General features: G+C 42.9%; 52 protein-coding genes, 1 tRNA gene and 1 pseudogene (1 of these 54 cut by a window edge). 29 read left to right on the top strand and 25 right to left on the bottom strand.

Translation table 11 applies throughout. The features are described 5' to 3' along the window. The 4 genes from GKR48_RS09095 to GKR48_RS09080 all read left to right on the top strand — a co-directional run. On the top strand, positions 1-300 hold the 3' portion of the coding sequence (locus GKR48_RS09095; RefSeq protein ID WP_154627847.1) for a DMT family transporter. 114 nt of this gene lie to the left of the window's left edge; only the last 300 of its 414 coding nucleotides appear in the window; the start codon falls outside the window, past its left edge; its stop codon occupies positions 298-300. 18 nt (positions 301-318) lie between these two features. Beyond that, positions 319-645 (top strand): DMT family transporter, encoded by a 327-nt coding sequence (locus GKR48_RS09090; RefSeq protein WP_036949254.1) that lies wholly within the window; start codon positions 319-321, stop codon positions 643-645. 162 nt (positions 646-807) lie between these two features. Beyond that, positions 808-1,143, top strand: coding sequence for a tRNA-binding protein (locus GKR48_RS09085; protein ID WP_154627846.1), 336 nt, complete (start codon positions 808-810; stop codon positions 1,141-1,143). A 70-nt stretch (positions 1,144-1,213) separates the two neighbouring features. Continuing rightward, positions 1,214-1,915 (top strand): helix-turn-helix transcriptional regulator, encoded by a 702-nt coding sequence (locus GKR48_RS09080; RefSeq protein ID WP_154627845.1) that lies wholly within the window; start codon positions 1,214-1,216, stop codon positions 1,913-1,915. Positions 1,916-1,922: 7 nt separating this feature from the next. On the opposite strand, the gene GKR48_RS09075 is transcribed toward GKR48_RS09080, so the two are convergent. Further along, positions 1,923-2,291, bottom strand: a complete 369-nt coding sequence (locus GKR48_RS09075) for a DUF1992 domain-containing protein (protein WP_154627844.1) — start codon at positions 2,289-2,291, stop codon at positions 1,923-1,925. Between the two features lie 457 nt (positions 2,292-2,748). On the opposite strand from GKR48_RS09075, the gene GKR48_RS09070 reads away from it, so the two are divergent. The 6 genes from GKR48_RS09070 (at position 2,749) to ugpQ (ending at position 9,875) form a co-directional block, all read left to right on the top strand. Continuing rightward, positions 2,749-4,320 carry an AbgT family transporter gene (locus tag GKR48_RS09070; RefSeq protein WP_154627843.1) on the top strand — a complete coding sequence of 524 codons (1,572 nt, stop codon included), beginning with the start codon at positions 2,749-2,751 and terminating at the stop codon, positions 4,318-4,320. Between the two features lie 629 nt (positions 4,321-4,949). Continuing rightward, positions 4,950-6,263, top strand: coding sequence for a sn-glycerol-3-phosphate ABC transporter substrate-binding protein UgpB (gene ugpB, locus GKR48_RS09065; protein ID WP_154627841.1), 1,314 nt, complete (start codon positions 4,950-4,952; stop codon positions 6,261-6,263). 69 nt (positions 6,264-6,332) lie between these two features. Further along, complete coding sequence (ugpA, locus tag GKR48_RS09060; RefSeq protein WP_154627839.1) at positions 6,333-7,220, top strand: sn-glycerol-3-phosphate ABC transporter permease UgpA; 888 nt, start codon at positions 6,333-6,335, stop codon at positions 7,218-7,220. Continuing rightward, the gene (ugpE, locus tag GKR48_RS09055) at positions 7,217-8,062 is read left to right on the top strand and encodes a sn-glycerol-3-phosphate ABC transporter permease UgpE (RefSeq protein WP_154627837.1); all 846 of its coding nucleotides are present in this window, start codon (positions 7,217-7,219) and stop codon (positions 8,060-8,062) included. The genes ugpA and ugpE overlap by 4 nt, the downstream gene beginning before the upstream one ends. A gap of 2 nt (positions 8,063-8,064) precedes the next feature. Continuing rightward, positions 8,065-9,135 (top strand): sn-glycerol-3-phosphate import ATP-binding protein UgpC, encoded by a 1,071-nt coding sequence (locus GKR48_RS09050; RefSeq protein WP_154627835.1) that lies wholly within the window; start codon positions 8,065-8,067, stop codon positions 9,133-9,135. Then, complete coding sequence (gene ugpQ / locus GKR48_RS09045; protein WP_154627833.1) at positions 9,132-9,875, top strand: glycerophosphodiester phosphodiesterase; 744 nt, start codon at positions 9,132-9,134, stop codon at positions 9,873-9,875. The genes GKR48_RS09050 and ugpQ overlap by 4 nt, the downstream gene beginning before the upstream one ends. A gap of 347 nt (positions 9,876-10,222) precedes the next feature. Here the strand turns inward: ugpQ and pta are convergent, their stop codons facing one another. The 6 genes from pta to GKR48_RS09015 all read right to left on the bottom strand — a co-directional run bounded on the left by pta (position 10,223) and on the right by GKR48_RS09015 (position 20,912). Next, positions 10,223-13,456, bottom strand: a complete 3,234-nt coding sequence (gene pta / locus GKR48_RS09040) for an autotransporter Pta (protein ID WP_154627831.1) — start codon at positions 13,454-13,456, stop codon at positions 10,223-10,225. A 475-nt stretch (positions 13,457-13,931) separates the two neighbouring features. Further along, a complete protein-coding gene (locus GKR48_RS09035; protein ID WP_154627830.1) occupies positions 13,932-15,302 on the bottom strand; it encodes a class-II fumarase/aspartase family protein in 1,371 nt (456 codons plus the stop codon). An 11-nt stretch (positions 15,303-15,313) separates the two neighbouring features. Continuing rightward, on the bottom strand, positions 15,314-16,870 hold the full coding sequence (locus GKR48_RS09030; RefSeq protein WP_154627828.1) for a PTS transporter subunit EIIC: 1,557 nt from the start codon (positions 16,868-16,870) through the stop codon (positions 15,314-15,316). A gap of 281 nt (positions 16,871-17,151) precedes the next feature. Then, on the bottom strand, positions 17,152-17,892 hold the full coding sequence (locus tag GKR48_RS09025) for a MurR/RpiR family transcriptional regulator (RefSeq protein WP_006658526.1): 741 nt from the start codon (positions 17,890-17,892) through the stop codon (positions 17,152-17,154). A 312-nt stretch (positions 17,893-18,204) separates the two neighbouring features. Further along, positions 18,205-19,650, bottom strand: a complete 1,446-nt coding sequence (locus GKR48_RS09020) for a glycoside hydrolase family 32 protein (protein WP_154627826.1) — start codon at positions 19,648-19,650, stop codon at positions 18,205-18,207. Then, the gene (locus tag GKR48_RS09015; RefSeq protein WP_154627825.1) at positions 19,647-20,912 is read right to left on the bottom strand and encodes an MFS transporter; all 1,266 of its coding nucleotides are present in this window, start codon (positions 20,910-20,912) and stop codon (positions 19,647-19,649) included. Before GKR48_RS09015 ends, GKR48_RS09020 begins: the two co-directional genes overlap by 4 nt. A 253-nt stretch (positions 20,913-21,165) precedes the next feature. Here GKR48_RS09015 and GKR48_RS09010 point away from each other — a divergent pair, with 253 nt between their 5' ends. After that, positions 21,166-22,161 carry a LacI family DNA-binding transcriptional regulator gene (locus GKR48_RS09010; RefSeq protein WP_154627824.1) on the top strand — a complete coding sequence of 332 codons (996 nt, stop codon included), beginning with the start codon at positions 21,166-21,168 and terminating at the stop codon, positions 22,159-22,161. A 28-nt stretch (positions 22,162-22,189) separates the two neighbouring features. Then, a complete protein-coding gene (locus tag GKR48_RS09005; protein ID WP_154627821.1) occupies positions 22,190-23,113 on the top strand; it encodes an aminoimidazole riboside kinase in 924 nt (307 codons plus the stop codon). 111 nt (positions 23,114-23,224) lie between these two features. Here GKR48_RS09005 and GKR48_RS09000 read toward each other — a convergent pair. From GKR48_RS09000 to GKR48_RS08990, 3 genes are all read right to left on the bottom strand, one after another. After that, positions 23,225-23,300, bottom strand: a tRNA-Phe gene (locus GKR48_RS09000). 126 nt (positions 23,301-23,426) lie between these two features. After that, positions 23,427-23,999, bottom strand: a complete 573-nt coding sequence (gene dicD / locus GKR48_RS08995) for a division control transcriptional repressor DicD (protein ID WP_442959365.1) — start codon at positions 23,997-23,999, stop codon at positions 23,427-23,429. A 191-nt stretch (positions 24,000-24,190) separates the two neighbouring features. Further along, positions 24,191-24,484, bottom strand: a complete 294-nt coding sequence (locus GKR48_RS08990; RefSeq protein WP_154603522.1) for a helix-turn-helix domain-containing protein — start codon at positions 24,482-24,484, stop codon at positions 24,191-24,193. Positions 24,485-25,018: 534 nt separating this feature from the next. Here GKR48_RS08990 and GKR48_RS08985 point away from each other — a divergent pair. From GKR48_RS08985 to GKR48_RS08950, 8 genes are all read left to right on the top strand, one after another. Then, positions 25,019-26,158, top strand: a complete 1,140-nt coding sequence (locus tag GKR48_RS08985; protein ID WP_154627817.1) for a glycerate kinase family protein — start codon at positions 25,019-25,021, stop codon at positions 26,156-26,158. A 146-nt stretch (positions 26,159-26,304) separates the two neighbouring features. Then, positions 26,305-27,303 carry a 3-oxoacyl-[acyl-carrier-protein] synthase III C-terminal domain-containing protein gene (locus GKR48_RS08980; protein ID WP_154627815.1) on the top strand — a complete coding sequence of 333 codons (999 nt, stop codon included), beginning with the start codon at positions 26,305-26,307 and terminating at the stop codon, positions 27,301-27,303. Beyond that, the gene (locus GKR48_RS08975; protein WP_154627814.1) at positions 27,300-28,307 is read left to right on the top strand and encodes an NAD-dependent epimerase/dehydratase family protein; all 1,008 of its coding nucleotides are present in this window, start codon (positions 27,300-27,302) and stop codon (positions 28,305-28,307) included. Before GKR48_RS08980 ends, GKR48_RS08975 begins: the two co-directional genes overlap by 4 nt. Further along, positions 28,304-29,104: an MBL fold metallo-hydrolase gene (locus tag GKR48_RS08970; protein ID WP_154627812.1), complete on the top strand. Its 801-nt coding sequence runs from the start codon at positions 28,304-28,306 to the stop codon at positions 29,102-29,104. The genes GKR48_RS08975 and GKR48_RS08970 overlap by 4 nt, the downstream gene beginning before the upstream one ends. Continuing rightward, positions 29,101-30,378: a F390 synthetase-related protein gene (locus GKR48_RS08965; RefSeq protein WP_336431138.1), complete on the top strand. Its 1,278-nt coding sequence runs from the start codon at positions 29,101-29,103 to the stop codon at positions 30,376-30,378. Before GKR48_RS08970 ends, GKR48_RS08965 begins: the two co-directional genes overlap by 4 nt. Beyond that, positions 30,375-31,004, top strand: a complete 630-nt coding sequence (locus GKR48_RS08960; RefSeq protein WP_154627905.1) for a phosphatase PAP2 family protein — start codon at positions 30,375-30,377, stop codon at positions 31,002-31,004. The genes GKR48_RS08965 and GKR48_RS08960 overlap by 4 nt, the downstream gene beginning before the upstream one ends. Next, positions 31,001-32,125, top strand: a complete 1,125-nt coding sequence (locus GKR48_RS08955) for a sterol desaturase family protein (RefSeq protein WP_154627811.1) — start codon at positions 31,001-31,003, stop codon at positions 32,123-32,125. Before GKR48_RS08960 ends, GKR48_RS08955 begins: the two co-directional genes overlap by 4 nt. Then, entirely contained in the window at positions 32,112-33,218 is a 1,107-nt protein-coding gene (locus GKR48_RS08950; protein ID WP_154627904.1) for a fatty acid desaturase family protein, read from the top strand. The genes GKR48_RS08955 and GKR48_RS08950 overlap by 14 nt, the downstream gene beginning before the upstream one ends. A 30-nt stretch (positions 33,219-33,248) precedes the next feature. On the opposite strand, the gene GKR48_RS08945 is transcribed toward GKR48_RS08950, so the two are convergent. The 5 genes and pseudogenes from GKR48_RS08945 to aspA all read right to left on the bottom strand — a co-directional run bounded on the left by GKR48_RS08945 (position 33,249) and on the right by aspA (position 39,472). Continuing rightward, positions 33,249-34,289 (bottom strand): fimbria/pilus periplasmic chaperone, encoded by a 1,041-nt coding sequence (locus tag GKR48_RS08945; protein ID WP_154627810.1) that lies wholly within the window; start codon positions 34,287-34,289, stop codon positions 33,249-33,251. 107 nt (positions 34,290-34,396) lie between these two features. Further along, complete coding sequence (locus GKR48_RS08940; protein WP_230088632.1) at positions 34,397-34,927, bottom strand: fimbrial protein; 531 nt, start codon at positions 34,925-34,927, stop codon at positions 34,397-34,399. A gap of 573 nt (positions 34,928-35,500) precedes the next feature. Continuing rightward, complete coding sequence (locus GKR48_RS08935) at positions 35,501-35,839, bottom strand: helix-turn-helix domain-containing protein (protein WP_154627808.1); 339 nt, start codon at positions 35,837-35,839, stop codon at positions 35,501-35,503. A gap of 747 nt (positions 35,840-36,586) precedes the next feature. Continuing rightward, positions 36,587-37,907: pseudogene (locus tag GKR48_RS08930) on the bottom strand (anaerobic C4-dicarboxylate transporter). A gap of 140 nt (positions 37,908-38,047) precedes the next feature. After that, complete coding sequence (aspA, locus tag GKR48_RS08925) at positions 38,048-39,472, bottom strand: aspartate ammonia-lyase (RefSeq protein ID WP_154627807.1); 1,425 nt, start codon at positions 39,470-39,472, stop codon at positions 38,048-38,050. Between the two features lie 402 nt (positions 39,473-39,874). On the opposite strand from aspA, the gene GKR48_RS08920 reads away from it, so the two are divergent. The 4 genes from GKR48_RS08920 to GKR48_RS08905 all read left to right on the top strand — a co-directional run bounded on the left by GKR48_RS08920 (position 39,875) and on the right by GKR48_RS08905 (position 43,287). Beyond that, a complete protein-coding gene (locus GKR48_RS08920) occupies positions 39,875-40,399 on the top strand; it encodes an FxsA family protein (protein ID WP_336431137.1) in 525 nt (174 codons plus the stop codon). A 159-nt stretch (positions 40,400-40,558) separates the two neighbouring features. Beyond that, a complete protein-coding gene (locus tag GKR48_RS08915) occupies positions 40,559-40,849 on the top strand; it encodes a co-chaperone GroES (RefSeq protein ID WP_154627805.1) in 291 nt (96 codons plus the stop codon). Between the two features lie 53 nt (positions 40,850-40,902). Then, positions 40,903-42,546 (top strand): chaperonin GroEL, encoded by a 1,644-nt coding sequence (groL, locus tag GKR48_RS08910; RefSeq protein ID WP_154627804.1) that lies wholly within the window; start codon positions 40,903-40,905, stop codon positions 42,544-42,546. A 396-nt stretch (positions 42,547-42,942) separates the two neighbouring features. Continuing rightward, on the top strand, positions 42,943-43,287 hold the full coding sequence (locus tag GKR48_RS08905) for a DUF4156 domain-containing protein (protein ID WP_036955950.1): 345 nt from the start codon (positions 42,943-42,945) through the stop codon (positions 43,285-43,287). A 58-nt stretch (positions 43,288-43,345) separates the two neighbouring features. Here the strand turns inward: GKR48_RS08905 and epmB are convergent, their stop codons facing one another. Further along, positions 43,346-44,374: an EF-P beta-lysylation protein EpmB gene (epmB, locus tag GKR48_RS08900; protein ID WP_154627803.1), complete on the bottom strand. Its 1,029-nt coding sequence runs from the start codon at positions 44,372-44,374 to the stop codon at positions 43,346-43,348. Positions 44,375-44,416: 42 nt separating this feature from the next. Between epmB and efp the strand changes: the two genes are divergently transcribed. Continuing rightward, the gene (gene efp, locus GKR48_RS08895; RefSeq protein ID WP_006658996.1) at positions 44,417-44,983 is read left to right on the top strand and encodes an elongation factor P; all 567 of its coding nucleotides are present in this window, start codon (positions 44,417-44,419) and stop codon (positions 44,981-44,983) included. 117 nt (positions 44,984-45,100) lie between these two features. On the opposite strand, the gene GKR48_RS08890 is transcribed toward efp, so the two are convergent. The 3 genes from GKR48_RS08890 to GKR48_RS08880 all read right to left on the bottom strand — a co-directional run bounded on the left by GKR48_RS08890 (position 45,101) and on the right by GKR48_RS08880 (position 48,924). Continuing rightward, positions 45,101-45,304 (bottom strand): YbdD/YjiX family protein, encoded by a 204-nt coding sequence (locus GKR48_RS08890; RefSeq protein ID WP_006658997.1) that lies wholly within the window; start codon positions 45,302-45,304, stop codon positions 45,101-45,103. A gap of 272 nt (positions 45,305-45,576) precedes the next feature. Then, positions 45,577-47,670, bottom strand: a complete 2,094-nt coding sequence (gene cstA / locus GKR48_RS08885) for a pyruvate/proton symporter CstA (protein WP_154627802.1) — start codon at positions 47,668-47,670, stop codon at positions 45,577-45,579. Positions 47,671-48,018: 348 nt separating this feature from the next. Then, complete coding sequence (locus GKR48_RS08880) at positions 48,019-48,924, bottom strand: EamA family transporter (RefSeq protein WP_154627801.1); 906 nt, start codon at positions 48,922-48,924, stop codon at positions 48,019-48,021. A 268-nt stretch (positions 48,925-49,192) separates the two neighbouring features. Between GKR48_RS08880 and sugE the strand changes: the two genes are divergently transcribed. Next, on the top strand, positions 49,193-49,507 hold the full coding sequence (gene sugE / locus GKR48_RS08875; protein ID WP_154627800.1) for a quaternary ammonium compound efflux SMR transporter SugE: 315 nt from the start codon (positions 49,193-49,195) through the stop codon (positions 49,505-49,507). Positions 49,508-49,607: 100 nt separating this feature from the next. On the opposite strand, the gene GKR48_RS08870 is transcribed toward sugE, so the two are convergent. After that, entirely contained in the window at positions 49,608-49,850 is a 243-nt protein-coding gene (locus GKR48_RS08870) for a helix-turn-helix domain-containing protein (RefSeq protein ID WP_154627799.1), read from the bottom strand. Between the two features lie 218 nt (positions 49,851-50,068). Between GKR48_RS08870 and GKR48_RS08865 the strand changes: the two genes are divergently transcribed. After that, positions 50,069-50,845: a hypothetical protein gene (locus GKR48_RS08865; protein WP_154627797.1), complete on the top strand. Its 777-nt coding sequence runs from the start codon at positions 50,069-50,071 to the stop codon at positions 50,843-50,845. Between the two features lie 47 nt (positions 50,846-50,892). Continuing rightward, on the top strand, positions 50,893-52,086 hold the full coding sequence (locus GKR48_RS08860) for an MFS transporter (protein WP_154627796.1): 1,194 nt from the start codon (positions 50,893-50,895) through the stop codon (positions 52,084-52,086). A 37-nt stretch (positions 52,087-52,123) separates the two neighbouring features. Here GKR48_RS08860 and GKR48_RS08855 read toward each other — a convergent pair whose 3' ends face one another. The 5 genes from GKR48_RS08855 to frdA all read right to left on the bottom strand — a co-directional run bounded on the left by GKR48_RS08855 (position 52,124) and on the right by frdA (position 55,844). After that, the gene (locus GKR48_RS08855; RefSeq protein ID WP_195848234.1) at positions 52,124-52,372 is read right to left on the bottom strand and encodes a hypothetical protein; all 249 of its coding nucleotides are present in this window, start codon (positions 52,370-52,372) and stop codon (positions 52,124-52,126) included. Between the two features lie 169 nt (positions 52,373-52,541). Beyond that, positions 52,542-52,895 (bottom strand): fumarate reductase subunit FrdD, encoded by a 354-nt coding sequence (gene frdD / locus GKR48_RS08850; protein ID WP_006659009.1) that lies wholly within the window; start codon positions 52,893-52,895, stop codon positions 52,542-52,544. A 15-nt stretch (positions 52,896-52,910) separates the two neighbouring features. Further along, a complete protein-coding gene (frdC, locus tag GKR48_RS08845) occupies positions 52,911-53,306 on the bottom strand; it encodes a fumarate reductase subunit FrdC (protein WP_006659010.1) in 396 nt (131 codons plus the stop codon). Positions 53,307-53,320: 14 nt separating this feature from the next. Next, a complete protein-coding gene (locus GKR48_RS08840; protein WP_154627795.1) occupies positions 53,321-54,055 on the bottom strand; it encodes a succinate dehydrogenase/fumarate reductase iron-sulfur subunit in 735 nt (244 codons plus the stop codon). Continuing rightward, positions 54,048-55,844 carry a fumarate reductase (quinol) flavoprotein subunit gene (gene frdA, locus GKR48_RS08835; protein WP_036955970.1) on the bottom strand — a complete coding sequence of 599 codons (1,797 nt, stop codon included), beginning with the start codon at positions 55,842-55,844 and terminating at the stop codon, positions 54,048-54,050. Before frdA ends, GKR48_RS08840 begins: the two co-directional genes overlap by 8 nt. 787 nt (positions 55,845-56,631) lie before the next feature. On the opposite strand from frdA, the gene epmA reads away from it, so the two are divergent. Then, positions 56,632-57,609 (top strand): elongation factor P--(R)-beta-lysine ligase, encoded by a 978-nt coding sequence (gene epmA, locus GKR48_RS08830; RefSeq protein WP_036955971.1) that lies wholly within the window; start codon positions 56,632-56,634, stop codon positions 57,607-57,609. Positions 57,610-57,671: the final 62 nt, after the last annotated feature.

The following is a 57,671-nucleotide window of genomic DNA, read 5'->3' as shown; positions in this document are numbered from 1 at the left end:
TTATTAGGTTTAATCGTCGTTCTTTATGTCATTTGTTATTACTCTCTTTCTCGAGCAGTAAAATATATTCCAGTTGGGTTAGCGTATGCGACTTGGTCGGGTACCGGTATTTTGATGGTTTCAACTTTAGGTATGCTGTTTTATGGGCAGCACCCAGATATGGCGGCAATGATTGGGATGGGGGTTATTGCGTCTGGTATCGTGATTATGAACCTGTTTTCTAAAATGGGCTCGGATGAGGCGGAACCGGCTGAAAATTCGGATGCGTCACTGTCTTCAACCAACAAAGTTGCTCACTAATAAGAAGAGAGGAATAGTATGTTTACTGGATTTTTATGGTTGGCATTATCGATTGGTTCAGAAATTACAGGCACATCGATGATCAAAAAAACCAACAGCTTTAGTAAATTGGGTCCATCCATTTTAGTGATTGTGGCTTATTGTTTATGCTATTTTGCGTTAACTCGTGCAATGGGCTATATCCCCGTGGGTGTTGCGTACTCTTTATGGTGTGGGTTTGGTATTGTCGGTGTGACGTTAGTTTCAATGATTTTATATAAACAAAAACCGGATGTGCCCGCAGTCTTCGCGATGGGATTAATTATCTCTGGCGGCATTATTATGAATACTTTTTCAAATATGTAACCTCGCGTTTTATCTCTCTTGTACCCATTGATTATTACCTGTGATTATCAGGTGATAATCAATGACGGTTTCACAACATAAAATGCATGTTTGACGCTAAGAGCCTCTATCTATCCTATGCTAATTTAAGCTATTACCACCGTTTAATTTAGGAATAAAGATATGCAAATTATTGAGTGGGACGATTTTACGAAAGTGGAAATGCGTGTTGGTACGATTATTCGTGCAGAAGTGAACAGTAAAGCAAAAAAGCCCGCTTATGTGATGGATGTGGATTTAGGGGAATTGGGAGTAAAGCGTTCAAGTGCACAAATTACCGTGCATTACACCCCTGAAAGTTTAATTGGCAAACAGGTTTTATGTGTGTGTAATTTTGAAGTTAAACGTATTGCGGGTATCAAATCTGAAGTGTTAATTACAGGTGCCCCCGATGAAACGGGTGCCATTGTATTAGCTGAATTTAATCTACCTGTACCGAATGGTTCTCGCCTCGCTTAAGCCGTAAGGCTGCATTTTCTCGATTAAAACCGTTATACTCCTACTGTATGCCACCCAGTAGGAGCTTGCCTTGTTATTACCTGAATTGCACTATCGCCAATATTCCCAAGAGGTTATTTCTCATCAACATGATGGGCAATGGCAGGTGGTCTTTGCGTTATCAGGAGCGATGGAAATCAATATGCATCGTCAACATTGGCTGCTAAATGCAGGTCAGGGAGTGGTGATCCCGCCGAGTGTTAGTCACGCTTTCAGTGGGCAAGAAGGCAATCAAAATTATGTGCTGGAGATGCCTGCAACGGCACAATGGTCATTAAATGAAAAAACGACGCATTTCACGCTGACGCCAGCGGCGGTGGGGTTATTAAATTGGTTACAACGTTTTCCTCAAGCACCGGAACAAAACTTTGCCGTTGCTCGCCTGTTATTGGCTCAATTAAAACCTGAAAACCGCTGGGTGGATGAGCTGGTTCATTGGGTGGAGTTACGTCTGCATTTACCTATAAGCTGCGAAGATATCGCCAGCGCGTTTTATATGTCAGTCAGTACCTTACAACGTAAAGTGAAGGCCGAAATGGGGATCACCGTCATGCAATTTTTATTGCAAAAACGGATGGAGGCCGCGGGAAGTCTATTATTAACTCACCAAACCATTGAACATATTGCCACTTTGGTGGGGTATGACTCGCACTCTGCTTTTAGCCAAGCATTTCGTAAGTTTTACGGTAAAACCCCTCAGGAATATCGTCTGCAATCCCTACCTAAACGTTAATTCTTCGCTATTTAGACTCTAAATGTTCTGAAATTGTCACTGTGTATTCGCCATATAAAAAGTCGGTATTGATATTGGCTTGTTTTAGTTTTAATTCAAGTAAGGCTAATTGCTTACTGATGGCGACATAATTGGGGTCATCGGCAGAGAGTTGCTGCAGCATATGGCATAAATTCAGCGCTTCTTTTTTCTGTTGCAGTTCAGGCGGCAGATACCCAGAATTTTTAAGAATACGATAGCTCGCCCTTAATTCTTCAGGAACTTGGCTGTCATCATCAAGCTGCAAAGGCTTCCCTTCACCATTGAGATTGGATAACTCTCCTTTATTTAAAGCGTCTTGAATATGGCGCTCTGCCCAAAGATCAATGACAGACATTATGGCTCGCTTTGTAGTGAACAGGCGTCGATTATAGCGCTGATTAACCTAGATTAAAAACATACATTAATCAGGCTAATTGGTATTTTACTTTGTTCTATCTAACTCAAATTTATTGTAATTGTAAAAATGAGTATTAAGCGAATTAAATGAAATAAAACTGACGAAATTTGATATCTATATAGTTAAAAACAATAAGAAATGGCGATTTAATATGGTTAAAGTGTTAGCTTGAGCACATTTTCGTACTTTTATGATATTTAATTTTTATGGTTTTAGGTCTTAACATAAATAAAATTTAACAAAGTAAATGTTATTTTTTTGCCACTGTCATGTTGATTGTTGGTTAATGTATTCAATTTGTATCAAATTTGTTGGTTTGAAATTATATGCTTGTGATTAGGTGAAGAGAAAAACATTGTGTAATGTTCATTTCTCTTGTTTATAAGGAGATTATATGGAACAAAAAAAACAAGAGGGTAGCCGTTTTTTACGAACGGTTGAATGGCTGGGGAATGCTCTGCCACATCCTGTTATTCTATTCATTATCTTAATTGGGATTTTATTAGTCTCTTCCGCCGTTGGTCAGTACTTTGGCGTTAGTGTGCCGGACCCTCGCCCTGAAGGTGCGAAAGGTCGTGCTGAAGACGGGATTATTCATATTGTTAGCCTGTTAGATGCGGAAGGCATCCGTAAAATTCTGTCTAACGTGGTCACCAACTTTACGGGATTCGCGCCTCTAGGCACGGTATTAGTGGCTCTTTTAGGGGTTGGGATCGCAGAACGTGCCGGTTTATTATCTGCAGCAATGCGTCTGATTGTTATCAAAGCACCTCGTAAATTAACCACCGTTGCGATTGTTTTTGCTGGAATTATGTCTAATACCGCGGCAGAACTCGGTTATGTGGTACTGATTCCGCTGGCTGCGATTATTTTCCATTCATTAGGTCGCCATCCATTAGCTGGGCTTGCAGCTGCATTTGCAGGGGTATCCGGTGGATACTCAGCGAACTTGTTATTAGGAACCGTGGATCCGTTATTGTCAGGGATCACTCAACAAGCCGCTCGAATTATTGACCCTACCTATATCGTTGGGGCAGAAGCAAACTGGTACTTTATGTTTGCCAGTACCTTCTTGATCACTATCTTGGGTTATTTCATCACAGAGAAAATTGTTGAGCCACAGTTAGGCCCTTACCAAGGCGGTGGTGTTGATGAAGATGAAGATAAGCTCCGCGCCTCAGCTGAAGTGACGCCGCTTGAGAAAAAAGCGCTGTTCTGGGCATCAGTGACTTTCTGGGGATTAGCGGCAGTATTAGCCTTAATGGTGGTACCGGAAAGTGGAATTTTACGTAATCAAGAAACAGGGTTAGTGAGTAATTCACCTTTCTTAAAAGCGATTGTGGTGTTTATCTTTATTTTCTTTGCGGTTCCAGGGATTGTTTACGGCTATATTGCAAAAACCATGCGCAGTGATAAAGATGTGGTTGATGCGATGGCAAGCGCAATGAGCACTTTGGGTCTCTATTTAGTCATCATTTTCTTTGCAGCACAGTTCGTTGCATTCTTTGGATGGACAAATATCGGGCAAGTTATTGCGGTCAAAGGCGCTAATTTCTTAAATAGTATTGACCTACACGGTGGAATATTATTTGTTGGCTTTATTCTGATATGCGCCTTTATTAACTTGATGATCGGATCAGCTTCTGCTCAATGGGCTGTGACAGCACCGATATTTGTACCAATGTTAATGTTGGCAGGCTATTCCCCAGAAACTATCCAAGCGGCTTATCGTATTGGTGATTCAGTGACCAATATTATTACACCAATGATGAGCTATTTTGGCTTGATTATGGCAATCGTCGTCAAATATAAGAAAGATGCAGGGATTGGTACCTTGGTTTCCATGATGTTGCCATACTCCATTATTTTCTTTATTGGGTGGTCACTGTTCTTTATTGTCTGGGTATTTATTTTGGGGCTGCCAGTAGGGCCAGGCTCACCAATTTACTTTACGCCTGGAAGTTAATCTAATAATTAATCTATAAGGGTAAATAGATTTCTATTTGCCCTTTTTTATTTATTGATACGTGCATTCATAATTGGCTATAAAACGATAGTCATAAAATGGCTTATTTGGTAGGTTATTATTAGTTTGTATATTTTATCGGATTAAATATTTGTTGTTATCTCTTTATTACCCTAAAATTAAATGAGAAATTAAATTTATTTTCATGATTATGTCAAGAATGGACTTGTTCTCAAGTTTGTTTTTATTTATGTGTTATTTTAAATAAAAATAAGGTGAATAATATGTATAGAATGACAATGACCGCAAAATTATTTCTGGTATCTTTTTTTGCTTTTTTATTTATTTTTCCTATTTTTTGTTATTTAATCATTTTTCAATAATCAAGAATTTATTATTTAAATTAAATGGAGTGTTTATTTTCGATATAGCGTGAAAATAAAAAACGCTGATTGTCATGTAAACGTCATTTGCTAGAGATATGGTCGTCATCAATCTGTCATGTGTTGGCGATATTTCTGTCATTTCTCGGTGATAAATTCTCTCTCGAACATAAACTGCGTGAATTCGCACATTTTAGTGTAAATCTCTGCGGATAAACTTCAGTCATTATAAAAGAGAGAATTGGCATGGCATCTATCAAACAGTCCGCTTTAGCAATGATGTTAGGCTTGGCTTTTAGTAGTCAAGGAATGGCAGTCACCACAATCCCATTCTGGCATTCAATGGAAGGTCAGCTTGGCGAAGAAGTGAATGACCTTGTCACTCGCTTTAATGAAACTCACCCAGATTACAAGATGGTTCCTACTTATAAAGGGAACTACGAGCAAAGCCTAGCTGCGGGGATTGCGGCATTTCGTTCTGGCAATGCGCCTGCGATATTACAGGTTTATGAAGTCGGTACTGCGACGATGATGTCATCCAACGCTATCAAACCTGTCTACGAAGTTTTCCAAGAAGCCGGAATTGATTTTGATGAATCTCAGTTTGTGCCTACTGTTTCGGGCTATTATAGTGATGCAAAAACAGGACACCTGTTATCTCAGCCTTTCAATAGCTCTACTCCCGTTCTTTATTACAATAAAGAAGCCTTCAAAAAAGCGGGTTTAAACCCAGATACCCCACCTAAAACATGGCAAGATCTTGCTCAATATACTGAAAAATTACGTGAATCAGGAATGAAATGCGGCTATGCCAGCGGTTGGCAGGGCTGGATCCAAATTGAAAACTTCAGTGCATGGAATGGCTTGCCTGTCGCATCGAAGAATAATGGTTTTGACGGCGCAGACGCGGTATTGGAATTCAATACTCCAGACCATGTAAGGCATATCGAGCAGCTGCAAGATATGAATAAAAAAGGCACATTCAGTTATTTAGGGCGTAAAGACGAGCCAACTGAGAAATTCTATAACGGAGATTGTGCCATTATTACTGGCTCCTCCGGTTCTCTCGCGAATATTCGCAAGCATGCTAAGTTTGATTTTGGTGTTGGCATGATGCCTTACGATGCACAAATCCCAACGGCACCACAAAACGCTATCATTGGCGGTGCGAGCCTGTGGGTGATGGGCGGTAAAGATCCTGCCACGTATAAAGGCGTTGCAGAGTTTATGAAATTCTTAGCTGAACCTGAAAATGCGGCGAAATGGCATCAAAATACCGGATATTTACCCATTACAACGGCAGCGTATGAGTTAACGAAAAAATCCGGTTTTTATGACAAAAACCCGGGAGCAGATATTGCGACTCGCCAAATGTTAAACAAAGCTCCATTGCCTTACACCAAAGGATTACGCTTAGGCAATATGCCGCAAATTCGCACCATCGTGGATGAAGAGCTAGAGTCCGTGTGGTCAGGTAAAAAGACCCCACAACAAGCCCTTGATGCCTCTGTTGAGCGTGGTAACCAATTACTGCGCCGTTTCGAAAAATCCACTCAGTAATGAGTTCTTTCGCCCCTCTTGATGGAATTAAGAGGGGCGCTGCATCACATCTGATTTATTGGGTTGCTTATGTCATCATCTCGTCCCGTCTTTCGCTCCCGCTGGTTACCTTACGCGCTAGTATTACCACAGCTAATCATTACGGTGATTTTCTTTATTTTACCTGCTGGGCAAGCGCTGTGGTATTCATTACAAAGTATTGATCCTTTTGGGTTATCCAGTGAATTTGTGGGGTTAGAAAACTTCACTCAACTCTTTAGCGATAGCTACTATGTAGACTCCTTCTATACCACAATGATTTTTAGTGCTTGGGTGGCGGGAAGTGGGCTTGTGGTCTCGCTATTTTTCGCGGCTTTGGTTGATTATGTGGTAAGAGGAAGCCGTTTTTACCAAACATTAATGCTGCTGCCTTATGCTGTTGCCCCTGCTGTTGCGGCAGTTTTATGGATGTTTTTGTTTAGTCCCGGCAGAGGATTGATAACCTATGGTTTGGAATCCATTGGCTATGACTGGAACCATGCCCAAAATAGCGGTCAGGCAATGTTTTTAGTGGTTTTAGCCTCAGTTTGGAAACAAATCAGTTATAACTTTTTGTTTTTCTTCGCTGCCTTACAGTCTATTCCTCGCTCTTTGATGGAAGCAGCCGCTATTGATGGCGCTGGGCCTATCCGTCGTTTCTTTAAAATATCCTTACCATTAATTACTCCAGTGAGTTTCTTTTTGCTGGTGGTGAATTTGGTGTATGCCTTCTTTGATACTTTCCCTGTGATTGATGCGGCAACGGGCGGGGGGCCAGTACAAGCGACGACGACACTGATTTATAAGATTTACCGTGAAGGTTTTTCAGGGCTCGATCTCTCTTCATCCGCAGCACAATCCGTGATTTTAATGGGTTTGGTGATCATCCTAACGGTGATTCAATTCCGTTTTATCGAGCGTAAGGTACGTTACCAATGATTGAGAAAAATCGTGGGCTGAGCGTATTCAGTCATTCAATGCTGGTAATTGGGATTTTAGTGATTTTATTTCCGCTGTATGTGGCTTTTGTTGCCGCGACACTCGACGATAAAGCGGTCTTCGATACCCCCATTACCCTAATACCTGGCTCTCATTTATGGGAAAACATCCTGCATATTTGGAATAACGGCGTGGCAGTGAATAGCGCCCCATTTTGGTTGATGTTGGTGAACAGCACCATTATGGCGCTGGTGATAGCGATTGGAAAAATGACGATTTCGATGTTATCGGCTTTTGCCATCGTTTGGTTCCGTTTTCCGTGTCGTAGTTTATTTTTTTGGATGATTTTCATCACGTTAATGTTACCTGTCGAAGTGCGAATTTTTCCCACGGTCGAGGTAATTTCTAACTTAAACATGGTGGATAGTTACGCAGGGCTAACCTTGCCATTGATGGCATCCGCCACGGCGACCTTTTTATTTCGCCAATTTTTTATGACGTTACCGGATGAATTGATTGAGGCTGCACGTATTGATGGAGCTTCGCCTATGCGGTTTTTCGTCGACATTGTGCTGCCGTTGTCCAAAACAAACTTAGCGGCGCTGTTTGTGATCACCTTTATTTATGGTTGGAACCAATACTTGTGGCCGATCTTGATCGTTGCAGATCCCAGCTTAGGAACCGCAGTTGCGGGGATCAAAGGCATGATCGCATCGGGTGAGGGTACGACGCAATGGAATCAAGTTATGGCGGCAATGTTGCTCACGCTTATTCCTCCGGTTCTTGTGGTATTAGCTATGCAGAGGGCGTTTGTGCGTGGCTTGGTCGATAGTGAGAAATAACCATGGCAGAATTAAAACTTCAAGCCGTCACCAAAAGCTGGGACGGAAAAAACCAAGTCATTAAGCCGCTGACAGTGGATGTGGTGGATGGCGAATTTATCGTGATGGTGGGGCCTTCTGGGTGTGGTAAATCTACGTTACTACGGATGGTGGCAGGACTCGAGCAAGTCACGAGTGGTGACATTTGGATTGACCGAAAGCGGGTCACACATCTCGAGCCCAAAGAGCGTGGCATTGCGATGGTATTCCAAAATTACGCTCTGTATCCCCATATGAGTGTTGAAGAAAATATGGCATGGGGACTAAAAATTCGTGGGCTAGGAAAAGAGATTATTCGACAAAAAGTGGCGGATGCTGCACGGATTTTAGAGCTTGATGGCTTATTAAATCGCCAACCGAGAGAGCTTTCTGGCGGCCAGCGCCAACGTGTGGCAATGGGGCGTGCCATCGTGCGTGACCCAGCCGTATTCTTATTTGATGAACCGCTTTCTAACCTTGATGCAAAGTTGCGGGTACAGATGCGCCTTGAATTGCAACAGCTCCATCGTCGCTTAAAAACCACCAGCTTGTATGTGACACACGACCAGGTGGAAGCGATGACTTTGGCGCAGCGAGTGATGGTGATGAATAAAGGTGTAGCAGAGCAAATCGGTTCCCCAGTTGAAGTGTACGAGCGTCCTGCTAGCCGTTTTGTGGCGAGTTTTATTGGCTCCCCCGCCATGAATTTGCTGGAAGGAAAACTGAGTACGGATGGCTCTCATTTTGAGCTTGAGGGGGGAATGCAACTACCGCTAGGTCAAACGTATTTACAGTGGGTAGGGCATGCGCTAACGTTAGGTATCCGACCGGAACATTTACAGTTAGGCTCTGAATCGTCAGGGGGGATCCCGCTGGTAGTAGAGACCCTTGAAATGTTAGGTGCTGATAATCTCGTGCATGGTCAGTGGGCTGGGCAGAAAGTCATTGTACGCTTAGGGCATGAGCATCGCCCTGCGATTGGCTCTACGCTATGGCTTCATCTCCCTGTTGCTCATCAGCATTTTTTTGATACTCAATACGGACATCGTTTATGAATTTTTGGCCCTATCCTAAAATTGTCGCCCATCGTGGCGGCGGTAAATTAGCCCCCGAAAACACCCTTGCGGCGATTGATGTCGGGGCGAAATATGGTCACACCATGATTGAGTTTGATGCCAAGTTATCTCGCGATGGTCAAATTTTCCTTCTGCATGATGATACCCTTGAGCGCACGAGTAATGGGTATGGAATTGCAGGGGATTTTGACTGGAGCCAACTGGTTAAAATTGATGCGGGAAGTTGGTATAGCCAAGAGTTTGCCAACGAGCATTTGCCGCTACTATCGCAAGTGGCTGAGCGTTGTCGACAACATCGCATGATGGCGAATATTGAAATTAAGCCAACCACTGGCTTGGAGATTGAGACAGGAACCGTGGTGGCATTAGCGGCTCGACAATTATGGGAAGGACAAACTGCACCGTTACTCTCTTCATTTTCCATTGAGTCCCTTGAAGCAGCTCAAGCCGCAGCACCTGAATTGCCACGTGGTTTATTATTGGAAGAGTGGCGAGAGGATTGGCGTGAGCTGACAACGCGTTTAGGCTGTGTCTCTATCCATTTAGACCATCTCTTATTGGATAAAGCTCGGGTCGAGCTATTGAAGCAAGCGGGCTTATATATTCTGGTGTATACGGTGAATGACCCTGAACGCGCCAAATTATTATTAGCGTGGGGCGTTAATGCAATTTGTACTGATCGTATTGATTTAATCGGCCCAAATTTTCCCGCAGAGTAAATTAAAAAATGCGTTTATTTTGAATGACACCTTAATTAGCAATACGCTGATTGAGGTGTTTTTTATGGCTAAAATAAGGAAATAATTTTATTAAAAGCAACGAGTTAGTTAGTCAAGTCATTATCGGAAATTAGGACTAACCAACGCACTTATACCCAAGTTTTGACCAGTTTAAAACTAGGCTTAGATATTGATATCATTAGTCAAATTACAGGTTTATCCCATTCTGAAGTTCAAGCTATGCGTTAATTAACATACGCTGTATTTATCGAAAAACTGTATTGATAAAAAACGGTGAAGGGCGGAATCAACATAAAATTGACTCCGCCCTTTTTTAATTAACTGAATTAGAAGTTAATTTTTAATGTCGCGTTCACACCGCTGGAGCTCACGTCACTGTTATATTGACCTTGGTAAGAAACACCGAAAGTCGTGGATTTATTCAGCTGAGCATCAACCCCTAAGCCCACGCCAAATAAGTTATCTAACTTGCCACCACGAATTTTGGCTTCGCCAGTGTCAGACAGGAACAACATCGCTTCAGGGCGAGTATCACCAAATAAATGGCTCGCAGACACGTCACCTTTCAGTGTGAGATTTACATTACCCGCGCTGAATGGATAGCCGCCACGTAAACCAACAGTACCGACTTGGATATCTTGGTTGTCAGTTTTGGTGGTGAATTGCATATTACCCACTTGCTCATGCAAATTGTCGCTAGTCACATGCAGCCAGTTAAATCCAGCATAAGGCTCAACAGAATAACGATCATTATTCAGTTGGGTATAGGCACCTTCTACGAAGAACTGAGTAATTTTCGCATCATAGCTGGTGGAGTTATAACCGGACTCTTGGCCTACCCACAGCGTGCGTTTTGCATCTCTGTCTTGGTTTGTATGAGTGACACCGTAGTTAATGGCAGCAACATCCTTGATATTCGACACCCCGTAGGCACCAACATGTAGGTCATTGCTGTCAATTTTACCGTACTCATGGGCTTTATATTTAGATGAACCAGCCCCGAAGAACAGACCCGCTTTGGTGTGAGTGGCCACATCAATTTCTGCACCGACTAACGCTGCGTAGAAATCGGTGTCCATATTGCTGTAACCATAGTCAAGGTTGCCCCATTGACCAACACCCGTCATCCAAATACGCGCATTGCTGTTTTCAATATTGGCATAACGACCATGACCCACGCCGATAGCCTGATCTTTCACGGTACGAGTTAGACCTAATACGTTCACCACGCTGGCATTGTTCGCATTAAGGTACATATCACTACCGAGTGATTGATAAGTATTACGAAGGTCACGTTCGCTCATCGGTAGTGTTGCATCAAACAGCTGACCTTTAGCATTACTTTCTAATGCATTGGCAATTGAACGACTATTCTCATTATTGGCAAATGAAGCAAATGAGGTATCCGCTTTTTTGCTCAGAGAGCCTGTAATGGTGTTGTCTTTTACGGAAACGTCTTTTTGGAATAGCGCATAATCATCTGCGGCAGCATTATTGGTATTTGCTGCGAGCATTTTGGTTTTAGCGCGGTTGTCGGCTAAATTATCTGCGTTAACCGTACCTTGGATTGAATTATCATTAAGATAAACGTCTTTCAGTTGCCCAATATTATCAGCAGCAACGTCCAGTTTAGCGCCTTGATTTAAGGTCATATTGCCGACATTCACATCATGACCTGCGGTGACTAAATAGGTTCCTTTGTCGTTGATGTTGATATTGGCTTTATGGCTTTCATTGGAGACTAACTGACCTTTCTGCGTAAATTGGTCATTATAGCGATTAAGAACACTCAACGAGCCGCCGTTAACGTTCACGTCTGCAGTACCGAAGGATTCAGTAAAACCGTACAGAGAGCCTTGTTCGACGGTTGTACCACCACGGTAGGTGTTATCCCCTGTCATCACCAATGTGCCTTCACCCGCTTTGACTAAAGAGCCATCATACAGACCTGCATCGATTTTGGCTTGGATGGCCTCAGCACGTTTTTGGTAATATTCCTGACGCCATTTTTTAGCATCTTCTTTATCGACAATGTGAGACGTCGGGTCTGGGTTGCCATCGTTTACCACGAAATCGGTACCAAGATTATAATCGCCACCGGCATCGATACCGTGGGCTTTATAATCGGCTAACCATGCTAAATCTTCGGTTTCACGCTGATCTAACGCGGCTTGGTTGATGTCGTTTGTCCAGACATCGAGAGGTACTGCATCCAGTTGATATTCGAATTTACCTAAGAATTGACCGGGACCATACATACCTTTTTCGAGATCCGGTGTACCCCAACCATAGCGCTCATCAGGTACACCATCAGCGGATGTCCAACCTTTATAGAGGCTGCCATCTGGGTTGTAACGGTTGGCAGTTGTGAACATCACATCACGAACTTGCAGGGCATTCATGGATTGATAGCGGGACATTAATACGCCCATCGCACCAGTGACGTGCGGCGCTGCCATTGAAGTACCGCTAAAGGTATCCCAACCCGGATTACCGTTTTCATCCACAACGCTGGAATAGATATAGCGGCTAGGCGCAACGACGGTCCACCATTTGGCATTACCCGCTTCGTTGAACATACCTTCAATTTCATAGCCTGTTTTGTCTGCCGTTTGTTTTAATCCAGCAACCGCAATCCAATGTTTCTCAGCTTGTGGATTGAAATAAGGGTAAAGAGGGCGGTAGTACGGGTTTTTGAAATCACGGTTGCCTGTGGTGAAGACTTGAACAACATTGGTGCCTTTCACGGCATCATAGGCGGCATCCACAAAGGATGGATTATCCCCGTAGATTTTTTTGAAGTAGAAATATTCGTACTCAGTTTGTTGAGTGGTATCGACCGGTAAATGTACGGTGGTGTTACCGCCATCAGGGCCGACTGTTTTCCCTGCATCAATAATTCTTGGGTTGGTTCCCCAGCTGTTATTGATCACTTGGGCACCTGCATCCACCATGGCTTTCCAGCCTGTATAGAAATATTGGTAATCTTGATAAGGGCCGTAGTTATTGCTGTCGGTAGCTCCAGTGTTGCCAACGTAGACATCAGAGCCCCATGCGACCCCATGCATTCCTTCGCCATCACGGTTAGCGCCGACGGTGCCTGTCACGTGGGTGCCGTGAGTATCATTCACGCCTTTGATCCAATCTCCAGTCACATCGAAAGCTTGGCCTTTTTCATAGTGACCGCCTAATTCTTGAGGATAACGCATCCCCGTAGAGCCGTACTCACCTTTGGCTTTAACGGCGTGGAAGCGGGAACCACTCAGTTCTTGGTGAGATAATAAAGCACCGGAGTCCATGACTCCGATTTTAGCGCCTTGTCCATGATATCCCAGCGCGTATGCACTAGAAGCATTCATGGCGGCTAAGCCCCAATCATTTTTATATTCTTGGCTTTCCCAACTATTTTTATCACCGAGTTGCCCAGTTTCAGAGTAAGCCAGTGTATAACTAGAAAATAATAGAGCAGAGGTAATAATCGAGAGTTGGAAAATTTTTTTATTGATTACAGCTTTATTTTTATTGCGTGAAGATACAGCGAATTTGTGTGCTTTGTTCATTCTGATACCTTTGTTATCAATCAAAAAACATCATTAAGAATCAAAAACAGAATCGCAGAGATAATCTGTGTTTTATAAAAATAAATACTTGAACGACATCTCAAAATATTTTTATTTATCGAAAAAGTAGATTTATTGACTAGTCAATCACATGAAGTGCAGATTAATAGAACGTGAAAAGAACAAATTAAATGATAGTTCTATGTGGGGAATTAAATTAATTTTTGCTTTTGAATACAAGAATTAAAATTTAGATAAATTTATTGAGAATAAATCAGATGTGGTAACAAATTCATATTATTTATTAACAGTCATTCTTGCTAATTATTTTTTAATTATTAATGACTAATTTAAAGTAATGAACTATCTTTCTATTATTTAGCAATATTCATATTTTTATAACCAAAAAAAGCCGCCATTGTTTTCAAATGACGGCTTCAAAGAACGACTTTACGTTAAATTATTAAGCGAATAATTACTGATAAAGCTGTTTAATTTCTTGGGCTGCCGCTAAACCACGTTTCGCTTCTTTTTCTGCGATTTCCACGGATAGACCAATATACGAACGTGGGTCTAGCATGGCTTTGATTTCATCATTGCTAAATGCCGCCGTAATGGTTTCGTTCTTGGTGAGGTTAGTGTAGAAATCCTCGCCATCCGCTGCGGTTTTGATAGCTTCTTCATACAGTAATGAGTGCGCTTTATCTTTACCTAGCTTCTCAGCCATTTTCATCATTACGTATTCGGTATTATCTAACCCTTTATTTCTCAGAACGTTATGCAGCATTCTCTCTTCGTGAGGTACCAGAGTTCTCGAAAGCTCTTCGGTTCTTAATAAAATTTCAGTGGTCAGTTCCAGCGCTTCTTCGATAAGCCCATCGAATAACATATAAGAGCTGCTATCACCTTCATACGGTCTGACGGCAGAATACATCCCAACACTCGGTAACGAATACAGTTTTTGGGAGTTAGCAATAATCCCTTTCGCCAGTTTCGGGTTGATTTTGTGTGGCATGGTGCTGCTGCCCACAGTGCCTTTGGTGAATCCTTCAGACACTTCCGCTATTTCTTCCAGCGTCGTGCTGTATACTTCTTCCCCGATTTTATGGCAGATATTCGCCATCAGCGCTAAGTTTGCCATGTACTCTAATTTATGGGTGCTTAGGTTACGTGATGGCACTTCCATCGCATGCATACCCGTCAGTTCAGCAACGCGTTTTTGCACTTCTAAACCAATCCCCGGCATAGAGTTAAACGCGCCCACAGCACCACCCATCATGATGGTAAATACGCGCTTTTCACACTCTTTCATACGCTGGTAGCAGTCGATGAAATCGCTGATCCACACGGACACTTTGTACCCGTAAGTAATTGGGATAGCGTGGCGCCCATGGGTTCTGCCCGGCATCACCATGTGTTTCGTTTTTTCAGCAAGACCTGATAAGTTCTCGATGATCTCACTTAACAGCAGCATAAATTTATTATGGACTGTTTTCATCATGTACAGCTGCGAGCTTTGCTGAATATTTTGAGTGGTAATTCCGTAATGGATGTATTTACCACTCTCTTCAGAACAGGCATTCACCAACACTTTTAAGAAGGGAACGAAGCCGTGCCCAATTTTTTGGTAAATGCGGCTCATCTCTTCAAAATCAATGTTTTCAATAACCGCTTTTTCTTTAATTTCATCGGCCGCTGATTGGGGAATGAACCCCGCTTCAGCCTGCGCTTGAGCTAACATGGATTCAAACATCAGCCAAGTATTGTATTTGGCTTCATCCGATAACAGGGCTTTTATACCGCGGTCATCGATGGTTTTACTCTTAGAATCATATAAGGCTCTCATCATATATCCTTTTATTTCTTCATGAACTCATCAACAGCGTTGCGAACAAATTCAACTTTTGGTCCATACACTACGTGGACGTGGTTTGCCGATGGAAAGAAGAATGCGGTACATCCTGATTCCAACATTAAATCTTTATCAATTTTATTCACTTCTGCGACATCAATACGCATACGGGTAATACAGTTATCTACGTTACGAATATTCTCTTTACCGCCTAAGGCTTCAACAAGGATCTCAGCGATTTCGCCATAACGTTTTTCTTTAATTAAGGTATTTTTCAGGTTGCTCGACTCTTCACGACCCGGGGTTTTGATATCAAATTTGATAATCGCCCAGTAGAAGATGAAGTAAGTTACAACCGCTAGACCACCACCAATCAGGACTAAGAATATCCAGTTAGTGTGCTCGTACAGCAATCCAAAGATAGTGAAGTCAAACACGGTTCCACGGATATACCCGATAGCAACCCCAGCGAATGACAGTAACACTGCACCAATACCGACGATAATGGCATAGATTAAGTACAGCAGCGGTGCGATAAATACGAAGGTAAATTCGAGTGGTTCGGTCACGTTACCGAGCATCGCGGTCAATACCATGGTCACCAACATCGATTTAACTTCAGCACGGTTCTCTTTCTTCGATGTTTTATAGATAGCTAATGCAATCGCAGGGAACAGGAACAGCGTCACCAGCATTTGTTGCTGCGCCATAAAGCGCGTCAGGCTTGGCATCATTGCCCAGTATTCACTACTTGGACCTTGCTTAAATAACACTTCCGTTAAGGCTGGAACGACACCGACAAAGGTTTGTCCATCAATAACATAGGTACCACCCGCTTCGGTAAATCTAAACAGAACGTTCCAAACGTGGTGTAACCCGAATGGAATAAACAGACGCTCACCACCAGCGGTAAAGAATGGACCGACAGGGCTTAAGAATATGGCGGAAAGCTTCATCAAGCCTTGCACTAACACTTCCCAGATAAACGGTAATGTTCCGCCGACCATGATCATTAAGCCGACCATGATAATCGCGACTGACTTTTTACCCGAGAAGAAGGCGAAGGCGGTCGGCAGCTCGAGGTTATAGAATTTATCGGTGGCCCATGCACCAATTAACCCTGTAATAATCCCCCCAGCGGCACTGATGTTTAAGGTTTGAATACCTAAAACTTTAATCTGTCCCACTTGACCCATAATCGCTGGATCCGCCAATTTACCCGTGAGTACCAACCAAATATTCATGGTGATGATCAACGAAAGGTAACCCACAACGGAGGCGAAGACCGCGATCCCCTTATCGCGCTGGCTCATGCCGTAGGCAACCCCCATGGCGAACAGTAATGGGATGTTGTCGAAGATAACGCCCGCAATAGAACGGATGCTGACAAGTAATGCGTTAACGGTTTCATTGCCGAGGAAAGGGAATCGAGCAATCATATAGGTTTGAACTAATGCACCACTGATCCCCAGTATCATACCAATTGGAGCCAGAACCCCGATTGGCAGGAGCAGTGTCCTACCAAAGCGTTGGATTGACTCACCAAACTTTCTTTTAGCCATATTTTTTCCTAATGACGAAGAATTATTGAAATTAACTGGAATACTAGCACTGGGTTTTTTAAATGAAATGATGTTACGGTTTTAAATATTATCTCAGGTCACGCTTTAAGACATAGGTCATTTAAATAAGGTAAATCTTTAAAAATCATATTGATAATGATTTTCTTATCAATGTATTAGGGATTTTTTAAATAAATAATTATTTTAAAAATATCAAAAATAATTGAGTGAGGCGTAATTAACTAACTTTAAGCTAAATAAAAGAGAATAGAGGAACGTATTTACAGTAGATTTTCTAATTCATTAATAAGTAAATCTACCAGAATAAAAAATCCGGTTCTCGATTTTGAATCATCGCGTTTGGTGTCATAACTGTCGGCAAAGCAGAAAAGCGTGTTATTCGCATATGCGGTGAGTTCATTGGTATGAAAGGCGGTCATACTGATGATGTTGGCTTCTTTCAGTTGAACGATTTTGGCGGTTTCGATGATCTTTTTCGTACCGCCTGAAAGAGAAATAAAAATGACGGTATCATTTTGGTTAACCAGACGAGTAAAGGAGTCAGAAAGGTTGTAATCATTGATAAAAAAGCAATGTAATCCGAGGGAGAAGAGTAAATGCTCGAGATAATAGCCGACGGCTTTACTGGTTCCTCGTGCCACTAGGAAAATATTTCGTGAACCGTGCAATATTTTCGCACAGTCCCGAATTTGGTCTTCATTAATCAGCGTGAACGTTTTATGAATATTATTTTCGAGCTGCTTTTTATATGACGCTGGATTTTTTTTCTCAGCTTTATTCTGCGAAAGTATATGGTTATTAATTTGGAATTTGAGTTCTTTAAACCCACTAAAACCTAATTTCTGGGACAAATTAATAATGACAGTCTTAGATACAAACGTTTTGGCGACTAATTCATTAATATTTAAGTAGGGAATATCGGCAATATTATCGGTAAGATATTTTAATACTTTTTTTTCACTGACGGTTAAGTTGTCATAATTCTTTAGAAAATCTAGCATATCTCACCTGATCAATAGAGTCTCAAAAGCCCATTTTAGTCTGGGTTCGCGTGTTATTTATGATGATATCGACACTGTGTGAAGTGAGCCAAAGCTCAATAGAGTTGATTATACGTTAAAGCCGTATTTTATGCAGGTTTTCCGAGAGTTTTTTTGATGTGAATGACTTATAAGGTCGATGATAATACTTATCTATTTAAGCTAAGAATATAAAAATGAGACGGACCTCAACCAGAGTCTAAAAGATTAAAAACGCCTTGTGATAAAGCACATCACGAGGCGTTTTTGTTTATCCCAATTCCTGCTCAATCATTATTTGAGTTGCCAAAGCGTTCCTTCAGAAATAACCGCGCTGCCATGAGAAGCAAATAACATTAGCTTGCGCGCATTAGGCTGGGGATATATACGGCTAGACATTGTGGCGTCACCATCATTGACAAAGACTTCAACGGAGGAGCGGTCAATAAAAATACGCAATGAAAGTTTATCGCTCGTAGGTAATGGAATGCTGCGATAACCGTCCAACTCATATTCTGGGTAGTGCCGCCAGAGCACTAAGCGTTGAGATTGGCTATCAATATACAGCTCTAATCCATCGCCAACTTTATTACCTAGCGCTATGCCATATCGTTCTGCATGGCTTTGGCGTATATCCCAAACGAGTTCTAACTCGATGGCGCTGGAATGGTCGAGTAACACTTCCGTATTACTGATCGAGTGCGGCTTAATGGGTTGGCTCTGTTGGCGCAGTGAGTTGGCTTCAATCACTGGGCGTTGGCATAAATGCCCATCTCGTTCAAATAACTCGCGTGGTAAGGTTAAGCAGCCCGCCCAGCCTTCTTGTTTTGATGGCATCACTGATTCCCACATATCCATCCAAGCCATAATGACACGGCGCCCATCCGCTGTAGTGAAGGATTGTGGTGCGTAGAAATCGTGTCCATTATCCAGTTCAGTCAATTTTTGGCTTTGTATAAAGGCGCTTCCTTGTTGCCAGTGACCTTGAATTACGCCGGATTGGAAGCGATTACGATACTGATAACCTGTATTTTGTTGGATGCCTTGTGGTGAAAACATCAAATAGTGGTGGTCGCCACACGAGAAGAAATCTGGGCATTCCCACATATAGCCACCATCAATGTCAGCATGGGCGAGGATTCGATCAAGTTGCCATTCGCGGAGCGAGTTACCTTTATAGAGCAGTGTTTGCCCACAATTTGCTGCGTCTCGTGCACCTAGTACCATCCACCAAGTGCCATTTTCTTGCCAAATTTTAGGGTCACGAAAATGCATAATGCCATCAGGAGGCGTTAGTACAATACCTTGTTTTTCAAAGTGAATACCGTCAGTACTGGTTGCTAAGCATTGAACTTCACGGATAGCGCTATCGTCACCGGCTTCTTTTAGCCACACATGCCCTGTATAAATGAGTGAAAGGATTCCATTATCATTTACAGCACAACCCGAAAAACAACCATCACGATCATATTCATCACCCGGCGCTAGCGCGATAGGCTGATGTTGCCAATGGATCATGTCATGGCTGGTGGCGTGACCCCAATGCATCGGCCCCCAATCAGCACTCATTGGGTGATGTTGATAAAATGCGTGATATAACCCATCAAAGTAGATCAAGCCATTGGGATCGTTCATCCAGCCAGCGGGGGGCGCAAGATGGAAGTCAGGGTAATAGGTGTTTCCACGTTGAGCTTTAAGTTGCTTAAGGGCAAATTGTGCTTGCTGAAGTTTCTGTTTCATAGTTCCACCGTTTTTTTCGACGTTGTCATGGGGTTGCTGACGGTTGATGTGTTTTCTGATTGCAGAAGCACGCTAGAGATTATCGTCATGGAAATGACGATGGCGGCGAGGATCATATAAGTATCGGCGAAGCCTAATGTGTCATAGCCGTACCCTGCTAACGGGGATAAGAATGAAGCACACAGTGACGCCGTAAACTGGAAGCCGACTAAATAGATGGTTGCGGATAAGCGTTTATCAAATACAGACGTAATGTATTTAAATAATGAAATTAAGAGAATAGGAAGTTCAACGGCATGCAGTAGCTTCATTAATGAGATAGTGATGGCGTCATCGGCAAGTCCTGAACCCAAAATACGTAGCGCCATGATCAAACCACTTAACAATAGACCCCGTTTAGCACCGATACGATTTACAAGGAAAGGCGCTAAAAACATCCCGCCTGCCTCTAAAAAGACCTGAAGCGAGTTTAAGTAGCCAAACATCTCATTACCTTCGTTTTGGTTAGCAAACAACGAGGCAAAATAGACCGGAAATTGTTGGTCGTAGACGTTATAAACACTCACACCACAGACAAATATTACTAAAGACCAAAATGAGCGCATACGTAAAAGTCCCAGCGCATCAGAGACAGTTAGCGATTGAGTTTTACCGAACTCAAGCTCATTCATGGTATGAGGGCGAACATTGCGTAAATGCCATAACAGGATGATGAACAGCAGTGCGCTGGCAGAACCCATAGCAAAGTTTAAATTGGGGTCGATATTAAATAATAACCCAGCAAAAAAGGTGGCGCCTGCCCAGCCCAGTGAACCCCACATACGGGCACGACCATATTCAAAACTCGCAATGCGGCTAACACGTTCAGTGTAGGATTCAAGGGCGCCAATGCCGGCAAAGAAAGTTGCGCCAACATAAATGCCCAATGCGGAAGCTCCCGCAAAAATGTTCCATTTTAATAACGGGGTACAGACAAAAATAAACCAAGGTCCGCTGATTAATAGCAATCCACCCAGAAACCATAATAGATTTTTGCGTAAGCCAAGTCTGTCTTGGATAAACCCGTAAAGAGGCTGAGCACAAAATGCGGTTAGGCTGATAACAGAAAAAATAATACCCGTATCGGTGCCTTTTAGGCCAATTTTTTGACTGAGCCACAGAGATACCAAGGAAAACACGGATGACCATGTCCAAAAGAAAGTAAATAACAAACCACTTAATGTGAGATAGGCATGCATGTTAGCGCGTGTTTTTTTGCCCATAGCTATTCTCCTACTGTCAGAATACCTATATTGTTAATGTTAACATCAGCATTAGAAAAGAAGGCATTGTGAATAAATATGATGTTAATCACCAATGTTAACATTAACATTGGTGGTATGTGAGGGGTGTCACAGGTTTTTTATTATCACAATCATGTGGCTATTTTTTGGTTGATATACTCCGATGAAAAGACGTTGGATAAGTCATTTCATCGCTTAAGACACATGTCGAATTTAGAGCGCAGAGGGCAAAATGGTACTCTTAAAAGATGTCGCAAAGCTGGCGGGTGTTTCAATGATGACGGTTTCAAGAGCGATTAATAATCCTGAGAAACTGAAAAAAGAGACACTGGCGCGTATTCAAAAAGCAATTAGCGAAACGGGTTATACCCCTGACCTCTCTGCACGCATGATCCGCGGTACACGTTCAGGACAAAAGCCTCGAACGATTGGGGTATTGGCGCTAGATACGGCAACGTCTCCTTTTTCTGTCGATATCACGCTGTCTATTGAAGAAACGGCGCGTTCACACGGTTGGAATAGCTATGTGGTGAACATGCTAGAAGGTGATGATCCTGAAGCCATTGCAAGTCTACTTTTTTCTCATCGCCCAGATGGCATTATTTACACGGCAATGGGACTTCGACAGGTTGAAATTACCAAGCACATGATGAAAGTGCCATTGGTACTTGCTAACTGTGAAAGCTTAAATGTACAAACTGCGAGCTATGTACCTGATGATGAAGATGGGCAATATAACGCGGTTAATGCACTATTAAATGCAGGTTATCGTCGACCATTGTGTCTATATTTACCTGCCAATCATCCAGCGACTATCCGTCGATCTCTTGGGGTCAAACGTGCTTGTGAGGAGCATGGGATTCATGCCGACACGCTCATTCATCATTTTTTGACGACGGACAATTATTCGGATATTCCTGAAATCGTGCGTCAGCAGATCCACCATCGTAAAGCGAACTTTGATTCAGTCATCTGTGGAAACGATCGGATCGCCTTTATTGTTTATCAGATCTTGCTAGAAAGTGGATTAAAGATCCCAAAAGACGTGGCGGTGGTTGGCTATGACAATATGGTTGGGATCGGTGAATTATTTATCCCTCCGCTTTCAACGGTACAGCTTCCCCATTATGAGATAGGCAAGCGCAGTGCGTTGCATATCATTAATGGGGAGACACACCGAGATACTGTTTATATTTCATCGCCTTGGCTACCAAGGGATTCAATTTAATTTTTAACTATTATCTGTGGAGTAATTTATGACCGATAAAGTGTGGGTCCTTGGTGATGCTGTCATTGATCTGATCCCTGAAAGAGATGGTTGCTTATTACAGCTTCCGGGAGGAGCGCCTGCCAATGTCGCTGTTGGTATCGCTCGCCTTGATGGTCAAAGTGGGTTTATTGGTCGAGTGGGGAACGATCCATTCGGTCGCTTTATGCGCCGTACACTCGCGCAAGAGAATGTGGATATCGCTTATATGAAGTTAGATCCACAACATCGCACATCGACCGTGGTGGTTGAACTTGATGACGAGGGGGAGCGGACTTTTACGTTTATGGTACGTCCTGCGGCAGATCTTTTCTTAGAAATTGACGATTTACCCGTATTCCAGAAAAATGAGTGGTTACATGCTTGCTCTATTGCTCTTAGTGCTGAGCCGAGTCGTAGCACAACATTTCATGCCATGGAAATGATTCGCCGTGTAGGGGGGCGAGTGAGTTTTGATCCGAATATTCGAACTGACCTATGGCAGGATGAAACCCTGTTACGTGAGTGCTTAGATAAAGCGCTGACATTTGCATCTGTGGTGAAGTTATCCGAAGAGGAACTGTTTTTTCTAAGTGGTAAAACCGATATTCAGCAAGGTATTACACATCTTTCAGCGCAATACTCTTTTGATTTACTGTTGGTCACTTTAGGTAAAAATGGGGTGATGGTGTGTTGGCAGGGAGATATCCTGCATTATTCTGCTAGACCCGTAGTGGTGGTTGATACGACAGGTGCGGGAGATGCTTTTGTCGCAGGTTTACTGGCAGGGCTGGCGGTGTATGGTCTGCCGCGTGATGAAGACACGCTGGGTGTGATTATTGGGCAAGCACAAATTTGTGGTGCGTTAGCCACGACTGCGAAAGGGGCAATGACGGCATTACCTTATCGTCAAGCGCTACAAAAGAGCCTTTAGTATGATTTTGTTTTTATGGATATTGTGAAAATGCAGCAAGGACGGAACGATTTATCAACGTGATTTGCCAGAAAAGCAAAAACCCGCCACTAGGGCGGGTTCTTTAAATAGTGGTGCCCGGACTCGGAATCGAACCAAGGACACGGGGATTTTCAATCCCCTGCTCTACCGACTGAGCTATCCGGGCAACGGGGCGCATTAAACCGTATTAGGCTGTTCTCGTCAATGCATTTTTAATAAAAAAAACCATTTTCGTACTGAGTGTTTTCTTTTTCGACAAAAAACGCCTGTTTAACGCGCGAGTGTACGAATTTTAACTTAATGCGCCTTTTTTACGGCACAGAGCGATAGTCAAAATATCTTCAGAAAGCTGTTGAGCAATTTCCACATCACGGATATCACGATTAACCAACAAGCGATTTAAACAGCCTTCTAAGACCAACTCCATCTGATTGGCGACGAGTTCTGCATCTTCAATATCTAGCTCATCGAGCAGCTGCTTAGTAAAGCTGAATGAGTTGGATTTTTGCAGTCGGCTTAATTGGTGGATAGGGTGTTCTGGGTTTGGGTAATAGTTGCAGGCAGAAATAAACAGGCAGCCAGGGAAACGTCCTTCACGAACTTTCTCTGCCAGTTGTTGATAACGAGCCATGAGTTTTAGTTGTGGGCTGAGTCGCTCATCTAATAAGGTTTGGCGCTGCCACACTTCAATTTGCTGCCCGTGATAGCGTAGAGAATCATAAACGAGTGCTTCATCATCAGGCCAAAATTGGCGTAAGGTCGTAAAATCGGACTCAATTTCAGTGAGCAAGCTTTCTGTCGAGGCGGATAACCCCTGTTTCTCTAACTGGTTTAACGCATGGCTCAAAATAATGTCGCGCTGGATACTCATCGTTATCTCCATCACAAGATTTGCTAATTTTTCCATCATAGCAATGTTCAAAGTTGATTTATAGGCGTTGATTTTGTCACAAGTATGAGGAAGGTTGAGGGGAATTACGGGGAAGTCAGAGAGTGAAGAGGCAGAGAGGCGTTACCCTCTCTATACCTAACGAGTTGTTTAGTAGAAACAAATTCCTAGTTAAACAACTTATTCTCCATATCAATATCGATATGATAAAAATTGAAAATATTTTGTAGGAACTCATCAATATCGTGCTTTTTTAATTCTAAAGCATGCAAAATTCCCAAAAGATTTTGAATAGTAATCGCATTGACACCTCGCTCATATCGAGAAATCTGTTGTTGGCTGATGCTTAAACGAGAAGCGAGTTCAGCGCCCGTGAGCCCAACAACTTTACGTCGTCGTTTAAGAAATGAACCAATGTAAGTGGATACTTCATGGTTATCGAATTGTTGATTAGCTAGCATGATCCCTCCATGCGAGTTTTATTGAGATAATAGTATTCAAAGATAATTAAATATTATTATCTTTAATTGGCGAGAGTAGTCGAAAATTGACTATATCAATTTAGGCGTATTTAACCGCTAAGTTAAACTAATTACCAATATTTATGACGGATTGATAGGCTATTTTCGATAGTTAATAGCTATTTCGATCACTCAGTTAGTGAGTAAGATCCTGAAGGATTATGGGTCTTATGTTTGATTATTTTAATTTAATTAGCTCAATAATCTGGATTATGGGGTTTTGATTGGTTTATTATGGCGATAATTACTGACTTATTTTCTATAAAAATAATGCAAAAAATAATAATGAAGTATGAATTAGGTAATGGGCTGTTACACTTATATATATATTATTCATAAATATGTTTCGAGAGAAAGATTTATATTTACTTCGTCATAAATATACAGATTTGTTTATTGATTATCGGCATTATTTTAAATAGTTTATAGAAATAAGAATAAATATGACATCGTGCAAATAAGGAATGCTGATTAATGAAAATTATCATTGCACCTGATTCTTTTAAAGAGAGCATGAGCGCCGAGCTTGCAACTCAATCAGTGATAAAAGGCTTTCAACGCGTGTTTCCTGACGCGGAATATATTTCGCTGCCAGTGGCTGATGGCGGAGAAGGAACGGTGGATGCGCTGATTGCGGCACAGCACGGCGAAAAAATACCAGTTACCGTGGCAGGTCCTTTGGGACTCCCTGTCATGGCTTATTATGGACTATTAGCTGAAAGTAAGACAGCGGTGATTGAAATGGCGCAAGCCAGTGGGTTGATGTTAGTGCCTATAGCCAAGCGAAACCCGATGTTGACGAACAGTTATGGTACGGGAGAGCTGATAGCCAATGCGCTTGCTCTAGGGGTTGAGCGGATTATTCTAGGGATTGGCGGCAGCGCCACAGTGGATGGTGGTGTCGGCATGTTACAGGCGCTGGGTGTTCGATTTTATGATGAAAATCATCAATTACTGAAGAGCAAGGGGAATATCCTTTCGCAGATAGCGCATATCGACATTCAGCAGCTTGATCCGCGTTTATCTCAGTGCAAAATCGACATTGCTTGCGATGTGAGTAATCCCTTGGTTGGGGAACACGGCTCTGCGGCAGTTTTTGGCCCACAAAAAGGAGCAACGCCAGAAATGGTGGCAGAGTTAGACAACGGGTTAAATCAGTTTGCGGCGCTTCTTCAGCAGTTAACGGGGACTGACTATCGTTATCTTGCTGGTGGCGGCGCGGCGGGGGGGATTGCTGTTGCAGCAGCTGCGCTACTCGGCGGTGAGCTTAAATCCGGTATTGAGATTGTGATGGACGCTTTAGCGTTTGAGCAACACTTACAAGATGCCGATTTGGTGATCATCGGTGAAGGTAGCATGGATGGGCAGACTGCTGGCGGAAAAGCGCCTTTTGGTATTGCGAGACTCGCGGCAAAACATCAGGTTCCGGTTATTGCATTAAGTGGTGTGTTAGGGGATGGGGTGGAAGGGCTGCACCAAGAAGGTGTAACAGCGGTATTTAGTATTCTTCCAAGATTGTCTTCGCTTAGTGAGGCACTTAAGCAGGGTGCAGAAAACTTAGAAAATACAGCATTCAATGTGGCTCGAGTATTGAATATGGGGCGCCATCTTTGAAATAAAAGCGAAGCGCATTTATTTGATGGAAAATAAGCTAACTTATCCAATATTTATTTTATATGCACTTTTTCCGATACCATGACGACGAGTTATTTGATAAATGAAAGGGTAATAAAGCAATAAACTACAAGAATAGGTAAAAAATGCTTAACCCCAACACGTTTGTGCCACTGAAAATTATTGCTTCTGGCATCGCACTACCCACACATAAAATATTGTCGATGGATTTGGATAAGCAGCTAAATAAGCCGAACGGTTACGTTGAAAAGCGCTCAGGGATCCGCTGGCGCTACCATGCATCCAATACGGATAGCCAAGCTGAATTAGCTGCAGCAGCAATTCACGATGCATTAACTCGCCACCATATTGATCCTGCTTCAGTGGATGCCTTGATTTGTGCCTCGGCTATTCCCGTTCAAGCCCTACCTTGTAGCGCAGCTCATATTCTTGCAAGTTCAGCACTTCATTCGGGTATTGCCTGCTTTGATGTGAATGCGAGCTGTGTGAGTTATTTATCGGCATTGCAAATCGCGGGTGGGCTACTCGCAACCCATCAGTATCGTCGAATTGCGATTGTCTCTGCGGATATTGCTTCTCGTGGGATCGATTGGGAGCATGAAGAATCTTCGCTGATCTTTGGTGATGGCGCAGCTTGTACACTTGTTGAGCACGGTGATGGGCATAGTGGCATTTTGGCATTTCGCTTGGAAACCTATCCTGAAGGATTAGATCTCTGTGAAATTCGTGCGGGGGGGACTCGCCGTAATCCACGCTCAGGTATGGAGCCGAGCGATTTCTTATTCCACATGAAAGGCAAACCGCTATTCAAGATGGCATCCGCCATGGTTGAGGATTTTATGGAGAGAATACTGTCTCAAGCGGGAGTGACCTTAGCGCAGATAGACACGGTGGTTCCCCATCAAGCGAGTCACTTATCCTTGGAACATATGCGTAGGCGTCTTGGTGTCACCACCGAGCAGTTAGTCGATATCTATGCCACACATGGCAACCAAGTGGCGGCATCAATTCCTTCCGCGCTACATGAAGCCATTATCACCGACCGTTTTTATGGTAAATCCCACGTAATGTTGGTAGGAACCGCAGCCGGTTTGGCGTTATCTGCCTTGGTTTTGATCCCATGAAAATTTTAGTGACAGGCGCGACCAGTGGGCTTGGGCGCAATGCCACAGAAATCTTGCTACGTGATGGGCATCAGGTGGTAGCTTGCGGGCGTGATTTGGTTATTGGTCAGGAATTAACGGATGCAGGGGCGGTATTTATTCCCGTTGAATTAGCACAGCTGACCCCTGAAACCGCGCACGAATTGATGGCAGGGTGTCAGGCAGTTTGGCACTGCGCCGCACTGTCGGCGCCATGGGGTGCGCGTGAAACATTTGAAGCCATTAATTGGCAAGCAACCAAAACCTTGGCGCAGACCGCGGCAGAGCAGGGCATCGAGCGGTTTGTGCATATCTCCACACCAGCTATCTATTTTAATTTTACTCACCAGCACAATATTTTCGAATCAACGAATAACACGCAATTTGCCAATGATTATGCGCGAACGAAGTTCCTTGCCGAGCAAGAAATTGCCAAGATAGTGCCGAATTATCCTTCAACCACCTTTGTGATTTTGCGCCCTAGAGGATTATTTGGGCCTCATGATCGGGTTTTATTGCCGCGTTTGATGGCACAAGTCCGCACCCGCCATGGCAAATTGGTACTGCCGGCAGGGGGCAAAAATGCCTTCGATTTGACCTACGTTGAAAATGTGGTGGATGCCATGATGTTGGCAACCGAAAAACCGTTAAAAAGTGGCTCGATATTTAATATCACCAACCAAGATCCTCAACCGTTAGCCACGACATTAAGAATGCTGTTTGAACAAACTGGAACGGCGTGTCAGATTAAATCAGCCCCTTATTCGCTATTATACGGTGTGGCATTCTGCTTAGAAAAATTGGCGATTATGCAGCGAAAAGAGCCGTTATTAACCCGTTATAGCCTCGGTGCTGCTTATTTCACGATGATTTTAAATAATGAATGCGCTCAGCAGGAACTCGGTTACCACCCTCGCTATTCCATGGCGCAGGGCATTGCACGCACAGCCAAATGGCTTAATGAAAATCAAGAGGGCAAATCATGATGAACATTCGGGTATTTGAAGTGGGATATTGCACCCATCCCGGTTGTGTTGCCCTCAAAGGTGCCAGTATAAAGGCGTGTAAATTCCCTGCTCGGGCGTGGCTGATTGAAGGGCATGACCAGCGCTGGTTGTTTGATACGGGGTATGCCGACCACTTTTATGACCATACCCGCGAGGGGATTATGCGGCTGTATCGTGCGGTTACGCCTGTTTATTTTGATACCAAAGATGCTCTTGTTTCTCAGCTAAAGGCGGATGGCATCACGCCCGCTGATATTACTGGGGTGATTATTTCCCATTTCCATGGTGACCATATTGCGGGGTTGCGGGATTTCCCCTCTGTACCGTTGATCTGTTCGGGGGAAGGGTGGCAAAAAAACCGTGACTTAACCGGATTTTCCGCATTACGTAAAGCCTTTGTGCGCGGATTGATACCCGAAGATTTCGAAGAAAGAGCGCGGTTTTATGAAGGTTTTGAGCATATTGAGCTGCCCGAAGCTTTAGCCGAATTAGGATTTGGTTATGCAATAAACCCTGAAAAAACCTTAATTGCAGTACCGCTGCCGGGTCATGCCGCGGGGCATACAGGGCTGTGTGTCGCGACGGATGACGGCTGGATCTTGCTGGCGGGGGATGCGGCATGGTCACCAACGAATTACCGAGAATTACGCGGACCAATGGCGGTAGCGAATTTAATTATGGATGACCGCCATGCCTATTACGATACGCTCAATAAATTGCATCAGATTGATAAACGCCAGATACCGATCCAACTGTGTCATGAGGGCGAGCTGTGAAACTGCTGAAAATTCTGTGGCATTACTGGCAGGCTCGCCGACTGCGTTTTACGGATCGTGCAGCGCTAGAAGGATATCAACAGCGAAAATTGTCGGCATTTACTCAGCGTTTTTTACGGTGCAGTCCCTATTTTTCGGCATATTGTGAGCAAGCACTTACTCAGTGGCCTGTGATGAATAAAGCTTTGATGATGCAGCATTTTGATCGCATGAACACCCAAGGGCTGAAAGTGGATGAGCTGCTTGCCTGCGCAAAACAGAGTGAATCTTCCCGAGATTTCTCCCCAACAGTGGGAAAATTCAGTGTGGGATTATCGTCTGGAACTTCAGGAAAGCGGGGCGTATTTGTGGTCAGCCCAGGTGAGCAAGCTCGCTGGTCGGGAACTATGCTGGCTAAGATGCTGCCGGATGGATTATTTGCAGGGGAACGCGTTGCACTGTTTCTACGTGCAAACAATAACTTATACGAAAGTGTGAATAATCGCTGGCTCTCATTTCGCTTTTACGACTTGCTGGGGGATTTCGATGAACACCTCGCTGTACTTAATCAATGGCAGCCTACCATTATTGTTGCTCCTGCTCAGGTGCTGGTGGAAATCGCAAAACGCCAGCAGCGAAATGCGTGCTCACTAACCCCAAAAAGGGTGATATCAGTGGCGGAAGTGCTAAATGCAGATGATAAAGCCCAGCTAAAAGCTGTTTTTGCAGATGTTGGCGAAGTGTACCAAGCGACGGAAGGTTTTCTTGGTTGCACCTGCCCTCATGGCACATTGCATCTGAATGAAGCTTTTTTGCATATTGAAAAACAGTGGATTGATGAGCGCCGTTTTTTACCGATTATCACCGATTTTACGCGGCAAACTCAGCCCATTGTGCGCTATCAACTGGATGATATCTTGGTCGTTAGAGAGACCCCATGCCCCTGCGGCGATGCGCAAATAGCTATTGAACGCATCGAAGGGCGTAGCGATGATCAATTGGTGTTAGCCAACCAACAAGGTGAGCCAATAACCCTGTTTGCGGACGCCTGTAACCGAGTGATATGTAATACTTTACCAACGGAAACAGATTACCGACTTCATCAACAAGGGCAGTTATTCACCTTATCCGCGGATTGTGAAGACGCGGCTTTGTTAGCATGTAAGCAAGCACTAACTGACTACTTTGAACTGCAAGGCGCAGTGACTGAGCATCTTCATTGGCAACTCAACACAGCCTTGCCCGTGACCGTAATGGCAATCAAACGTCGGCGGATCACGCGGGAGGCGTCATGATAACGTCGATGTCAGTATGGCAGCGTGTGGGGTATTTACTATTAGGTTGGGGATGTGTTGGGTTTATTTACTCTTTGACGGGGCATATTTACTCTTCCGCGCATGTCATTTCCCCCACACTGATTGATGATGCCATCGGTTATTCGCCAAATGCGGTATGGCTTTATCTCTCTTTTTTCCTTTTTATTCCTTGCGGTTATCTGCTGAGTCACGCAGAAAAAGTGAAGCCGCTAATGTGGCAGATGATCCTCTGTGCGATGCTATCTGGCACGGTATATCTGATTTATCCAACCACAGCCGAATTTCCTCAAAATATAGGCAGCGGGTTGACTCAGCAGGTGCTTGCCGGGTTATTGCAGGTGGATACGTCGCAAAATATGCTGCCTTCGCTCCACGTGTCGTTGACGTTAATTGCATGGAGGGCTTTGTGTCGAAAAGACCAATTTTTGAGAAACCTCTTGTGGCTATTGTGGGCGTTGATGATTATTTTTTCTGTCTTAATGCTGAAGCGGCACCTGTTTATTGATGTGGTTGGGGGCGCGGCTTGTGCGTGGATAGCGATAACGGTTGTTCGTTTACTGACGTTTCGCTTATTGGCGGCTAATCCGTCACGGAGAGTGCGATGAATGAACTGACATTTCCCATTATCTTTATGGTGTTGATTGTGATGGTGGAGGCGCTGATTATTGCTCGCCAAAAGCGCGTTTCATTCAGTTGGCAAGATGTGGTTTTTAACCTTAATTCTGGGCATATCATGCTGTGGTTATTCCGTGGGTTAGAGTTATTTTGCTACGGTTTTGTGGTCACGCATTTTTCTTTGGGTCTTACCGATAGCTGGCCAATGTGGCTGGTGTGGTTGTTTACGTTAATCGCTTGGGATTTAGGTTTTTATTGGCTGCATCGTTTGCACCATCGTTACCGTCTTTTGTGGGCCGTGCATGTGGTGCACCATCAAGGGGAGCATTTTAATCTCTCGTTAGGGGTACGTAATTCGTGGTATTCCTCACTCACTTCGATTCCGTTCTTTCTGTTATTGGCGTTGATGGGCGTGCCGCTCACCGTCTTTATGACGGTATCTGTGCTTCATTACACCATTCAATTTTTTAACCACAGTGGGTTAATTCCCCGTTTTAAATGGTTGGAAGCGTGGATGGTGACACCGCATCATCATCGGGTTCACCATATTAAAACGGGCGGGTACGCCAATCGTAACTTTGGCGGCAGTTTCATTATTTGGGACAAGCTATTTGGGACGTTTTCTGAATCCCCTGAAACGCCGCATCAATACGGTATCGGCGGAGAAGCTGCTACCGAAAACCCACTGATTGACAGTAATCGCCCATTTTTGCGTATCTTGGGTGTGAAAAAAGTGAATAAACCGATCCATTCTCCTCGGTATCACACCGGAAAAATAGGGCTAGTGGGTGGGACATTGCTGCTGTTCACGTTGGTGATTGGCTATGTGTATCGCTATGGGTACGGTTTTAATGGAACGACCCTTGAGCAAGTTGGGTTATTTCTGCTGCTGGCGGCGGGGACTGTTGCGTTGTCTGGCTTATCGAGTGGTTATGGTTGGGGAAAATGGAGCTGGTTTGCGGTTGCCAGTATGACGCTGTTATTGACCATCATTGCAGGTTGGTTGACGCCATTCTGGCTGGTGGCTAGCACACTGTTATGGCTACACAGTGTGTGTGTGCTCATCGGCATTGGATCAACTGTTGTGGATAGCGATGATGTTCAAGCCTAGCCCATTACCTCCGCTGGCGTTTCGTCAGAAAGATGACCTTGCTTTCCATCGTGAATTACAGCGGGCCGCAAACGGATACTTGCAAGAATGTGGGGAGCACCGCTTTGCGAATGGAAAAGCCTTCCTGAAAAGTGCGTTATTGGTTATTGCTTGTTTTAGCGCTTATTTTGTTATGCTGAGCTCTCAAGGGAGTGTGGCTTTTTTTATTGGTTACCCACTGTTTATTTTCTTTGCCTTATTGCTGGCGATTAATATGGTGCACGATGCTTCCCACAACGCTGTTTTTCAGCGAGGGGCGCTTAACCGGATTGTGAACTTTTGGGTGACTATTCCTTTAGGGTTAGATCCCGATTGTTGGCGTGTGCGGCACATTGTTTTTCACCATTCCCATACTAATGTCCGTGATTATGATCTGGATATTGAAGAGAATTTTTTATTGCGCCAAACCCCATACCAGCGCTGGTATCCGTTTATGCGTTGGCAGCATTTGTATTGGCCGTTGATAGCGGCAATGACGTTTCCCGCGCTGATTTGGGGCTACGATTGGTTTGACCGTTTTCATTTCACGCGTGTCGCGCCAAAAATGCGCCACCAAGGTGTAAAAGGTATTGGTATATTTTTGCTAAGTAAAATGCTGCATCTTGCATTGGCATTATTATTACCCTATTGGGTGTTATCCCCTTATGGCATCGGTATTGGCACGTTGCTGGGTGTTTATCTGCTTAGCCAAATGTTCGCGTCATTTATTTTTGTGGTGCTGATTTTGGGTACTCATTGGGCAAAAGCCACCTTTTATACGCCGCCAGAATCGGGACGAATGGCACAAGGATTTTATACTCATACATTTTCAACCACCTACGATTGGCAAACCACACCGACATGGTTGACTTATTGGCTCGGTGGGTTGAATTTACACCTAACGCACCATGTTTTTCCCAATTGGCACCATCGGCATTATCCCGCCCTTGCTAAGATTATTCAGCAAACCGCGCTGCAATTTGGTTTGGATTATCATTGTGTTGACGCCAAAACACTGTGGCGTTATCAACAACAGTTTTTGCGGCGGATGGGTGAGGGGGAAGGGGTTAGGTAAGCAAGATTCACTTACCTAAACATCGATATATTAGTTCAGTTCAGATTGAACATGTTGAATGCTGCACACCCACGGTTTATCCCGTTGAAACGCAGAAGGTAAATTTTGTATGGCGTGTTTGGCTGAGCGGATTGACGGGTATTCGCCATACACGAGCACATACCATTGGCGGTTATTTCTGACGGTTTCATACACCAAATAATTACTCAATTTATGTCGGCGAGCTTGTTCATAAAGCCCTTCAGCGCTGGCAGCACTCCCTAGTTGTAGCGTGTAATGGCGAGAGGATGCAGAACGAATATCGCCGCCTAAATTGGTGCTCACCGAGGTTTTTTTTGTCGTGGGGATCGTGACTTCTATCGGCTTGCTAGGCATGTCGATTGGTATCGATTCTATCTGCTCAGTTTCACTTCTTTGTTCTGACGGGGGCAGCACGAGGGTAATGATCACTTCCGTGGGTTCATCAGAAACGGCTTCGTTTCCTGCTGGCGCTGTTTGTTGCTGGAGGTGGGCGTTATGTGCCGAGGCGAGCATCAGGCGTTCACGATGCTGGGCAATAGGTTGCCATATTGTCGTTAGCGCATTTTGTAATGCCCGAATAGAGGTATAAATCCGGTGCGGTTTATGGTTTTGCGATGCCTCTAGCAAGGCATGATTTCCCTTGGCGGCTAACTCAAGCGTGTCAACGCGTGATTCAGATTGAACGGGCTCCGTCATCGGAGAACGGACTAAGGAGTACGAATACTGTTGGCAACGTTGTGCATCAAACTCATCTGCTGTGACACGCATTTCGTCCTGATTGGTCGAGCTTGGCTCCAACCGGAATAACGACGGCGTCACCACAAACGGGGTTTCACCGTTATCCCCATAGGGGGTTTGCAAGATTTGCGCTTTGATTAAATACGGGGTCGCTGATTGACTTGAACTCGTTACGCCAACACTCTTTCCTGTTGAGTTATCGCTGGCAGAAAAAATAATGCGAGTCGTGTCAATCGCCACCCCAGCTAACGATGAAGCAGATAGCAATAGCAAGCCACTGCAGATCCCTTGCATAAATCGGTTATGTCGCATTTGTCTATCCTTATCTCACTCGTTAGGAAAAGGGAGGTAAGACGGTGATGCTGTCTTACCTAAGTTGATACAGTTAACTCAATCGAATTAGTTAACGATATAAGAAACTAAGATTGGCGCGCTGCGCTGTAAGAGCCAGCAGCAGGTGCATCTGTCGCTGTTGCCATACCGACTTTGAAGGTGTATTGCGCAGCGGTTTCATCTGCGCCAATGTCAACTTTTGTGCCACTACCGTTGGTGATGCGCTTGTTGTCTTTATCTTCAATCATAAAGCCCACAGTTTGTGAATCTGTCGCAACAAAGAGGTCTTGTTGGTTGTTACCCACAGACGTAATGCCTTGAATGATTAAGTTACCTTCTTCACCCTTAGCACAGCCGACTAAAGTCACGGGCATATCAACGGTTGTAGAGGTCATTGCGTTGACTGCAGAGAAGTCAGAGTCCGCTTCGCCAACCGATGTTTTTAAAACACCGACGTTTAATACCGATTTACCGCCATTAATGGTGACGTCACAGGTTGTGTTAGTCAGAATGCCTTGCAGAGTCACTTCCGCTGAAGGTGCAGCCAGTGCATTTAGACTTACCGCAGACAGACCCATAAATAATGCAGTAGAAAGTACCGTTGTTTTAAATGACATAATTAAGATTCCTATTTGTCCAAAGTTAAATAATCAAATTGATGATATAAAGGTCATATTCCATGTCGCAGTTTTACTATAGATATATACGTATAGAGTACGATATTATCTATTTACCTAGACTAAATTCAGGTTACATCAGTTATAAGCATTCAATTTAAAGTTAGTTAATTTCCTTTACTCTATTCCTTAGATATAAAGGGGATACTCTCTCCGTTATAAAGAGAGTATTACCTTTACCCTAAGTTAATAATTTAGGGTGTTATTGATTTTATTTTTTGAAAATGTAACCCACCCTATTATTAAATTTGAAATTTATTAATTTGAATGGATTACATTAATATTTTTTATGTGGCTGAGTTGTTAATATTCACGTTTGGTTTAATAAGTATAAATAACTATATTTATAGATCATCTAGGTAAGATAAAGTATCACCATTATTTTAGATGAATTTAAATATTTGATTTATGTGTAATCAATGTGGAGAAAAACCTTAATTTTAAGTGTTTTTCTTTTAAATCAATTGTTTAATTGTGATTTAAAGTATTTATAATAAACGCAAAGTGGCTTGATTATTTTGCAAAGTTATTTTTTAACAAGGAGATATTTTTGCTGCCAATACTGCTTAGTTTAAATTTCATTATAGAAACTCGAATGATTGCACGGTCTAAAAAATCTTGAATAGGTATTTTTAGTACATTTAAAACCTGTATTAACATATCTATCGTGATATTACAGATACCGCGTTCATAACGAGAAACTTGTTGTTGAGAAATATTCAGTAAATTAGCTAATTCTTTTCCACTGAGTAAATGGCGCTTGCGTAATAAGTAAATTTCATAACCAACAGCTTTTGTATAAATAGTTATTCCCTTCTTAGTAGAAGGTTTTTTATCATTTATTTCTATCATTGTATGTATTCCTTCCAAACAGCATCACTTAATAAAAATCGTATTTAGGTGAATACGAAGGATTGAAGAAAACATTGTATGAGAAAATAATTCCCTCTGTTTTCTTCCAACTAATTTACGTGACGTTGTTTATAAAATCAATTAACGCAAATATAGAGTGATAGACAAAAATATTAATTTAAACTCTCTATGAGAGTAATACAAAATAATAAAGCTAGCGGTGAGCGGGTTTAAGGTGAGTAAGCTCTTTGAGATCATCGTTATTGGTTGGTGATTTATTCTTTTAAAATTAATTATTGATTAACAAAAAAGAATGTAATTCTGGATTTTACATTTATTAACAACTGGTAATCAAGCAGATCACGATTCAGCCTATTGGCGTCATAAAATCATCTTTTTTAATTCATTATGCCTTATTTTTCATTTTGTTATGAATTGATTTTTAGTGATTTTATTTGATTTTGGGTGTGTCAAAATGTTTCATTTTATTTAAATGAAAATGGACGCTCTATTTTTGATAAGTTTAACTACTTAGTTAAAACTGCTTATTCTTTCTTTATATTACAAATTCATTTCAAATATTATCTATTTTTGACTCTCCAAATAAGTGAGAGTTTTGTTAGATATTTATTTAAAAGGTAATTCATCAGGTTCAGGTTGCCTATAGGGAGTATCAAGATGCAGATATAAAAAAACCGTGACTCGAAAGCCACGGTTTTTTTGCATTTACTGATTGTAAATTGACGACTACAAGATCATACCGCCGAACAGGAAGCCGAAGGTAACAGCTAATGCCACAGCGATAGTCCCCGGGATAAAGAATGGGTGGTTAAAGACGAATTTACCGATGCGAGTTGTACCGGTGTCATCCATTTGTACCGCCGCAACCAGAGTTGGGTAAGTAGGCAGAATGAACAGACCAGATACTGCTGAGAATGAAGCGATAGCGGTTAATGGGCTAACGTTCAGAGCCAGGGCCATAGGCATCAGTGCTTTCGCTGTTGCTGCGAGAGTACAGAAGCGCAGAACAGAAGAAGAAGATAACCGCTAACATCCATGAGTGTTCGTGGATTAAGTCACCCGCAGTTTCTTTGATCCAATCAATGTTGTGCTGTACGAAAGTATCACCTAACCACGCAACACCTAAGATACAGATACATGCGCTCATACCTGCTTTGAAGGTACTTGAGTTCAGGATTGCATCAGTGTTTACACGGCACAGTACAGTGATTAACGTAGCCACAGTCAGCATGATGATCAGGATAGCGTTAGTGGTGTTCATCAGTGGGGTTGCCACAATACCTAAACTTGGGCTGTTGATAATTGCGTAGCAAACTACACCAACAACGCCGAGTAAGAACAGCAGAACAGACGCTTTAGCACCCGGTTTGATCTCTTTAACTTGGCTACCGCGCAGTTCAACTAAGCCTTCAGCTAAACGTTTTTGGTAGATTGGGTCATCAGACAATTTAGAGTTAAATGTCCAAGAGATAATGAAAGACATCAGGATGATAGCTAAGAACGTTGCAGGTAATAAAATACCTAACAGCGTGATATAGCTAACGGTGTTACCTGCGCCAACCATAGCTGGGTTTTCCATGACTGATGCCATGTAAACAACCGCCGCAGAAATTGGTGATGCTGTGATACCAATTTGAGCTGCAACAACCGCCGTAGACAGTGGACGACATGGTTTCACACCTTGTTCTTTCGCCACTTCTGCGATAACTGGCAGAGTTGCTAATGAGATATTACCTGTACCTGCGAACAGAGTTAGGAAATAGGTCACGATAGGGGCAAGGATAGTGATGTATTTTGGGTTGCGACGCAGTAATTTTTCGGTTTGAGCAACCAAGTAATCCAAACCACCCGCAATTTGCATTGCAGAGATGGCGGCAATAACTGCCATGATAATAGAGATTACGTCAAAAGGAATGGTTCCCGGTTTCACGCCAACTGCAGCGAGTACCAGAACACCTAGGCCACCGGCAAAACCGATACCTATCCCTCCAAGACGGGCCCCTAAAAAAATGGCCAGCAGAACAATGACAAATTCTACGGCTAACATAGTGTTTACTCCTCGACAAAAATGAAAATTATGAAACTTTTATGTTAATTATTTGTGTGTGCATTCATGAAAAAAGGCACGCTATCCGGTGGAAAGTCGTGCCCTTATTCTTAAGAATTATTTATGCTAAACATAAACAATTAGTCGTCAAATCTTTTTGCTTTATATTCTGGATGTTTTAGGTTCTCAACAGAGAAGATATCATCCAGCTGCGCTTCGGTCAGAAGTCCACGTTCTAGGACAACTTCACGTACGCTCTTACCAGTTTCCGCACAGATTTTACCCACGATATCACCGTTATGGTGACCGATGAATGGGTTCAAGTAAGTCACGATACCGATAGAGTTGAATACAAACGCTTCACAGATTTCTTTGTTCACTGTGATGCCGTTTACGCATTTCTCTACTAAGTTACGACATGCATTGCTCATCAGAGAAATGGATTCGAACATTGCTTGACCAATTGCGGGTTCCATTACGTTTAATTGTAATTGACCTGCTTCAGCAGCCATTGTTACACAGATATCATTACCAATAACTTTGAAGCATGCTTGGTTAACAACTTCAGGGATAACTGGGTTAACTTTTGCTGGCATGATAGAAGAACCTGCTTGTAATTCAGGCAGATTAATTTCTTTCAGACCGGCACGAGGACCAGAGGAAAGTAAACGTAAGTCATTACAGATTTTAGACAGTTTCATCGCCAGGCGTTTTAGACCTGCGTGAACAGTGATGTAGGCACCACAGTCAGAGGTTGCTTCGATTAAGTCTTCAGCAGGAACACATGGTAAGCCAGTCACTTCAGCCAATTTTTTAACTGCCAGTTCTGAATAACCTGGCGCTGTATTCAAACCAGTACCGATAGCAGTTGCACCTAAGTTAACTTCGAGCAGTAAATCGATGCTACGTTTTAAGTTTTTCTCTTCTTCTTTAAGAAGAGTTGCGAAAGCGTGGAATTCCTGACCAACAGTCATTGGTACTGCGTCTTGTAATTGAGTACGACCCATTTTCAGGATGTCTTTGTACTCTTCTGCTTTGCTTTCAAAACCTTTTTTCAGGTAAGTAACAGAATCGATTAATTTCAGAACAGAGTTATAAACCGCGATACGGAAACCGGTAGGGTATGCATCGTTGGTAGATTGGCTTTTGTTCAGATGGTCATTTGGGTTTAAGAATTCATATTCACCTTTTTTATGACCCATCAGTTCAAGACCGATGTTTGCCAGAACTTCGTTGGTATTCATGTTCAGTGATGTGCCCGCACCACCTTGGAATACGTCAACTGGGAACTGATCCATGCATTTACCTTCGTTCAAAACAACGTCACATGCTTTGATGATGGTGTCTGCAATATTACGAGGAATAGTGTGCAGTTCTTTGTTAGCTAGAGCGGCTGCTTTTTTAACCATTACCATGCCGCGAATAAATTCTGGGACATCGTTAATGGTGCGGTCGCTGATATAAAAGTTTTCAATCGCACGCAGAGTATGAACACCATAATAGGCATCAGCTGGAACTTCTTTTTTACCTAACAGGTCTTCTTCGATACGAGTATTGTTTGACATGAGAACCTTCTTAATTAGATTACAGTTACTGTCCGTTTATGCGCTTTAAAAAATATATCCTAAAACTAAACTTCTAGGTGGTTACCACCTATTACTCCTTTATCAGTATTATGTTCTACTGAATTATGGGGTGATCATATGCCTTTTATCACCCTATACCTTGAACCTAGATCATTTTATGGATTGATTAGTGCAATAGAATTTATATTGTGTGATTTGAATCACAGATAAGTATCGTTAATGATCTTAATCCATGAGTTGAAAATCACGATAAGAGACCCAATTATTATGGCTATACTAATGAAAAAAGCGAATATGAATAGTAGTCTCTTAGAGATAGTTCACAAAGGTTTTCATTTCCCCCCGAAAAATGCAGTAGCTTATTGATATAAAGGAGTACTTGTGCGCTGGTTACCACTAATTCTGATATGTATTTTGGTGTATATAGAGTCGGTCATTTTTGTCCGAGTCGCGGCTGAAATTGGTGTATTAATGACATTAATTTTAGTGGTGCTCACATCCTGTTTAGGGGTTTCTCTTGTGAAGAACCAAGGGATGAAAAATGTCATGCAAATACAACAAAAATTAATGAGTGGTGAAAGTCCTGCCGCTGAAATGATTAAAAGTGTGGCGTTAGTGTTAGCAGGATTTTTACTTATTGTTCCTGGATTCTTTACGGACTTTATTGGGCTACTTTTATTACTACCACCAGTACAAAAATTATTTGTGATGCGTTTAATCCCACACATTAAATTTTACCAACCAGGAAGTGGTTTTCAGGGGGGAGGTTATCAAAACGGTAATACTTTTGAGGGGGAGTATCAGCGTAAACAAGATGACCCTTCTTATACTATTGATGGTGAAAGCCATCGAGTCCCTGAAGATAAACCTTCAGATTCTGACAAAGATAATCCGCACAAGTCTTAATTCCTTTTAGTTTGTAGGGAGATAAATAATAAAAAAATTTATCTCCCACCCCTTGAAGTCTGACTAACCCACCCCAATCTCCTGAAACATGGTACTGGTGAAGATCACCTTGGTATCGACCTTTTACCCGTATGGACTTTATTTGTAGGAGAACTATTAATGAAAATTCGTCCATTGCATGACCGTGTTATCGTTAAACGTAAAGAAATCGAATCTAAATCTGCTGGTGGTATCGTGTTGACTGGCAGTGCTGCGGGGAAATCAACTCGTGGTGAAGTTATCGCTGTAGGCCAAGGCCGCATCCTAGAAAATGGCGAAGTGAAAGCGCTGGATGTGAAAGTTGGCGATATCGTAATTTTTAACGACGGTTATGGCGTAAAAGCTGAAAAAATCGACAACGAAGAAGTGCTAATCATGTCCGAAAGCGACATTTTAGCAATCGTTGAATAAGAATTTTCACTTAAAACTTTCATCAAACGAAAAGAATTTAAAGGAAAGAGATAATGGCAGCTAAAGACGTTAGATTTGGTAATGACGCTCGTACAAAAATGCTTCGTGGTGTCAATGTTCTTGCGGATGCAGTTAAAGTAACTTTAGGTCCTAAAGGCCGTAACGTTGTTTTAGACAAATCTTTTGGATCACCTGTTATCACCAAAGACGGTGTTTCTGTTGCGCGTGAAATCGAATTAGAAGATAAATTCGAAAACATGGGTGCACAAATGGTGAAAGAAGTTGCTTCTAAAGCTAACGATGCAGCGGGTGATGGTACAACAACCGCAACCGTTTTAGCTCAAGCAATTATCACTGAAGGTCTGAAAGCCGTTGCTGCTGGCATGAACCCAATGGATCTGAAACGTGGTATCGATAAAGCAGTAGTTGCTGCTGTTGAAGAACTGAAAACTCTGTCAGTTCCATGTTCAGACACTAAATCAATCGCACAGGTTGGTACTATTTCTGCAAACTCCGACGAAACTGTTGGTAAATTAATTGCAGAAGCAATGGAGAAAGTCGGTAAAGAAGGCGTTATCACCGTTGAAGAAGGTACTGGTCTGGAAGACGAATTAGACGTGGTTGAAGGTATGCAGTTTGACCGCGGTTATTTATCTCCTTACTTCATCAATAAACCAGAAACGGGTGTTGTTGAACTGGAAAACCCATTCATCCTGTTAGTCGACAAAAAAGTGTCTAACATTCGTGAATTACTGCCAGTATTAGAAGGCGTTGCTAAAGCGAACAAACCACTGCTGATCATCGCTGAAGATGTTGAAGGTGAAGCTCTGGCTACATTAGTCGTGAACACCATGCGTGGTATCGTGAAAGTGGCTGCGGTTAAAGCACCTGGTTTCGGTGACCGTCGTAAAGCAATGCTGCAAGATATCGCTATCCTGACTAACGGTACTGTTATCTCTGAAGAGATCGGTATGGAGCTGGAAAAAGCAACGTTAGAAGATTTAGGTCAAGCTAAACGTATCGTTATCAACAAAGACACCACTATCATTATCGATGGTATCGGTGACGAAACTGCAATCGCAGGTCGTGTGACTCAAATCCGTCAACAAATCGAAGAGTCTTCTTCTGATTACGACCGTGAAAAACTGCAAGAGCGCGTAGCGAAATTAGCTGGCGGTGTTGCGGTAATTAAAGTGGGCGCAGCAACTGAAGTTGAAATGAAAGAAAAACGCGCTCGCGTTGACGATGCTCTGCACGCAACTCGCGCAGCGGTAGAAGAAGGTGTTGTTGCTGGTGGTGGTACTGCGTTAGTTCGCGTTGCGGCTAAACTGGAAGCACTGAAAGGCGATAACGAAGAACAAAACGTAGGTATCCGTGTTGCTCTGCGTGCGATGGAAGCGCCAATGCGTCAAATCGTGACTAACGCAGGTGAAGAAGCTTCTGTTGTTGTTAACAACGTGAAATCAGCAACTGGCAACGACGGTTACAACGCAGCTACAGATACTTATGGCGATATGATCGAAATGGGTATTCTGGATCCAACTAAAGTAACGCGTTCTGCTCTGCAATTCGCAGCATCAATCGCGGGTCTGATGATCACGACTGAAGCGATGATCACTGATATGCCAGCATCTGACGCTCCTGATTTAGGCGCAGCGGGTATGGGTGGCATGGGCGGAATGGGCGGTATGATGTAAGCCAATAGGCAAACATCTTGCTCAAGTAGCTGCTAACTAGTGGCTACCAGCCAAAATAAGACCGGCACCATGAGTTATCAAGTGGTGCCGGTTTTTTTATAGGCAATCAAATTAATGCTTTTGTGCTTTGCATTTATGAGGTTTATTACTTATTTTTGCGTTAAGGTGACTCATCGGGTTATATTTAATCCAAGGTAAAAAATAGTTTAAATAAGTAAAGAACATCACAAGCGTATTGATTGTTTTGTGATAAACTCTGAGCGATTGGCAATAATTGAAAAGTTTATAAGTACATCGAGTAAGCTAATTTACTGCCATAAAACAGAATTTTGAGTGATTGGAGCGACAAAGGTTCGATGACCAGCTGCAAAAACACAATGAAAAATGAGGGAAAACATGCGAATTAAAGTCTTGCTTGGTGCTGCTGCATTACTAACTTTAGCAGGTTGTACATCAACCAATGATCTGACTGCGGCAGGCTCACAAGTTCGTTTTGTTGAAAATCAACCGGGAAGCGAATGCCAACTTCTTGGTCAAGTCACTGGAACTCAAAGCAACTGGTTGAGCGGCGTTAATAACGAATCTAGCTCTATGCGCGGCGCGGCAAATGATTTACGCAACAAAGCTGCAGCAATGGGGGGTAACGTGATTTTTGGTGCTTCAAGCCCAAGCGAAACTGTCCTGTCTAGCTTTGTTCCTGTTGATAGTAAAATGGTTGGTCAAGTTTATAAGTGCCAATAATCATATATCGAGAAGACCCGCTTAATTAAGCGGGTTTTTTTATACTGGTTCACTTTAGCTAGCTTTGGCGTAAGTTTAAATCAAGCAAGGTTTTGCTTGGTTCTCCACCTATCTCTCTTGCCAGTTTTGGCACTAAATATCCTGAAACTTGGCTTAGTAACTCGCGAATTAATTGCCGAGCTTCAAGATCACTCACTAAGAAGTGCGCTGCACCTTGAACTTTATCAAGCACATGTAAATAATACGGCAAAATTCCTACATCAAATAACGCATTGCTCAGGTTGGCTAATGCTAAGACATTATCATTAACTTGGCGGAGTAGTACGCTTTGGTTCAGTAGTGTGACTCCCGAACGTTTTAATTTCAGCATTGCTTGTGCAAACTCATCATCAATCTCATTCGCGTGATTAACATGGGTGACCATAATCACTTGTAAACGGGATTGAGCTAAGCGCTGGCAAAGGGTATCTGTAATTCTTTTTGGGATTACCACCGGTAAGCGAGAATGAATTCGCAAGCGCGTAATGTGTGGAATTTCCTCAAGTTGGCTAATTAACCAGTCAAGCTCGTGGTCTTTTGCCATTAATGGATCACCGCCAGAGAAGATGATTTCATTGAGTTCACTGTGGTTTTTTATATAATCCACAGCCATCAACCAGTTATTTTTATTTCCTTTGTTATCTTCATAAGGAAAATGCCGGCGAAAGCAGTATCGACAGTTCACTGCACAACCCCCCTTAACCAGCATTAATGCGCGGTTACGGTACTTGTGGAGTAAACTCGGGATCGCGTTATCCTGCTCTTCTAGTGGATCAGTAGAAAAACCTGGATGTATATCGAACTCTGCTTTTGCGGTTAATACTTGCAATAACAGAGGGTCTAGTGGATCACCTTTTTTCATTCGCGAAATAAAAGGACGCGGAACGCGTAAGGGGAATAACTTACGTGCTTCATGACCTTCTCGCGATGGTTGATGGTCTTCTAAGTTTAGTAATTGCAGCAATTCATCCGGATTAGTGACTGCTTCAGCAAGTTGTTGTATCCAGACTTCTCTGGATGAGGTATTTTGAGTTATAATATCGACCATTTTTTGGCTATGCCATTTTTAGTTTATAAATAGAGGATCTCCATGGCTACTTATAGTACCAATGAATTCCGCTCAGGTCTTAAAATCATGTTAGATGGTGAGCCGTGTGCAATTCTTGAAAGTGAATTCGTTAAACCGGGTAAAGGTCAAGCGTTCGCACGCGTTCGTCTGCGTAAACTGATTTCTAACAAACTGTTGGAAAAAACGTTTAAATCTACTGATTCTGTTGAAGGCGCAGATGTCATGGATATGAACTTAACTTACCTGTATAACGACGGTGAGTTCTGGCACTTCATGAACAACGAAACTTTCGAACAACTGGCAGCAGATGCGAAAGCTATCGGTGACAACGAAAAATGGCTGATCGACCAAGCAGATTGTATTTTAACGCTGTGGAACGGTCGTCCAATCGCGGTTACTCCGCCGAACTTTGTTGAGTTAGAAGTTGTTGAAACAGATCCAGGTCTGAAAGGCGATACAGCAGGTACTGGTGGTAAACCAGCAACTTTAAGCACTGGTGCAGTGGTTAAAGTTCCTCTGTTCGTTCAGATTGGCGAAGTGATCAAAGTTGACACTCGTTCAGGCGAATACGTTTCACGCGTGAAATAATCGCCGACAGATCAAGCCAGCCATTATAGTGAGTGGCGAAGTGAGATCAAGAAGAGCCGAATGCAGTTTCGTACTGTATTCGGCTTTTTTATTTGTGGAGTTCAGACAGAGCAATGATCAACAACATTTAAACCCGCCTTTACCCTTACCACCGTAGCGAGCATCCTGCCGCTCTTTGAAAAACTCCTCATAAGTCATCGGCGTTTGGTCAGGATGAGTACGTTGCATGTGGGCGACGTAGTTATCGTAGTCGGGGACGCCGACCATCATTTTGGCAGCTTGTCCTAAGTAACGGGCCGCTTTCCCTAAGTTTCCAAACATAAATCCTCGTCATATTTTGCGCTGTAGCTGTGTTGTCTTCGTTAGTTAAACCCAAGTCACATACTTATGTATGCTCCTCGGGTTTATCAAACTCGTCGCCTTGCTACAACACAAACTATTTAGAGGATTGCATCGTAGCGAGCGATTTTGGAGAAAGAGAGTGAGTTTTGAAAAACATCTAAATCAAAAATCTAAAATACAAAACTGAAGTAAAAAGGTTAATAGATTCTCAATTCTCAATTCTCAATTCTCAGCTCTCAATCTCCGGTGTATTAATGATGGCGGGTATTTGCCACAATCTCTTCGTAGTTGGCTGGCATTGGTTCGTAAGGAACTTCGTTGGCAGTTGGCTCCTTAGATTTCAATGCTTTTAACGCGGTACGGATAGAGAATAGGGCGAGAACCACAACCACAATCATAAAGAAAATCGTTAAGCCAGCATCTAAACGGTTATTGAAAACCAACTGAGTTAACTGCGATTCCGTATATTGCGGTGGCAAGTTGCCGCTATCTAACATCGCTTGGAACTTATTCGCGACGGCTAAGAAACCAACGCGGGCATCTTCACTGAAGGTCTTTTCCCAGCCAGCGGTCATCGTACACACCAATAACCACGAAGTTGGTAATAGCGCGACCCATGCGTAAGCTTGGCGCTTCATCTTGAACAGAACGACCGCACACAGCATCAACGCCATACCTGCTAGCATTTGGTTGGCGATACCAAACAGTGGCCATAAGGTGTTAATACCACCGAGTGGGTCAACGACGCCTTGATGTAAGAAATAACCCCAAGCCAGCACACACAATGCAGTGGCTATCAGGTTAGCGGGCAGAGAATCCGTTCTTTTCAATGATGGTGAAACCACACCCAGCAAATCTTGTAGCATAAAGCGTGCCGCACGGGTTCCGGCATCCACCGCAGTCAGGATAAACAGCGCTTCAAACAGGATGGCAAAGTGGTACCAAAAGGCAACATTCATCAACCCGCCTAGCGCGCCATGAAGAATATATGCCATACCGACTGCCAGTGTTGGAGCACCCCCGGCACGGGAAATAATGCTGGTTTCCCCAACCTCGTTGGCAATTTGCGTCAATTGTTCAGGGGTAATCTGGAAGCCCCAGCCGCTGACAACTTGTGCTGCAGAAGCCACAACATCCGTCGTGCCAGCTGGTGCTAACATCGCCATTGGGCTGTTCATCGCGAAATAAACGCCTGGGTCAATTACACAAGCTGCGACTAACGCCATGATAGCTACGAATGACTCCATCAACATCCCGCCATAACCAATAAAACAAGCTTGGTTTTCGTTGGCGAGCATTTTCGGCGTGGTACCAGAAGAGATTAAGGCGTGGAAACCGGAAACAGCGCCACAAGCGATAGTAATAAATAAGAATGGGAATAAGTCCCCCGCCCAGACAGGGCCTGTTCCATCAATATACTTAGTTAACGATGGCATTTGCAGGTTTGGATTTAAAATCAAAATACCGATCGCCAGACCGATGATTGTTCCAATTTTCAGGAAAGTAGAAAGGTAATCACGGGGGGCTAATAGCAGCCAAACTGGTAAAACGGCAGCCACAAAACCATACCCAACCAACATCCATGTTAGCTGGACGCCGGTGTAGTCAAAGTAAGGAGCCCAAGTTTCACTCTCTGCGACCCAACCACCAGAAATGATCGCAAAAACTAAGAAAATTAAACCAATAACTGAAACTTCACCAATGCGACCCGGGCGAATATAGCGAGTATAAATTCCCATAAAAATAGCCAGCGGGATGGTGAAGGCAACGGTATAGGTTCCCCACGGGCTGTGTGTTAACGCTTTCACGACAATCATCGCGAGCACAGCAAGGATGATCACCATGATCATAAAGCAAGCAATCAGCGCAATGACCCCAGCAGTATTGCCCATTTCCTCTTTAACCAGTTCACCCAAAGAGCGACCATCGCGGCGAGTGGAAACGAACAGCACCATAAAATCTTGTACCGCCCCTGCCAGTACTACCCCTGCGAGCAGCCAGAGCATTCCGGGCAAATAGCCCATTTGTGCCGCAAGTACAGGACCGACTAAAGGACCAGCACCTGCAATAGCGGCAAAGTGGTGACCAAATAACACTTTTTTGTCGGTTGGAACATAATCCAGACCATCGTTGTGACGAATGGCTGGCGTCATACGTGTAGAGTCCACTTGCAGGACTTTTTTTGCAATAAACAGTCCATAGTAACGATATGCGATCAAATAAATACAGACCGCAGCGACCACGATCCACAGGGCGTTGATCTGTTCACCTCGGTTTAATGCAATATAACCGAGTGAAAACGCGCCGAGCAGAGCGAGAACAATCCAAATCAATTGTTTACCCATAGCCTTTCCCCATCCATTTCGTTAACGAGCTTTATTAGTTATTTATGTAAGTAAAAACTTAAACAGATATAGCGAGAGTTGTGGGAAAGGAAAAGTAGCTAAATCGAGACACTTAATTGAAATTGTAGATAAATTCCAATATTGGAATTAGCATCACTAAAATCGAAGTTAATATTGGATTTTATCTTGTTTTGGTCTAGCGTTAATTTATTGGTTGGGTTTATATTCTAATGAATTTTTTAATTTAAGATTATAGTTCTGAATGGGTGCGCTGAAATTCTTGCTTAGGATATTAAGATAGACAAAAAATACCGGAAGAAAATTTCCGGTATTTGAAGATGTTGACGATTACTTTCGGATCATCTGAATGATTTTTTTACCAAACAATGTCGTGATAAGCCCGAACATAATCAAAATTAATCCAGCGATTTGTATGCCATTAATATGCTCCCCAAGGAATAACACGCTGCTGCTTAACCCAAAAACGGGCACCAATAAAGAGAACGGTGCGACGCGCCAAGCCTCATAGCGTCCGAGTAATACTCCCCATAAGCCATACCCAACGAAAGTAGAAAGATAGGCAAGATATAAAATCACGCCGAGTACCGACCAATCAAACCCCGCTAAGCCTTGAACAATTGCCTCTTCACCTTCGAAGATCCACGAACTTAATAAGAAAGGAATAATCGGTATGAGGGCGCTCCAACTGACCAAGGAAAGAGCGCTGCATTTTTCTTCGCCTTGATGCTGCATAATAATGCGATTGGTGATATTACCAAACGCCCAAGAGAGCCCCGCAACCAAAATAAAGATCAAGCCCAACAGAGGGATATCATCGATTCCGCCAGAGGTTGCGCCATTGGCTAAAATCCCAAGCCCCGCGATGGCGATGAACATGCCGATAAAGTGGGTTGGTTGTAGGGATTCTTTAAGGATCACGGCACCGAGCAAGATAGTGAAGAAAGCTTGTGACTGTAAAATCACCGAGGCAATGCCTGCTGGCATACCTACGCGTAAGGCGCAGAATAGAAATGCAAATTGCCCAAAGCTAATGGTTAAACCATAAATCAATAGTAGCTTTAAAGGGATCTTGGGGCGCTTAAATAGGAAGATGGCAGGGAATGCCACAAACACAAAACGTAAGGCACCGAGGAGTAATGGGGGTAAGGCGGTTACGCCAAGTTTAATGATCACAAAGTTGACGCCCCAAATAATCACGACACACAGGGCAAGTAATATATCTTTGATACGCATGGTGTTTTCTCGGTACAGAATTGGCGGAGGATCTCTACTTTACCTGTGCTTTGGGATTTGTGCGACGAGATTGCATCTCATGACTTAAATTCAGCATGAATAGGATAAATGTGGGTGTTAATTTAGTGTTAATTATTATTTTAAGTGACTTGAGTCTCTGAAATTGAACGTTTATAATACGGTTTCAATTCGCGTGTTCAGGACGACCTGAAATCATCACGTTTAAGTAATGGGGACGACCCCGAGAAGTTGACGGAGTACATCCACCATGGCTTGGATCATTTTATTATTCGCAGGTTTATTAGAAGTTGTTTGGGCAGTGGGTTTAAAATATACCCATGGTTTTACGCGCCTGACACCAAGTATCATCACTATCACCGCCATTATCGCCAGTATGGGCTTGCTCGCTTATGCGATGCGTGACTTGCCTGCGGGAACCGCTTATGCGATTTGGACGGGAATTGGCGCAGTCGGTACCGCGATTTTTGGGATTATTTTCCTCGGCGAATCCGCCAATATGTTCCGCTTATTGAGCCTTGGCTTGATTGTGATGGGGCTAATTGGATTAAAAATTTCTAGTTAAGCCACTGAGAATAAGAACGGGTGAGCGATGGCTTACCCGTTTTAACAATTCCAGCATAATAGAATTCAAATAACATAATAGTTATATTTATCTTGTTTTCTTAATCAATAGAGCTGGTTTCTCTTCTTTTAGGTTGATGCTGCAAATAACGAGATGGCCATATTTCATCGGGTGCCATTTCTAAAAATTCAGCAATAATTCTCTCTCCTTTAGGCCAACGACGTGACAATGCATTATTCAATGTAGAAGGATTTAATCCGACAGATCTTGATATCGCAGATAATGTGGTTCCTCTTTTTCGAATGGCGGCAATAATGTCAGCCGGATGCCAATCTTGTTTCATATTATTCTCCAATAATTCTAAAATAATTAATTATTAAATTTAATTAAATTTGTTTTAATTAAATTCATCATATGGTTTATTTGGAATGTTAAATTAGAAAAATAAATTGCCTTTTAAAATGTCAATTAAATTAATCTTTGACATGAGGAATTTCTATGTTAAAGATATTAGCGGTTTTTAATGTTGTTATTTCACAGTGAAATTTAAAAGGAAATTAAATGAATATTGAAAGTGATTTTTTGGAAAAATCATGTGATGGGTTAAGGAATATATTTTCAAGTCAATTTAATTGGGATGATATGGATCTATCTTTTAGTAGGGTTGACTTAACGGAACGAAAAATACTGACAATATCCAGCAACTATGAATGGGTCTTGATCTACTGGAATGATGACTTAGACCTGTTAATCAGTGAAAGATTGTCTTCGGGAATTCAATACTGGGATAATTACTCCAAAGCATATTCAGATACATTGTTAAAAGTAAATAATAGTGAGGTTAAGATCGATCTTTGTACGAAATATGGAAATGTTTTTGAATTGGCATCAATTAATTCAAAGAAGAAATTGTCAATAAAAGAAATTAATGCAATCTATAAATATAGGCCCATTATTTCAGATTATGCACAAAGTATTTGGCAGAAAGATAATGATGCTTTTCTACCACAAAGAGAAAATATTATTTTACCCGCTGAAAACCATAGTGAAAAAAATGAATTAGATAATGATATGCTTGATATACACCAATATATGCGCTTTGGTAATATTCGTTTTACTCGTAAAGAAATGATCACCATTCGCTTATTACTTTCCCACTGCAAAGTAAAAGAAATTAGTTATATCCAAGGTTGTGCAGAAGCCAATGAGCACAAGCGAATTCAACGCATCAAAGAAAAATTAGGATGCCCACATGTTTCTTCCAGTGGTTTATTTACGGTTCTAAAAGAACACGGAATTACATTGGCGTGTTTAGAAACCCTAGTGAGCTATCCGTAATTTCCCGACATTATTTAGGATAAAATTTTTACAACAAGGATGATGCAATGAAATGGAAATATCGCATTGGTGCAGCCGCAGGAAATGCGTTGGAATATTATGATATTGCCGTTTTTGCTGCAATATCAGTTTATTTGAGTACAGAGTTGGAAAAATTGGGTTACTCACAGTCCACGATAATGGTATGGGGGATTTTTGCGCTGCGTTTTTTAATTCGACCTATTGGCGGGGTTGTTATCGGGCGTTATGCCGATATTGCAGGGAAAAAAGCGGCGTTAATCTTGACGAGTTTTATGACTGGCGTTGCAACATTATGTATGGCGTTATTGCCTATCCAATTACTAGGAATTTATACCCCAATCGCTATTTTAATACTTCAGCTTGCTCTTGCTTTTAGCTTTGGCGGTGAGTACCCATCGGTAGTGACTTACTTATTCTCTGATACGAAAAATAACGAGCGGGCCAGAATTGCGGCGTTAATCTCTGGAAGTGTAGTGGCAGGGGTTATTATTTCAGTTGGATTAGTCGTATTGTTACAGCAAATCCTTGATAAAGAAACGATGCACAGTATTGGCTGGCGGATCCCATTATTTGTAGGTTTGCTTAATATCGGGATCAGTTTTTGGTTTCGTGCGAGATTACCAGAAAAGCAGGAAAATAAAGCGGAAAGGCGAACGTTTAATTGGCAAGGGATCGTTTATCTTTTTTTGTTAACCGCGCCCGCCTCAGTGGCTTTTTATTCACAAAACCTTTCTGGAACAATTATTGTTAAACACTTGAAACATGATGAATTCAAAGATGTTTTTCCTTTGATATCTTCCGGACTTTTGTTAGTACTGATTATTTTAACTTGCTGGTTCACAACGAAATGCAGTACACCATCGAAAGTTTACCGGATGGGGGTTGCTGCGCTAGTGCTCTTATCCGTCCCTGTTTATTTTACACTTCAGCTCGATAGCCTCATGTTAGTTGGCCTTGCACAGCTTGTTATTGCAGCGTGTTCTGCAATGATCCTTGCAAATTTACCGGCCGTACTGGCGAGTGCGGTTCATGGTAATACCGCAATGCTGGGCGCTGGTTATAATGGGGCTTCTGTGTGCATTGGGGGGATAACGCCGCTAGCCATTACCTACTTGAGCGATTTTCATTTAGGTTATGCAGGCTGCTTTATTGCATTTTGCGGGGCATTATTTTTCCTGACACGCTGGCTACCAAAATCAAAAGCACTAGAATTTAATTAACTGATTAACCCCATAGTCAATCTATGGGGTAATTTTTTTAGCCCAGTAATTTTAAAAAACGCCCATACAGCAATTCACTCAAATTGCTTTGGTTGTATTCACTGGTTGTGGCGAGGTTATCCACTGCCGCATGCATTGAATGATAGATCATCGTGGCGATAAGCTCAGACGGTGCTGCATGCCAAGCTTGCTGCTGCTCACCGAGAAATAAAATCTGTTTAATTTGCTCAACGGTACGTTGTTCGTGGCTGTTAGTATGCCAGTGATATTCGTCGTGAAATAGCATGTCGTGGAGGGGCTGTTTCTCAACATGTGGTGAGGGCGATAAAACAACAGTAATAACATTATTGTTCTGTTTACCCTCGCTGGTGGTAGAATTTGAAAGCCAAAAAAATACCTCATCACGCAGTGCATTGATGAGGTATTTATTAGCAATTGATATTATTAATCAGCAATTACAGAGTGAATACACCGATGATTGCGATAACGCTAATGATTGCTGAGCTGCCGTAGAACACCCATTTTGTTGCTGGAACGTGCACTTTAAAATCGTGCAGGGTGTGGTGAATACGGTGCATACCACACCATACTGGCAGAATAATCATCAGTAATAAGAAAATGCGTCCAATAAAGCTTTGGCTAAATGCCATGATGCGCTCATAGCTCAGCATTTCTGGTGCAACACCTAATGGGATTAAAATACCCAGTAAGAGAATGATTGCAGGGCCAATAACGGCGCTCCACATACCACCTGCACCAAATAATCCCCAGAAAATCGGCTCATCGGAACGTTTAGGCGTTAGATTCATCAGATTCTCCTTCGATTAAAATAGTAATGCGATTGCTAAAATAGCCGCGGTCACGACTATAGTGAGTGCCCAGAAGCCTTTCACGATTGGCTCATCTGGCAGTTTCTTATCTTTAACAATGATAGCGACAGCTTTTGGCGCCAGTTTGAACCACGTTGTGGTATGCAGCAGCGTCGCAGCCAGTGTCACAATGTTAATGATCAGAATGATTGGGTTACTTAAGAACCCAACAAAGCCCGCCCAGGATTCAGGTCCATTTTTCAGAGCAAATACGCCGTACAGGACTAAAATACTGAACCAAACCTGAAGCACGGAAGTACTTTCACGCATGATGTAAAAGCGGTAGAAACCCAGCTTTTGCCACCAGTCGCCTTTCATTTCCCTGACATAGGGTTTACGTTTAGTTGTCATGACTTCAATTCTCCTTATCGTGGCTTCAGCATGGCGATAACAAAGTCTTGCGCACTCGCAACTTTACCTTGTTGGATAGCCGCCGCCGGGTCGACATGCTTAGGACAGACTTCAGAGCAGTAACCTACAAACGTACAGCTCCATACACCGTTGTCACCATTTAATAATGGCATACGCTCTTTCGCGCCGTGGTCACGGTTATCGAGGTTGTAGCGCTCTGCTAAGGTGATTGCCGCAGGGCCTAAGAACTCAGGGTTCAGACCAAACTGTGGACACGCTGCATAGCACAGACCGCAGTTAATACAGCCAGAGAACTGATGATATTTCTCCATCTGAGCTGGAGTTTGCTTATTCGGACCGTCAGAAGGTTTGCGATCATTACCAATAATGTAAGGTTTGATAGCTTCTAAACGCTCGATAAAGCTTGTCATATCAACAATAAGGTCACGCTCGATAGGGAAGTTACCCAGTGGCTCAATTTTAATTCCTTGCGGATAGTCACGCAGGAATGTTTTACAAGCCAGTTTAGGAACATTGTCCACCATCATGCCGCAAGAGCCGCAGATAGCCATACGGCAAGACCAACGATAAGACAGGTCTGGCGCGAGGTTATCTTTGATGTAGCCCAAAGCATCTAACAAAGAGGTTTGCTCGTCATAAGGGACATCATAAGTCACTAAATGGGGTTCATTGTCTGTTTCTGGGTTGAAACGCATGATCTCCATTTTTAAGTGTTTCATATCATCCATTAGCTTGCTCCTTATTCGCCTTATCTTGAGCTGCCCCTTCAGCACCATACACACGTTTCGCTGGTTGTGATTTAGTGATTTTCACATCAGAGTACTCAAGGCGTGGTGCACCTTCTGGGTTATAGAACGCCAGAGTATGTTTCAGGAAGTTGACGTCATCACGCTCAGTGCAGCCTTCGTCAAGACGTTGGTGCGCACCGCGAGACTCTTTACGGTTAATCGCAGAGTGAGCCATACATTCCGCCACGTCTAAGCCGAAGCCTAATTCGATGGTGTACAGTAAGTCAGTGTTGAAGACGCTGCTATGGTCAGTGATTTCAACATGCTTGAAGCGCTCTTTCAGCTCTGCCAGTTTATCAACAGTTTTCTGCATTAATTCCGGTGTACGGTAGATACCGCAACCTTCTTCCATCGAAATACCCATTTCATCGCGGATTTTCGACCAGCTCTCTTTACCTTTTTGGTTCAGAAGTTTTTGCAGGTCATTTTCGATGTCACGAGTACGAGCTTCGATAGCGCTTGCATTTGCAGGGGTAGCTTCAGCAGCATGACGTGCCGCTTCTTCACCCGCTAAGCGACCGAATACCACTAATTCTGCCAGTGAGTTAGAACCTAAACGGTTTGCGCCGTGTAAGCCAACAGATGAACATTCACCGACAGCAAATAGGCCTTTAATACGAGTTTCTGTGCGTTGATCCGTTTCGATACCACCCATGGTGTAGTGAGCCGTTGGACGAACAGGAATTGGTTCGTTTACTGGGTCAACACCTACGTAAGCTTTTGCTAGCTCACAGATAAATGGTAGACGCTCATGCAGTTTTTCAGCACCTAAGTGGCGTAAGTCGAGGTACACAACATCACCACGGTGAGTGCTGATAGTGCGACCTGCGCGCCATTCGTGCCAGAATGCTTGTGAAACTTTGTCACGAGGACCCAGTTCCATATATTTGTTTTCTGGTTTGCCGAGCGGTGTTTCAGGGCCCATACCGTAGTCTTGCAGATAGCGATAGCCATCTTTGTTGACCAAGATACCGCCTTCACCACGGCAACCTTCAGTCATCAGAATACCGGAGCCTGGCAGACCTGTTGGGTGATACTGAACGAATTCCATATCACGCAGTGGTACGCCATGGCGCAGCGCCATACCCATACCATCACCCGTTACAATGCCGCCGTTGGTGTTATAACGGTAAACACGACCTGCACCACCTGTTGCCATAACGATAGCATTAGCACGAATTTGAACTTTCGTACCTTCCATCATGTTCAGAGCAACCAGACCACGCGCCTGACCTTCGTCCACAATGATGTCGAGAACAAAGTGCTCGTCGAAACGTTGGATTTGAGGATATTTTAATGATGTTTGGAACAGGGTATGCAGCATGTGGAAGCCAGTCTTATCGGCTGCGAACCAAGTACGTTCAATTTTCATTCCCCCGAAACGGCGAACGTTAACTGAACCATCTGGTTTACGGCTCCAAGGGCATCCCCATTGTTCCAGTTGGGTCATTTCTGTTGGGCAGTGTTCGACGAAATAATCGACGACATCTTGCTCACACAGCCAGTCACCACCAGAAACGGTATCATTAAAATGATAGTCATAGGAATCATGGGCTTGAGTAACTGCGGCTGATCCCCCCTCTGCGGCCACGGTGTGGCTACGCATTGGGTAAACTTTTGAGACCAGAGCAATCTTGATATTGGGATTTGCTTCAGCAGCAGCAATTGCTGCACGTAAGCCTGCGCCCCCGGCCCCGATAATCGCTAAATCGGCATTGAAGGTTTGCACTGCGCTTCTCCATTGTTCAAGTGTAAAGTGTTAAATTAATAAATTCTTTTAAATACTTTTAGTGCTTAGCTATTTCAGTTTCGGTTTGCCTTTAGGCAAATCTGCAAAGAATCTTTTTTTTAATCGTAAATATATAATAGCTAATAACGACTTATTATGTTGGGAATTATAACGAATAGTGGCAGGGATAAATTTGATATAGAAAGGTGTTTTGGGTGATATTACCCCTAAAGTGTGATCTGCGTCTTCTTTTTGTAAATTGTTTTTGGGTGTGAAGACATTGTAGAGAAACTGGAAATAATAAAAAGGAATTTCAAATAATTATCATTAAATTTAACGGAATTTCTAGCATTTAAAACCAACTAAAATCGTCAGGTTTTTCTTTTTAACAGTGGATAATCTGGTGTTCCTTGAGGAAATTCTAGAATCATATCGAAGATAAAATTGCGAAAGAGTTCACTGTTTAGAAAGTCGCTTAATTATTAATGCTAAAAAACAGATTTAAATTGTATCAATAAGGTGAGCGGTGAAGTTTGGTTTTAACATATGTATCACAAGCGATAAGAAAAAATCATGTTTTTGTTTTTTTTTAATCAAATGTTAAAAGTTAATAATAAAGCTTTTTTGCCTAATCGTATAAAGCAGGAGATAATCACGTCATCTTTTCTCGCCTTGAATCATATCCCCTATCGATACTCAGATAGCGCATAATATCCACAATATTCCATTGTGTGTTAAGGGGGAGGTGAGTACACTGCACGACTAAGTTTATTTTGGAGTTATTTTAATGAGTGAAGTAGCGAATTGGCTGCCTACAGCCCCCATCGCTAACCTGTTACAGCGCGCAAAAATTGTTGCGGAAATCAGACGTTTTTTCGCTGATCGCTGTGTACTTGAGGTAGACACACCCGCAATGAGTCAGGCGACAGTGACTGACATTCATCTTGTTCCATTTGAGACACGCTTTGTGGGACCCGGTGCTGCTCAGGGCATCAATTTATATTTAATGACCAGCCCTGAATACCATATGAAGCGCTTATTGGCTGCGGGAAGTGGGCCTATCTATCAAATGTGCCGCAGTTTCCGTAATGAAGAAGCGGGGAGACACCATAACCCTGAATTTACGATGCTGGAATGGTACCGCCCACACTTTGATATGTATCGCTTAATCAATGAAGTGGATGACCTTCTGCAACAAGTGCTGGAATGCGAAAGTGCTGAGCTACTCTCTTATCAGCAAGCATTTTTACGCCACTTAGATATTGACCCGCTCTCTGCGGAAAAAAGCGAACTACGCGAAGTGGCAGCCCGCTTAGATTTAAGCAATGTGGCGGATAACGAAGAAGACCGCGATACCTTATTACAGCTACTGTTTACCATGGGCGTGGAGCCACACATTGGTAAAGAGAAGCCTGCAGTGGTTTATCACTTCCCAGCAACGCAAGCGTCATTAGCGGTAATTAGCACAGAAGATCACCGTGTGGCAGAGCGTTTTGAAGTCTATTTTAAAGGCATGGAGCTGGCGAATGGCTTCCATGAACTGACTGATGTGGGCGAACAGCGCCAACGTTTTGAGCAAGATAACCGCAAGCGTGCTGCAATGGGTTTACCCGTTCAACCGATTGATGAAAACTTGCTTGCAGCGCTTGAGCATGGTTTACCGGCATGTTCCGGAGTGGCTGTTGGTGTTGATCGCTTAATCATGTTGGCACTGAATGCTGAACGAATTAGTGATGTGATTGCGTTCCCAGTGACGATTGCTTAGTACTCAGTTTTTATCCCATTAAAAAGCACCTTGAACGTTGATCATGTATTGACGAAGGTGCT

The sequence above is a fragment of the Providencia sp. wls1943 genome (genome assembly GCF_009706275.1).
Classification (GTDB): domain Bacteria; phylum Pseudomonadota; class Gammaproteobacteria; order Enterobacterales; family Enterobacteriaceae; genus Providencia; species Providencia zhijiangensis.
This window is presented reverse-complemented; position numbering and strand designations above follow the sequence as displayed.

Bases quoted from the DNA above. Each gene is read 5' to 3' on its own strand.
- GKR48_RS08960 (WP_154627905.1), top strand. From the start codon at position 30,375: ATGATAACGTCGATGTCAGTATGGCAGCGTGTGGGGTATTTACTATTA.
- GKR48_RS08865 (WP_154627797.1), top strand. From the start codon at position 50,069: ATGAATATTGAAAGTGATTTTTTGGAAAAATCATGTGATGGGTTAAGG.
- sugE (WP_154627800.1), top strand. From the start codon at position 49,193: ATGGCTTGGATCATTTTATTATTCGCAGGTTTATTAGAAGTTGTTTGG.
- epmB (WP_154627803.1), bottom strand. From the start codon at position 44,374: ATGGTCGATATTATAACTCAAAATACCTCATCCAGAGAAGTCTGGATA.
- GKR48_RS08915 (WP_154627805.1), top strand. From the start codon at position 40,559: ATGAAAATTCGTCCATTGCATGACCGTGTTATCGTTAAACGTAAAGAA.
- GKR48_RS08905 (WP_036955950.1), top strand. From the start codon at position 42,943: ATGCGAATTAAAGTCTTGCTTGGTGCTGCTGCATTACTAACTTTAGCA.
- cstA (WP_154627802.1), bottom strand. From the start codon at position 47,670: ATGGGTAAACAATTGATTTGGATTGTTCTCGCTCTGCTCGGCGCGTTT.
- efp (WP_006658996.1), top strand. From the start codon at position 44,417: ATGGCTACTTATAGTACCAATGAATTCCGCTCAGGTCTTAAAATCATG.
- GKR48_RS09075 (WP_154627844.1), bottom strand. From the start codon at position 2,291: ATGTCTGTCATTGATCTTTGGGCAGAGCGCCATATTCAAGACGCTTTA.
- GKR48_RS08950 (WP_154627904.1), top strand. From the start codon at position 32,112: ATGTTCAAGCCTAGCCCATTACCTCCGCTGGCGTTTCGTCAGAAAGAT.
- groL (WP_154627804.1), top strand. From the start codon at position 40,903: ATGGCAGCTAAAGACGTTAGATTTGGTAATGACGCTCGTACAAAAATG.
- GKR48_RS08955 (WP_154627811.1), top strand. From the start codon at position 31,001: ATGAATGAACTGACATTTCCCATTATCTTTATGGTGTTGATTGTGATG.
- GKR48_RS09020 (WP_154627826.1), bottom strand. From the start codon at position 19,650: ATGAAACAGAAACTTCAGCAAGCACAATTTGCCCTTAAGCAACTTAAA.
- GKR48_RS08945 (WP_154627810.1), bottom strand. From the start codon at position 34,289: ATGCGACATAACCGATTTATGCAAGGGATCTGCAGTGGCTTGCTATTG.
- GKR48_RS08935 (WP_154627808.1), bottom strand. From the start codon at position 35,839: ATGATAGAAATAAATGATAAAAAACCTTCTACTAAGAAGGGAATAACT.
- GKR48_RS09070 (WP_154627843.1), top strand. From the start codon at position 2,749: ATGGAACAAAAAAAACAAGAGGGTAGCCGTTTTTTACGAACGGTTGAA.
- ugpQ (WP_154627833.1), top strand. From the start codon at position 9,132: ATGAATTTTTGGCCCTATCCTAAAATTGTCGCCCATCGTGGCGGCGGT.
- aspA (WP_154627807.1), bottom strand. From the start codon at position 39,472: ATGTCAAACAATACTCGTATCGAAGAAGACCTGTTAGGTAAAAAAGAA.
- GKR48_RS08990 (WP_154603522.1), bottom strand. From the start codon at position 24,484: ATGCTAGCTAATCAACAATTCGATAACCATGAAGTATCCACTTACATT.
- GKR48_RS09005 (WP_154627821.1), top strand. From the start codon at position 22,190: ATGACCGATAAAGTGTGGGTCCTTGGTGATGCTGTCATTGATCTGATC.
- frdD (WP_006659009.1), bottom strand. From the start codon at position 52,895: ATGAATCTAACGCCTAAACGTTCCGATGAGCCGATTTTCTGGGGATTA.
- pta (WP_154627831.1), bottom strand. From the start codon at position 13,456: ATGAACAAAGCACACAAATTCGCTGTATCTTCACGCAATAAAAATAAA.
- GKR48_RS08975 (WP_154627814.1), top strand. From the start codon at position 27,300: ATGAAAATTTTAGTGACAGGCGCGACCAGTGGGCTTGGGCGCAATGCC.
- GKR48_RS09085 (WP_154627846.1), top strand. From the start codon at position 808: ATGCAAATTATTGAGTGGGACGATTTTACGAAAGTGGAAATGCGTGTT.
- GKR48_RS08980 (WP_154627815.1), top strand. From the start codon at position 26,305: ATGCTTAACCCCAACACGTTTGTGCCACTGAAAATTATTGCTTCTGGC.
- GKR48_RS08840 (WP_154627795.1), bottom strand. From the start codon at position 54,055: ATGGATGATATGAAACACTTAAAAATGGAGATCATGCGTTTCAACCCA.
- GKR48_RS09025 (WP_006658526.1), bottom strand. From the start codon at position 17,892: ATGCTAGATTTTCTAAAGAATTATGACAACTTAACCGTCAGTGAAAAA.
- epmA (WP_036955971.1), top strand. From the start codon at position 56,632: ATGAGTGAAGTAGCGAATTGGCTGCCTACAGCCCCCATCGCTAACCTG.
- GKR48_RS08880 (WP_154627801.1), bottom strand. From the start codon at position 48,924: ATGCGTATCAAAGATATATTACTTGCCCTGTGTGTCGTGATTATTTGG.
- ugpE (WP_154627837.1), top strand. From the start codon at position 7,217: ATGATTGAGAAAAATCGTGGGCTGAGCGTATTCAGTCATTCAATGCTG.
- GKR48_RS08870 (WP_154627799.1), bottom strand. From the start codon at position 49,850: ATGAAACAAGATTGGCATCCGGCTGACATTATTGCCGCCATTCGAAAA.
- GKR48_RS08985 (WP_154627817.1), top strand. From the start codon at position 25,019: ATGAAAATTATCATTGCACCTGATTCTTTTAAAGAGAGCATGAGCGCC.
- GKR48_RS09090 (WP_036949254.1), top strand. From the start codon at position 319: ATGTTTACTGGATTTTTATGGTTGGCATTATCGATTGGTTCAGAAATT.
- GKR48_RS09050 (WP_154627835.1), top strand. From the start codon at position 8,065: ATGGCAGAATTAAAACTTCAAGCCGTCACCAAAAGCTGGGACGGAAAA.
- GKR48_RS08940 (WP_230088632.1), bottom strand. From the start codon at position 34,927: ATGTCATTTAAAACAACGGTACTTTCTACTGCATTATTTATGGGTCTG.
- GKR48_RS09035 (WP_154627830.1), bottom strand. From the start codon at position 15,302: ATGAGAGCCTTATATGATTCTAAGAGTAAAACCATCGATGACCGCGGT.
- GKR48_RS08890 (WP_006658997.1), bottom strand. From the start codon at position 45,304: ATGTTTGGAAACTTAGGGAAAGCGGCCCGTTACTTAGGACAAGCTGCC.
- GKR48_RS08860 (WP_154627796.1), top strand. From the start codon at position 50,893: ATGAAATGGAAATATCGCATTGGTGCAGCCGCAGGAAATGCGTTGGAA.
- GKR48_RS09010 (WP_154627824.1), top strand. From the start codon at position 21,166: ATGGTACTCTTAAAAGATGTCGCAAAGCTGGCGGGTGTTTCAATGATG.
- GKR48_RS08855 (WP_195848234.1), bottom strand. From the start codon at position 52,372: ATGCTATTTCACGACGAATATCACTGGCATACTAACAGCCACGAACAA.
- GKR48_RS09015 (WP_154627825.1), bottom strand. From the start codon at position 20,912: ATGGGCAAAAAAACACGCGCTAACATGCATGCCTATCTCACATTAAGT.
- GKR48_RS09030 (WP_154627828.1), bottom strand. From the start codon at position 16,870: ATGGCTAAAAGAAAGTTTGGTGAGTCAATCCAACGCTTTGGTAGGACA.
- frdC (WP_006659010.1), bottom strand. From the start codon at position 53,306: ATGACAACTAAACGTAAACCCTATGTCAGGGAAATGAAAGGCGACTGG.
- GKR48_RS08970 (WP_154627812.1), top strand. From the start codon at position 28,304: ATGATGAACATTCGGGTATTTGAAGTGGGATATTGCACCCATCCCGGT.
- ugpB (WP_154627841.1), top strand. From the start codon at position 4,950: ATGGCATCTATCAAACAGTCCGCTTTAGCAATGATGTTAGGCTTGGCT.
- ugpA (WP_154627839.1), top strand. From the start codon at position 6,333: ATGTCATCATCTCGTCCCGTCTTTCGCTCCCGCTGGTTACCTTACGCG.